The organism is Paenibacillus lutrae, assembly GCF_009757775.1.
Taxonomy (GTDB): Bacteria; Bacillota; Bacilli; order Paenibacillales; family NBRC-103111; genus Paenibacillus_F; species Paenibacillus_F lutrae.
Window position 1 is genome coordinate 242,211 of record NZ_RHLK01000007.1, and the last position, 57,671, is coordinate 299,881.

Annotated in this window: 53 protein-coding genes, 1 pseudogene and 1 other annotated feature (2 of these 55 cut by a window edge); of the genes and pseudogenes, 18 read left to right on the plus strand and 36 right to left on the minus strand. The window is 45.6% G+C overall.

Annotated elements, in window-relative coordinates; translation table 11 throughout:
- The 11 genes from EDM21_RS14285 to EDM21_RS14335 form a co-directional block, all read right to left on the minus strand.
- Positions 1-101: the 5' portion of a MerR family transcriptional regulator gene (locus EDM21_RS14285; RefSeq protein WP_157336384.1), read on the minus strand. 781 nt of this gene lie to the left of the window's left edge; 101 of the gene's 882 nt are visible here — the first part of the coding sequence; the start codon lies at positions 99-101; the stop codon falls past the left edge of the window.
- A gap of 287 nt (positions 102-388) precedes the next feature.
- Positions 389-1,504 (minus strand): glycosyltransferase family 2 protein, encoded by a 1,116-nt coding sequence (locus EDM21_RS14290; RefSeq protein WP_157336385.1) that lies wholly within the window; start codon positions 1,502-1,504, stop codon positions 389-391.
- Positions 1,505-1,517: 13 nt separating this feature from the next.
- Positions 1,518-3,044 (minus strand): phytoene desaturase family protein, encoded by a 1,527-nt coding sequence (locus EDM21_RS14295; protein ID WP_157336387.1) that lies wholly within the window; start codon positions 3,042-3,044, stop codon positions 1,518-1,520.
- Positions 3,037-3,546 (minus strand): glycosyl-4,4'-diaponeurosporenoate acyltransferase CrtO family protein, encoded by a 510-nt coding sequence (locus tag EDM21_RS14300; RefSeq protein WP_166542012.1) that lies wholly within the window; start codon positions 3,544-3,546, stop codon positions 3,037-3,039. Before EDM21_RS14300 ends, EDM21_RS14295 begins: the two co-directional genes overlap by 8 nt.
- A gap of 32 nt (positions 3,547-3,578) precedes the next feature.
- On the minus strand, positions 3,579-4,976 hold the full coding sequence (locus tag EDM21_RS14305) for an aldehyde dehydrogenase family protein (RefSeq protein ID WP_157336388.1): 1,398 nt from the start codon (positions 4,974-4,976) through the stop codon (positions 3,579-3,581).
- On the minus strand, positions 4,969-6,465 hold the full coding sequence (locus tag EDM21_RS14310; RefSeq protein WP_157336389.1) for a phytoene desaturase family protein: 1,497 nt from the start codon (positions 6,463-6,465) through the stop codon (positions 4,969-4,971). The genes EDM21_RS14305 and EDM21_RS14310 overlap by 8 nt, the downstream gene beginning before the upstream one ends.
- A 23-nt stretch (positions 6,466-6,488) precedes the next feature.
- On the minus strand, positions 6,489-7,349 hold the full coding sequence (locus EDM21_RS14315) for a phytoene/squalene synthase family protein (RefSeq protein WP_157336390.1): 861 nt from the start codon (positions 7,347-7,349) through the stop codon (positions 6,489-6,491).
- A gap of 870 nt (positions 7,350-8,219) precedes the next feature.
- Positions 8,220-8,501, minus strand: a complete 282-nt coding sequence (locus tag EDM21_RS14320) for a hypothetical protein (RefSeq protein ID WP_157336392.1) — start codon at positions 8,499-8,501, stop codon at positions 8,220-8,222.
- 16 nt (positions 8,502-8,517) lie between these two features.
- Positions 8,518-9,957 (minus strand): M56 family metallopeptidase, encoded by a 1,440-nt coding sequence (locus tag EDM21_RS14325; protein WP_157336393.1) that lies wholly within the window; start codon positions 9,955-9,957, stop codon positions 8,518-8,520.
- Positions 9,954-10,313, minus strand: a complete 360-nt coding sequence (locus tag EDM21_RS14330; protein WP_157336394.1) for a BlaI/MecI/CopY family transcriptional regulator — start codon at positions 10,311-10,313, stop codon at positions 9,954-9,956. Before EDM21_RS14330 ends, EDM21_RS14325 begins: the two co-directional genes overlap by 4 nt.
- Before the next feature lie 315 nt (positions 10,314-10,628).
- Positions 10,629-11,237, minus strand: a complete 609-nt coding sequence (locus EDM21_RS14335; RefSeq protein WP_235918189.1) for a TetR/AcrR family transcriptional regulator — start codon at positions 11,235-11,237, stop codon at positions 10,629-10,631.
- Positions 11,238-11,380: 143 nt separating this feature from the next.
- Here EDM21_RS14335 and EDM21_RS14340 point away from each other — a divergent pair, with 143 nt between their 5' ends.
- Positions 11,381-12,658, plus strand: coding sequence for an MFS transporter (locus EDM21_RS14340; RefSeq protein WP_157336397.1), 1,278 nt, complete (start codon positions 11,381-11,383; stop codon positions 12,656-12,658).
- Positions 12,659-12,978: 320 nt separating this feature from the next.
- Here EDM21_RS14340 and EDM21_RS14345 read toward each other — a convergent pair whose 3' ends face one another.
- The 5 genes from EDM21_RS14345 to EDM21_RS14365 are packed head-to-tail and all read right to left on the minus strand — an operon-like array spanning position 12,979 to position 16,810.
- Complete coding sequence (locus tag EDM21_RS14345; RefSeq protein ID WP_157336398.1) at positions 12,979-13,437, minus strand: DinB family protein; 459 nt, start codon at positions 13,435-13,437, stop codon at positions 12,979-12,981.
- Entirely contained in the window at positions 13,434-13,946 is a 513-nt protein-coding gene (locus EDM21_RS14350; protein WP_157336399.1) for a HugZ family pyridoxamine 5'-phosphate oxidase, read from the minus strand. The genes EDM21_RS14345 and EDM21_RS14350 overlap by 4 nt, the downstream gene beginning before the upstream one ends.
- 12 nt (positions 13,947-13,958) lie before the next feature.
- Positions 13,959-14,780 (minus strand): ABC transporter ATP-binding protein, encoded by an 822-nt coding sequence (locus tag EDM21_RS14355; protein ID WP_157336400.1) that lies wholly within the window; start codon positions 14,778-14,780, stop codon positions 13,959-13,961.
- A gap of 1 nt (position 14,781) precedes the next feature.
- Complete coding sequence (locus EDM21_RS14360; protein ID WP_157336401.1) at positions 14,782-15,777, minus strand: FecCD family ABC transporter permease; 996 nt, start codon at positions 15,775-15,777, stop codon at positions 14,782-14,784.
- A 22-nt stretch (positions 15,778-15,799) separates the two neighbouring features.
- Positions 15,800-16,810, minus strand: a complete 1,011-nt coding sequence (locus tag EDM21_RS14365; RefSeq protein WP_157336402.1) for an ABC transporter substrate-binding protein — start codon at positions 16,808-16,810, stop codon at positions 15,800-15,802.
- Positions 16,811-17,269: 459 nt separating this feature from the next.
- Between EDM21_RS14365 and EDM21_RS14370 the strand changes: the two genes are divergently transcribed.
- From EDM21_RS14370 to EDM21_RS14405, 8 genes are all read left to right on the plus strand, one after another.
- Positions 17,270-18,715, plus strand: a complete 1,446-nt coding sequence (locus tag EDM21_RS14370; protein WP_157336403.1) for a helix-turn-helix domain-containing protein — start codon at positions 17,270-17,272, stop codon at positions 18,713-18,715.
- Positions 18,716-18,855: 140 nt separating this feature from the next.
- Entirely contained in the window at positions 18,856-19,566 is a 711-nt protein-coding gene (deoD, locus tag EDM21_RS14375) for a purine-nucleoside phosphorylase (protein ID WP_157336404.1), read from the plus strand.
- Positions 19,567-19,615: 49 nt separating this feature from the next.
- Positions 19,616-20,215, plus strand: coding sequence for an ECF transporter S component (locus EDM21_RS14380; protein WP_338043991.1), 600 nt, complete (start codon positions 19,616-19,618; stop codon positions 20,213-20,215).
- Between the two features lie 44 nt (positions 20,216-20,259).
- The gene (locus EDM21_RS14385) at positions 20,260-21,009 is read left to right on the plus strand and encodes an energy-coupling factor transporter transmembrane component T (protein ID WP_338043992.1); all 750 of its coding nucleotides are present in this window, start codon (positions 20,260-20,262) and stop codon (positions 21,007-21,009) included.
- Positions 21,006-21,866, plus strand: a complete 861-nt coding sequence (locus EDM21_RS14390) for an energy-coupling factor ABC transporter ATP-binding protein (RefSeq protein WP_157336406.1) — start codon at positions 21,006-21,008, stop codon at positions 21,864-21,866. Before EDM21_RS14385 ends, EDM21_RS14390 begins: the two co-directional genes overlap by 4 nt.
- Positions 21,863-22,669 (plus strand): energy-coupling factor ABC transporter ATP-binding protein, encoded by an 807-nt coding sequence (locus tag EDM21_RS14395; RefSeq protein WP_157336407.1) that lies wholly within the window; start codon positions 21,863-21,865, stop codon positions 22,667-22,669. Before EDM21_RS14390 ends, EDM21_RS14395 begins: the two co-directional genes overlap by 4 nt.
- A gap of 20 nt (positions 22,670-22,689) precedes the next feature.
- On the plus strand, positions 22,690-23,637 hold the full coding sequence (locus tag EDM21_RS14400; protein ID WP_157336409.1) for a nucleoside hydrolase: 948 nt from the start codon (positions 22,690-22,692) through the stop codon (positions 23,635-23,637).
- Positions 23,638-23,664: 27 nt separating this feature from the next.
- Entirely contained in the window at positions 23,665-24,600 is a 936-nt protein-coding gene (locus tag EDM21_RS14405; RefSeq protein ID WP_157336411.1) for a nucleoside hydrolase, read from the plus strand.
- Positions 24,601-24,918: 318 nt separating this feature from the next.
- Here the strand turns inward: EDM21_RS14405 and EDM21_RS14410 are convergent, their stop codons facing one another.
- Complete coding sequence (locus EDM21_RS14410; protein WP_157336413.1) at positions 24,919-27,705, minus strand: S-layer homology domain-containing protein; 2,787 nt, start codon at positions 27,703-27,705, stop codon at positions 24,919-24,921.
- Positions 27,706-28,241: 536 nt separating this feature from the next.
- Positions 28,242-29,204, minus strand: a complete 963-nt coding sequence (locus EDM21_RS14415) for a helix-turn-helix transcriptional regulator (RefSeq protein ID WP_157336415.1) — start codon at positions 29,202-29,204, stop codon at positions 28,242-28,244.
- A gap of 110 nt (positions 29,205-29,314) precedes the next feature.
- On the opposite strand from EDM21_RS14415, the gene EDM21_RS14420 reads away from it, so the two are divergent.
- The 4 genes from EDM21_RS14420 to EDM21_RS14435 all read left to right on the plus strand — a co-directional run bounded on the left by EDM21_RS14420 (position 29,315) and on the right by EDM21_RS14435 (position 32,207).
- Entirely contained in the window at positions 29,315-29,797 is a 483-nt protein-coding gene (locus EDM21_RS14420; protein ID WP_157336575.1) for a GyrI-like domain-containing protein, read from the plus strand.
- Between the two features lie 2 nt (positions 29,798-29,799).
- Positions 29,800-30,264, plus strand: coding sequence for a phage tail protein (locus EDM21_RS14425; RefSeq protein WP_157336417.1), 465 nt, complete (start codon positions 29,800-29,802; stop codon positions 30,262-30,264).
- Between the two features lie 229 nt (positions 30,265-30,493).
- Positions 30,494-31,528, plus strand: coding sequence for an ABC transporter permease (locus tag EDM21_RS14430; protein ID WP_157336419.1), 1,035 nt, complete (start codon positions 30,494-30,496; stop codon positions 31,526-31,528).
- Between the two features lies 1 nt (position 31,529).
- Positions 31,530-32,207 carry an ABC transporter ATP-binding protein gene (locus tag EDM21_RS14435; RefSeq protein ID WP_157336421.1) on the plus strand — a complete coding sequence of 226 codons (678 nt, stop codon included), beginning with the start codon at positions 31,530-31,532 and terminating at the stop codon, positions 32,205-32,207.
- 70 nt (positions 32,208-32,277) lie between these two features.
- Here EDM21_RS14435 and leuA read toward each other — a convergent pair whose 3' ends face one another.
- The gene (gene leuA / locus EDM21_RS14440; protein WP_157336423.1) at positions 32,278-33,954 is read right to left on the minus strand and encodes a 2-isopropylmalate synthase; all 1,677 of its coding nucleotides are present in this window, start codon (positions 33,952-33,954) and stop codon (positions 32,278-32,280) included.
- Between the two features lie 79 nt (positions 33,955-34,033).
- Positions 34,034-34,300: a binding site (T-box leader), on the minus strand.
- A gap of 362 nt (positions 34,301-34,662) precedes the next feature.
- On the opposite strand from leuA, the gene EDM21_RS14445 reads away from it, so the two are divergent.
- Positions 34,663-35,508, plus strand: coding sequence for a YndJ family transporter (locus EDM21_RS14445; RefSeq protein ID WP_235918205.1), 846 nt, complete (start codon positions 34,663-34,665; stop codon positions 35,506-35,508).
- 93 nt (positions 35,509-35,601) lie between these two features.
- Here EDM21_RS14445 and EDM21_RS14450 read toward each other — a convergent pair whose 3' ends face one another.
- Complete coding sequence (locus EDM21_RS14450) at positions 35,602-35,904, minus strand: aldo/keto reductase (RefSeq protein WP_235918190.1); 303 nt, start codon at positions 35,902-35,904, stop codon at positions 35,602-35,604.
- A 188-nt stretch (positions 35,905-36,092) separates the two neighbouring features.
- Here EDM21_RS14450 and EDM21_RS14455 point away from each other — a divergent pair, with 188 nt between their 5' ends.
- Both EDM21_RS14455 and EDM21_RS14460 read left to right on the plus strand, forming a co-directional pair.
- Complete coding sequence (locus EDM21_RS14455; RefSeq protein WP_235918191.1) at positions 36,093-37,466, plus strand: hypothetical protein; 1,374 nt, start codon at positions 36,093-36,095, stop codon at positions 37,464-37,466.
- 445 nt (positions 37,467-37,911) lie between these two features.
- Complete coding sequence (locus EDM21_RS14460) at positions 37,912-38,793, plus strand: AraC family transcriptional regulator (protein WP_157336431.1); 882 nt, start codon at positions 37,912-37,914, stop codon at positions 38,791-38,793.
- Positions 38,794-38,854: 61 nt separating this feature from the next.
- Here the strand turns inward: EDM21_RS14460 and EDM21_RS14465 are convergent, their stop codons facing one another.
- From EDM21_RS14465 to EDM21_RS14505, 10 genes and pseudogenes are all read right to left on the minus strand, one after another.
- Positions 38,855-40,063, minus strand: a complete 1,209-nt coding sequence (locus tag EDM21_RS14465) for a hypothetical protein (RefSeq protein WP_157336433.1) — start codon at positions 40,061-40,063, stop codon at positions 38,855-38,857.
- Between the two features lie 255 nt (positions 40,064-40,318).
- Positions 40,319-40,879 carry a DUF4303 domain-containing protein gene (locus EDM21_RS14470; protein ID WP_157336435.1) on the minus strand — a complete coding sequence of 187 codons (561 nt, stop codon included), beginning with the start codon at positions 40,877-40,879 and terminating at the stop codon, positions 40,319-40,321.
- A gap of 124 nt (positions 40,880-41,003) precedes the next feature.
- A complete protein-coding gene (locus EDM21_RS14475) occupies positions 41,004-42,020 on the minus strand; it encodes a hypothetical protein (protein ID WP_157336437.1) in 1,017 nt (338 codons plus the stop codon).
- A 12-nt stretch (positions 42,021-42,032) separates the two neighbouring features.
- Positions 42,033-42,650: a hypothetical protein gene (locus EDM21_RS14480; protein ID WP_157336438.1), complete on the minus strand. Its 618-nt coding sequence runs from the start codon at positions 42,648-42,650 to the stop codon at positions 42,033-42,035.
- A gap of 71 nt (positions 42,651-42,721) precedes the next feature.
- Positions 42,722-43,294 carry a hypothetical protein gene (locus EDM21_RS14485; RefSeq protein WP_166542013.1) on the minus strand — a complete coding sequence of 191 codons (573 nt, stop codon included), beginning with the start codon at positions 43,292-43,294 and terminating at the stop codon, positions 42,722-42,724.
- Positions 43,295-43,586: 292 nt separating this feature from the next.
- Entirely contained in the window at positions 43,587-45,326 is a 1,740-nt protein-coding gene (locus EDM21_RS14490; protein ID WP_157336440.1) for an ABC-F family ATP-binding cassette domain-containing protein, read from the minus strand.
- A 382-nt stretch (positions 45,327-45,708) separates the two neighbouring features.
- Positions 45,709-46,788, minus strand: coding sequence for an IS3 family transposase (locus EDM21_RS14495; protein WP_157336442.1), 1,080 nt, complete (start codon positions 46,786-46,788; stop codon positions 45,709-45,711).
- 114 nt (positions 46,789-46,902) lie between these two features.
- Positions 46,903-47,451, minus strand: a complete 549-nt coding sequence (locus EDM21_RS14500) for a hypothetical protein (RefSeq protein ID WP_157336445.1) — start codon at positions 47,449-47,451, stop codon at positions 46,903-46,905.
- 259 nt (positions 47,452-47,710) lie between these two features.
- Positions 47,711-48,196 (minus strand): annotated as a pseudogene (locus tag EDM21_RS25385) (EamA family transporter); the annotation flags it as partial.
- A gap of 58 nt (positions 48,197-48,254) precedes the next feature.
- Positions 48,255-49,223 carry an RNA-binding domain-containing protein gene (locus EDM21_RS14505; RefSeq protein ID WP_157336447.1) on the minus strand — a complete coding sequence of 323 codons (969 nt, stop codon included), beginning with the start codon at positions 49,221-49,223 and terminating at the stop codon, positions 48,255-48,257.
- Positions 49,224-49,464: 241 nt separating this feature from the next.
- Here EDM21_RS14505 and EDM21_RS14510 point away from each other — a divergent pair, with 241 nt between their 5' ends.
- The gene (locus EDM21_RS14510) at positions 49,465-49,605 is read left to right on the plus strand and encodes a hypothetical protein (RefSeq protein ID WP_157336449.1); all 141 of its coding nucleotides are present in this window, start codon (positions 49,465-49,467) and stop codon (positions 49,603-49,605) included.
- 570 nt (positions 49,606-50,175) lie between these two features.
- Here the strand turns inward: EDM21_RS14510 and EDM21_RS14515 are convergent.
- The 6 genes from EDM21_RS14515 to rlmH form a co-directional block, all read right to left on the minus strand.
- Positions 50,176-50,994, minus strand: a complete 819-nt coding sequence (locus EDM21_RS14515; protein WP_157336451.1) for a restriction endonuclease — start codon at positions 50,992-50,994, stop codon at positions 50,176-50,178.
- Entirely contained in the window at positions 50,991-51,845 is an 855-nt protein-coding gene (locus tag EDM21_RS14520; protein WP_157336453.1) for a class I SAM-dependent methyltransferase, read from the minus strand. Before EDM21_RS14520 ends, EDM21_RS14515 begins: the two co-directional genes overlap by 4 nt.
- Positions 51,846-52,075: 230 nt before the next feature.
- The gene (locus EDM21_RS14525; protein ID WP_157336455.1) at positions 52,076-53,983 is read right to left on the minus strand and encodes an AAA family ATPase; all 1,908 of its coding nucleotides are present in this window, start codon (positions 53,981-53,983) and stop codon (positions 52,076-52,078) included.
- Positions 53,971-54,525: a hypothetical protein gene (locus EDM21_RS14530; protein ID WP_157336457.1), complete on the minus strand. Its 555-nt coding sequence runs from the start codon at positions 54,523-54,525 to the stop codon at positions 53,971-53,973. The genes EDM21_RS14525 and EDM21_RS14530 overlap by 13 nt, the downstream gene beginning before the upstream one ends.
- A gap of 7 nt (positions 54,526-54,532) precedes the next feature.
- The gene (locus tag EDM21_RS14535; protein ID WP_157336459.1) at positions 54,533-55,765 is read right to left on the minus strand and encodes a hypothetical protein; all 1,233 of its coding nucleotides are present in this window, start codon (positions 55,763-55,765) and stop codon (positions 54,533-54,535) included.
- Positions 55,766-56,218: 453 nt separating this feature from the next.
- Positions 56,219-56,698 (minus strand): 23S rRNA (pseudouridine(1915)-N(3))-methyltransferase RlmH, encoded by a 480-nt coding sequence (gene rlmH / locus EDM21_RS14540; RefSeq protein ID WP_068776518.1) that lies wholly within the window; start codon positions 56,696-56,698, stop codon positions 56,219-56,221.
- A 384-nt stretch (positions 56,699-57,082) separates the two neighbouring features.
- Here rlmH and EDM21_RS14545 point away from each other — a divergent pair, with 384 nt between their 5' ends.
- A protein-coding gene (locus EDM21_RS14545; RefSeq protein ID WP_166542024.1) for a gluconokinase crosses the window boundary here: on the plus strand, positions 57,083-57,671 show its 5' portion. Its footprint extends 935 nt past the window's final position; 589 of the gene's 1,524 nt are visible here — the first part of the coding sequence; it begins with the start codon at positions 57,083-57,085; its stop codon lies off the right edge, out of view.

The following is a 57,671-nucleotide window of genomic DNA, read 5'->3' on the forward strand; positions in this document are numbered from 1 at the left end:
CTGCTTCGTTTGGGGGAGATGATCCCGTAACGATTCTCCCAGGCACGGATCTTGACTACCGAGATGCCTAGAAGCTCGGATGCCCTCTTCATACTATACATACTTCGTTCCCTCCTCCTTGTAATTATACATAAACGATACAAAATGAGGGAAGACTTCAATTGGCTTAAACGGCGGGAGTCTCGTCTGTTCCAAGGCACAATGAAAGTATTGCGAGGGATTACCGAACAATCAACCTAATCGTACCCAATTATGAACAATCGGCGAAAAAGTCCCGGCGCACCAATGGCGACCTGGTTCGGTCGCCATTCTTTATTCCCGATGTCTAAAGCTAACATAACATCGTTCAATTTTCCAACCCTCTATTGTCGAAAGATGTTGGCTGTCGTTACACTTTTATTTTACGGTCTTTCCATTTTACCGAATGCAGTACACGTGCCCGGAATAGGGAATATAGGTGTATGGCTATGAAAAATAAAAACAAAATCGGATAGATAATGAATATACCCCGACTGAAATTGCCGCACCTGCGAGCGAATAGCAGCGTTTGTAAGGCATACGCCCCATACAATAGGCCGCTAAACATCAAGGCAACGGGATTCATCGCCGCAAGGGATGAGATGAGCGCTCCCGTACTGATAAGACCGCCGGAAATCCAAATGATGACCATCAGCATGACGATCGGATGGGTGGATTTCGAACCAACCGCGAAGCTCTTGCACCAGCCTTCTACCAGGCTTTTCAAACCTTCCGGGTACATGCGGAAAGTGATTACACCGCTGCCGCCCAAACCATATACAGGAAAGTTTTTGTCCAGGAAAGCCTGTCCCAGTGCCAGATCATCGAGTACAGCTTCTTGGATTTTGTGATGGCCCCCTGTCAATAAGTAATCGTCTTTATTACATAAAATGCATGGGCCAAAAGAGCCCGCGGTTTTGAACCGAGACCCCCAAACGGTAAATACATTCATTCCGACAATCACAATAACGTTAAAAATAGCGGATAGGTTTTCATACAAACGATGGACGGTATGATAGGGCTGCAGGGATAAAATCCCTTTTGCGCCCATTCGTTGGTAGAAACCGAGTAACTTAAACAGGCTGTCTGCATCCGTGAGAGAAGTATCCGCATCCAGGAACAGAAGCCAATGACCTTTCGCGTGCTGCGCTCCGTGCCAACAGGCCGCAGATTTTCCTGATCCTGTTTCTACTGCTTGGTTGCGCAGAACCTTGGCACCGAAGCTTCTGGCAATCGTCGCCGTCCGATCGGTCGAATGATCGTCCACGACCAGAACCTCGAATGATTGGTAATGCTGCTCCTGTAAGGAACGCAGCAACGGTGAAATCCGGCCTGCTTCGTTTCTGGCAGGAATAATGATGGATAGCAGCGGAAAACGAGCAGGGTTGCTTGTCGCCGTAATAACCGGCAAAAACCAAAACATGATGACTCCAGCCAGAAGAGCCAGCAAACCAATCATAAGATTGATCCCTTCCGAAACGGACATTGTATCCCCCACCTCATTTCCCGGAATAGTCGAATATAGTTCCTTTATCGTCCTGCATCAATTCCTGTGCCGTGATTCTAGCCGATAACAGCACGATCGGAACACCCGCGCCCGGATGTGTGCTGCTGCCGGTAAAGTACAGACTGTCACAATGTTTGGCCTTGCTTTGCGGGCGCATATGGTTGCTTTGAGAAAGAATTGGCATCAGACCGAAAGTCGAGCCATTATAAGCATTGAACTTCGTCTTGAAGTCGATTGGCGTGATACAAGTTTCAGTGACGATTTCCTGTTCTATATTTTCAAACCCGCGTATCTTCTTTAATGTGTTTAGAATATAGGTTCGGTAATCCCGGATCGTTTCCTCATTCCATTCATAATTAGCCGCGGCTGCATGAGAAACCGGCATCAGGATGTACAAACCGTCTTTTCCTTCGGGAGCAAGCGATGCGTCCATTTTGGATGCCATATAGACATAAAACGACCCATTGGTCAGTTTGTTCCCGGCAAAAATGTCATGCAGGTTTTTTTTCAGATCCTCACTGAACATAAAATGATGAACATGCTCGATTTCCTCGTATTTTCTGTTCATGCCCAAATAAAGAAGAAAACAAGAGCAAGAGTACTTCATCTTATCGATTTTTTTATCCGTGAATTTCCCTTTCGTTGCTCGGTCATTCACTAAACTTTTCATGGCGTACGGAAAGTCCGCATTGCATACCACGAAATCCGCCGGGACTTTCTTCCCGTCTATGATGATGCCCGTCGCTTTACGGTTGTGAATGTCTATTTCCTGCACATTTTGGTTATAGTGAATGGTTCCGCCCAGTTCTTTGAAGAGCTTTTCCAACCCCTGAGCCATCGTATACATGCCGCCTTTAATAAACCATACGCCATACAAAAACTGTAGCATTGGAATCATGGTGTAAAACGATGGACTTTTAAAAGGCGATATACCGATATATAAGGTCTGAAAGCTGATCATCTGCTTTAGCCGTTCACTTTTTATATACTTGCTCATAAAATGATCGGCCGTATCGAACGTTTTCAGTTTCAAAGCTTTCCTCAGCATAGAGAAGTTATAGAAATCGCGAGATTTACGAAAGGGTCTTTGGATAATGTTGTGCTTGGCGACCATAAAGCGTTTATAAATTTCGTGCAGATAGAGAAAGAAGCCTTCCATATCCTCTTCGCTGATTTTTTCTATCGTCTTTGTCAATTCCACAAGATCGGAAGATATATCGTAAGGTTCGTTGGGGTTATCGCTGTAGTATACCCGGTACATCGGGTCCAATCTCTCCATAGGAATGTAATCATCCGGATTGCGGCCGCAAAGTTCGAATATTTCCCTGTATATTTCCGGCATCATGACGATCGTGGGCCCCAGATCGAATTTGTAGCCGCCCGTTTCGATTCGGTTCATTTTCCCGCCCGGCAAGCCCTCTTTCTCATAAATTTCGACCTGGTATCCGGCATGCTGCAATCTGATCGCGCTGGCAAGACCGGCAACGCCTGCGCCAATAACAATGACCTTCTTATTCATGGAATGCCCCCGTTCTTCTTTTATTCGTCCCTGATGTAATGGCATTGATGCGCCCGCGATTGTATCGCTGTACAATGATAAGCGGCAAGTTGAACATCCCTGCATAGAAGATCATGACCCAACCCACCCAGACCGGATTCCATATGAAAAATAAAGGAGCAGGCACCATAGACAGCCAGTGGGTCAGCTCCGCGCGTTTGGTTTCTGCGGCGAATACTTTCAATTCGCTTACCCGGGTCCCATGCAATCTCTTCTTGCCATAGCCTTTTTTGAGAATCGCTGTCCCGTCTATTAGTCGTCCTTTCCATTTCTTCACGAGAAAGAACTGCTGCCATAGCTTGCCGGATTTTTCCCATGCGAAAAGCCGAAACCAGACCGTGTCTTTCAGAAAAAATGACAAAGGAATTCTTAAGCAAATGATAGAGATAACGAGATGAAAAAATGCCCAAGCGAATATATCGATACTTACAATCCAAAGGTTAGGCAATGATATTGGCGGCACGGCAACCTCCTGAACGACTCACTCTTATTCCCTTACAACAACCATCTTCTAAACCTTCGCACGATCTGCATATCCCTATGGGAATATGGCGGAAATTTATCGGATACATGCAAGTAGCGCTCCGCTCTGTAATCCGTCTTCTCATAACTGAAAGCCAGAAAACCCGCTTTGCCATGATAGCTGCCATGTCCGCTGCGCCCAACACCGCCAAAAGCAACGTGGGGATTGGCGCCATGATGGATGACTTGATTGACGCTGACGGTTGTCGACCGCATGTAGTTTTCGACCATCTGAATGTGCTGCTTGTTTTTACTGAATAGATACGCGACCAGCGCATCACACTGAATCGTCTTGTGATCCAATAGGGATTCCAGTTCACGATAAGGGATGACAGGGAGAATAGGACCAAAAATCTCCTTCTCCCCGATAGAGCTTCCTGGTTGTATATCTGTTAATACGGTCGGGGCGATGAATAAATCGTCCGCATCATAGGCGCCCCCAAACCGAATTTTGCCCTGCGCGATAAATTGCAGCAGTTTTTGAAAGTGCCGGACATGGCAAATGCGAGCGTAGGCTTCACTTTCCCTGGGATTATCCCCATAAAACTTCATTAGCGTCGCGAAAATTTCCGATAGTGTTCTTTCATAGACCGATTCATGCACGAACAGCGTGTCCGGTGCAATACAGGTCTGGCCTGCGTTGAGAAATTTACCCCAGACGATTTCCCGAATGGCCTCGGGCGAAAAACCGGTTTCATCCATAATGCAGGCATTTTTACCGCCGAGTTCCAAGATGACGGGGGTAAGCTGATTTGCAGCCTGCTGCGATACGGCCTTTCCTGTCTCTTGGCTCCCTGTAAAAAAAATGAGATCAAATGGAAGGGCCGTTAATAGCTTGGCAACTTGCCTATCTCCTGTCGCGACCGTTAATACTTCGGGAGCAAACGTTTGGCCGACAACCTGGCGCAGCAGTTCGCTTGTGGCCGGTGCGTATTCCGATGGTTTGATCACGCAGCGGTTGCCCGCTGCGATCGCGCTAATGGCCGGCATCAATGCGAGCTGCAGCGGATAGTTCCATGGGCTGATGATGAGAACGCTGCCGTACGGACTTCTCTTTGTGCGAATCGCTTCTATGTAACCGAATTTGAACTGGATGGAACGCCCCGGTCTCGACCATTTTCTCATCGACTTGCACACATGCTCAATCTCGTTCAACAGTAGTGCAATTTCAAAAGAAAAGGCTTCAAAAGCGGGCCTTTTCATATCGGAAACAAGCGCTTTTATGAATGCCTCTTCATGCTCGATTAGCATCTGTTTCATCCGCAAAAGCGTTTTCTTGCGCTCTTTCACTGTAGGGACAGCACTGTGGAGTATAGCTTCCTGTTGCTTCTCCACTAATGCACGTAACGCAGCACTCTCTTGGTCACCCAAGGTCCTCATCCCTTTGCACGATTTTATCCCGCACCTGCTGCCCGCTTAACGCAACCATCGGCATACCGCCACCCGGGTTTACCGTTCCGCCGACAAAGTACAGATTGTCATAGCGCATACTCTGCTTTGGATGCTTAAACCCTTTATTTTTTTTGCGATCGGATAAGGTGCCGTATATGGCTCCGCGGTCGGATCCATAGACCCTTTTAATATCTTCGGGAGTCCATACATCTTGGGTCACGATATGGCTGCGTAAATCGTCCAGCCCCATTCTTTCCAGTTTGCTCAGAACCAACTCGGTAAAATGATCGTAGTCTTGCTGCGTAAACGGATTATCTTGAATATAGGGGATATGGGGCAACACTTTTAAATTTTCGTGTCCTTCGCGCGTCTGAGAGGGGTCTGTTTTGTTCACATTCACCAGATAAATGATCGGGTCATCCGGCAGTTCATGACGATGAAATATTTTATTCATTTGCCGCTTCATGTCTTCCGCAAAGAAAAAATTATGATGAGCCAGCTGCGGATAACTTTTCTTCACGCCCAAGTGCAGGACAAGTCCCGAACTTGCCGGTTCAAATTTCTTTTTTAATTTATGGATAAAAGGCTTCTCTTCCTGCAGCAGCTTCTCATAGAACGGGATGACTTCCATATTGGATACGTAGTAGTCTGCCGACAGCTCTGTCCCGTCTTCTAATAAGGCGCCGGTAATTTGGCCATTCTTCTTGTGGAGCTGGACAATTCGTTTGCCGGTGTGAATCGACACCCCTGCCTCCTCCGCCAGCCTTACCAATCCGCTGGCGAGCAGATGCATCCCGCCGGGGACATACCATAAGCCTTGCTTATGCTGCATGTAGATCATCATATTCAATACGGCCGGCGCATCATAAGGAGAAGACCCGACGTATTTAATGAAATAGGAGAGCATGTCCCTCAGGTCCCGATTGCTTATTCGTTTCGCAATAGACTTATGTACGGTGGAGAACAGGTCGAAGTTCATCAAAGCGTTGAACACGCCGTTATATCGTGCAATATCTTTCGTATTGTCGGCACCATGCTTAAAGTATCCTTGCTCCGTCATCTCGTACAGCTTTTGGGAGTATTGGAGCAAGTTCTTATATTCGGCCATATCCTGCTCATTCAGCGAGGGATTCTTCGCTGCCATATCTTCGATATCTTCATAGAGGTCGATTCTATTGCCATTCGGGAAAAAAGATCGCCACTGGTGGTTCAGTTTTATGGCAGGGACGTACTCAGCCATTTTTTTACCGCTTGCGGCAAACATTTTTTCAAAAATTTGCGGCATCGTCAGGATGGAGGGGCCAAGATCAAAGCCAAAGCCGTCTTGCTCCAGCCGATTCAGTTTACCGCCTATATGATGGTTCTGTTCGTATAAGGAAACGCGATAGCCGCTTTGTCTCAAGGATATGGCAGCGGATAGGCCGCCAAGCCCGCCGCCGATAATCAAGACGCTTTTCTTATTCGCCAATTCAAACAACACCTTTCAGCAATTTAGGAACAGGTTCCAATAGCAGCTCTGATCTTGGTCATTTTTTCCTTGGATATATAGTTGCGCATGGAGATACAGTCATAATCGTTGCCTCGGACAGCATCCAATATGCCTCTGTACACGCCCGCAGACAGAGAGAGCGGCAGCCTGCTGTCCATGTCAAAGAGGTGGATGCTCCTGTAAAATTGGTCGTATAAGGATTCTGCGTGTTTAGCCAGCCTCTCCCATAAGTTGACAAAATTCTCGTTAATGTGGCCATGATACAAATCGGCCTGCGTGTACTGAAAGCGCTTCATTTCTTCTTCGGGCAAATAAATGCGTTGCTTCTTATGAAAATCTTCGCCGACGTCACGCAGAATATTTGTTATTTGCATGGCGATGCCCAGCTCAATCACTGATGGACGCAAACCGGCGGAAGGCTTAGAAGCCAGGATCGGCAACAGCATCAAACCTACTGAGCCAGCAACATAATAACTGTAGCTTTCAAGCTCATCCATGGTTTTCGGAATGGAAAAATTCAAATCCATCAACTGTCCCGTCAGTTGGTCGTAGAATGGTTGAATGTCCATCTCATAGTCGGTAAAGACTCTTCTGAGCGCGCGCCATAGGGGGTGATCCGCCTCCGCCCGATCTCTGAATAAATCGAGCTCTTGTTTTAGCCGCTGCAGTGACTCGAGCTTTTCCGTATGCGGTTGGCTTGAATCCGCACAATCGTCCGCAGTTCTGCAAAAAGCATAGATGGCATACACGGCATTGGCTTTTTCCAGAGGAAGTTGCGAAAAAGCGTAATAAAAGCTTTTGGAATGCTGCTTGATTATCGTTTTGCAATAAGCAAAATCCGCTTGCATTTGCTCTGTATCCATGACAACCCTCCTAACCCTGTGGGTACATGTATTCTTTCAATCTGCAGCGGTCGGCGAATTCGGTACAACTCAACGGCTTCATTCGAACGGAACAAGGCCGCTGGTTTCCCTAAGGGCTAATGCTTTGGATGCCTGAAGCCCGTTGTATAGACCTTCGCTGCCGATTTAAAAATGCCGGGCAATATGGAACATACCTCCTTAATACGATGTTTTGTATAGGTTTTGTCTAGATTATAATTAATAATAGCTAATTTTGTATAAGTTGTCCAACGCTAAAGAATCACCCTCAAGGCTATTGTGATGAAGCATAAGATCACGAATGGCAGTGCTGGCCGTTATACGCAATATGGGCTGGAGGAAGTCAGAATCGTGAATCCGCAAGGGAGAACAGGGTATTGTTTACTTGGAACAGAGTTTGTGAGTTCGGTGATAAAGCGAAAGGAATAGGATAAATGAGGAGAACTAGCCGGAGTCGATTCTAGCAGGCATTCTACTGTTAGGCTCCGTGGAGCAGCATGACGCTGTGACCGAGCTTATGGAAATGGTGACGGGGTGTATTACTAATCCATCGGCCTTGCCGAAGCCTAAGCGCAGTAATTGGCAAGGGGATATGGAAGATTATGCGTAACGAAAAGGAGAACGCCTGTGATGTGGTTTTTCTCATCGGAACTATTCCTTTAATTCACAAGCTATTTGGTGATAAAAAAGGGCTCGATGCATGACATCATAGCCCAGTTCGTCTAGTCAATATAACAAAAAAGATTGAGGTGCTCGAAAATTGCTATCCTGCATGGTCTCCTTATTAAGTATGGAGTCCGGGAACAGTCGGGTTTGGAACTCCGGAATAGAGGGAACATGCTTTAAGGATTTCTACAGCACGAGCTCTGTGCCGGATGTAGATTCCTTGGCAGATCGGTGAATGAAACCATATTTCAGGAAAAGGTTGACCCATGCCTCATGTTTTTCAAATTCAGTAACCCAAATTCCTTCTACGCCACTGCTAATTGCAACATCTAAGGCTCTTTTAATAAAACGTTCTCCTAACTTAGTTCCATGCGGATTTACTTTCATACCTATCTTTAATACGGTCACCGCCCTTGCTGCAATGGCAAGTTTTATGAAAAATACCGCTCTTTCGAATATTATTCTCAACCATCATTGATCGCTGTCACTGGGTCACTAAGGACAGGCTGTCTAAACGATCCATCAGTTGACGCAGGCTCGCTTTATCCGCGGCATGAAGCCGGACATCCTCTCCAAGCAACTTGTCGACCTGTTCTCTTGTAAACGTAAAGCTATAAGCTGTGCCATCATATTGACCCGTGTTGTCAACAATCGAATGGGTGATATGATCGACGTTATCAATCAGGCTGAAGAGCAGAATCGAATTGCGATAGAAAGCTTCATCGCTGATTGCTCCCTCTTTCATCACACCAGCAGAGTCATTCATTATATAATTAATGGTCAATCCATAAGGCGGAGCTTTCGTTTGAAGTTCAATGTCTTTGACTTCCAAGCCTATTGGCTTGGGCGTTCCACCGATAAGGCCGCCAACCTTGATATGATTACCCACGTACAGTGTTTTGTTCTTCATAAGTTTATCCACAGCATCTTCCGATTGCACAGGCTGCGACGATTGCTGTAAAGGCTTAGGATTGGCTGTACATCCTATTACCAAGGCTGCAATAACGAGCAAAGAGAATGCGACCATCCAGGAAGAGGGCTGACGATACGCGAGAATATTTTTAATTCTTGCCTTAACATTACTCTCTCCAAAGGCAAGCGGGCTACCCTTTAGTAAACCGCTTCTGCTTACTGAAAGAGAAAGCAGGGAGGCGGAGTAGCTTCCTTTAATCTGGTGGCCCATCTTCTTCACGACACTTTCATCGCAGGACATTTCCATGTCTTTACTCATGAGCGCATAAGATAGCCACATCAGCGGATTAAACCAATGGATGATAAGCATCATGAATGCAAAAGGCTTGATCAGATAATCTCGTCTCCTAATATGAATTCGCTCATGCAGTAAAATGTAAGCCAGCTCATGCTCGCTCATTCCGGTCGGAATGTATATTTTCGGCTTCACAAAACCGCAAACAAAGGGTGTAGCAATCTGGTCAGTCTCAAAAATATTATCCTTGACGAGGGTTGCAGTCCGGACTCTGTCCAGTATTCTCAAGTACGATAGGACGCTGTAAAGAAGGAGAATTGCTGCACCTGTCAGCCAAATCATACTTCCGGTCCACAATATGATTTGGATCGGATTTGCACTTGCCATCGGTGCAGCAGCTGGAAGGGATGTATTTACAAAGTTTCTTATCCCGCTAATACCAGCATCCATAACAGGCTTCAGCTGCATCCCGATATCCTGCGGTACATACTCCATGACGCCTGTACCAGCTTTGACCTGAGGCTGTACCAGTCGTAATATACTGAAGCTTGAAGTGAAACTAACGGGGATGACCAGCCTGACGATTACGGCCGACCATAGGATATAGGAGAATATTTTAGGAGCACGCCTCAGAAGAAATCTCGCCATGATAACTGCAATTGCCACGTAACTTGCCGTAATACTCATATTAAGGACAGTAACAAATAGATTCGTCATCTGGTTGCCTCCTCAATAATCCTCTTCAACTCTTCAGCCTCCTTCTCAGACAATTTTTTCTCGCCCAGAAAGGCGGTTAAAAACTGCGGCAAAGACCCATTGAAAGCTTTATCTACAACTGTCTGGCTCTCGTATTTCTGAGCCTCTGTTTTCTTTATGATAGCGGTGACCGTTGCTTCCTCGTTCCTAAGAATTCCCCGTTCACACAGCTTTCTTAGCACGGTATAGGTCGTGGACTTCTTCCAGCCAAGCTTTTGCAGGCTTAACTTTACAAGATCAGTAGAATTAATGGGTTCATTATCCCATATCAGACATGCGAATTTATATTCGGCGTCGAACAATTTGTAGGGTTCCATTCTGTTTCTCCTTTATGAGTTTATTGCAGTAAACCTTATGCTTATGAGTCTATTGCAGTAAACCTCTCTTGTCAAGAGTCGGACTTTGTGAAGCGACCTTACCCGTATGCAAATAGAAAAGGGTACCTCAGTGAGGCAATCCTAAAATATTTGCAAAAAAACCTTCAAAACCACTATAAAAGTGGATCTAAAGGTTCTTTTTTAACCCAATATCACATAAAAAGTGGGGACTGAATTTTCTTAAAACGACTTTTGAGACAGCCCCTTTTATAAATAGGAGAAATCAAGATCCGGTGCGGCGGCCGTTAAAACAATCTACTCCTTGTTGCGTAAGCACATTCCTTTCAAGTACGCCGTCAAGCTTTCAATGTTCATTTGGACATGCCGGTTATTTCCCTCCAGCTTGCTGATCATGATCCCGCCTTGCATAACCGATAGCGTGAAGGTTGCTAATGCATCGATATCAAGATTCTCTTTAAACTCACCGGATTGAACGCCTTCCGAGATGATCCTTTTCATGATGCCGAGCGTGCTTTCCAGCCCCCGCCGGGCTACTTCACGCAGAACCGGATGACTGTCATCGCTCTCGGTTGCCAAGTTGAGCAAGGGACAGCCGCCTATAAAAGGGGGAGCTTCGACGACGTTCTCATACACCTGCAGATAAACGAGCAGCTTGCCCATCGCAGTTGATTCTTTATCGAGCGCCGCTTTGATTTTATGACCCACGATACTCCCTGCATATCGATAAGCCTCAACGGCGATTTCATCCTTACTGTTAAAATAGCGGTAAATGCCGCCTTTCTTGATACCCGTTAACGCGGTAATATCCGACAAGGAGGAGCCTGCATAGCCCTTCTGGTTAAACAACTCGGCAGACTTCGCGATAATATGTTTGCGGGTGTTTTCTCCCTTTACTATTGCCAATCCCCCCTTAATGACATGCGGAATGATTCTTTTCATTATATCATATGAAAATTTGCTTTCGATAAACGATCACATATGTTATATTTAAAAAAATACCGATCGGTATCTTTTTAAATATAATCTGCCTTACTGGGGGACGAACAATGGGGACGACTTGGTTTAAGGAACCTAAATACGCATGGATCGGATTAGGCTCTCTGTGGATCATTGCATTTATCGGTTCGTTAATGAGGTTTAGTGTGGCTTTTTTTCAAGTACAAATATCCGAGGATTTAGGAGTCAGTAGAGGATTTATTTCGACAGCTTGGTCTACGAACTTGCTGATCACGGCCTTATGTGCACCACTGGGGGGATGGCTCGCAGATCGATACGGACCGAAGAAAGTCATGTTAATCAGCGCAGTCATAGGAATCGCCGGAATGGGGATTGCCGTATTCGGACACCATGACATTGGATTTTTTATAGGGTACGGGGTCATAGCAGGGTTCGCCGGCATCGGAACAACAACAACCTACATGTTAATGTTTGATTGGTTTCAGCATCACCGGGCCAAGGCGACCGGACTGCTGGCGAGCGCCTCCTCCCTAGGAATAGCGATAATCACGCCGGTCTTCGTTGCGGCCAGTACATGGACATGGAGGGATGCTTTCTTCGCTTCCTTCGTACTCAACATCGTCGTTACGCTGCCCGTTATATTCTTCGGGATTAAGGGAATCAAGCCGCGAGGCAATACAATCGCAGAAACAGTGATCACTGAACCCACTGCTGGGAATGGCCAAAAAGAGCAGATAACGGTACGTTTTCCTCTCCACAGAAGTTCCGCACATCTTCCAATCTTCATCATTGTGGCCATTGCTTTATTCACCTGCGGCTTCAATATGTCGACCACCGAGATGAACTTGGTTGCGATTAACCAGTTGGCGAATGTATCGCCCGCCATGATCGCGTTATCCATGAGCGTACTTGGCATTATGGAAATTACCGGGTCGTTCATCATGAGTTATTGGATGGATAGAAGCAATAAACTCGTGATAATGGCTCTCTTGTATGGGATACGGATTATAGGGTTCTCCCTGCTCTTCATGCATCTTGAATGGTCACCGGTATTATTCGCCGTAGCGTTCGGCCTGACCTATTTAAGTGCACTGCCGGGAGGATTATTAATCGTCAATGAACATTCGAGAGGCAAAGGTAAACAGACAGGCTGGCTGCTTCTTTTCCATCATGGAGGAGGTGTTCTTGGATCGTTAACCGGAGGCATTTCCTTCGACTACTTCCGAGATTATCAAGTCTTGATCGGTGTCAATATCTTCATGTGCACGCTCGTAGCACTTGGATATTTCTTCTTATATACGACCCGCAAACGGGATCGTACTCCTGCTAACAGAATAAGGCAATCAGTCGCCTCAGAAGGTATTTAGATTTGTACATAACCACGAACCTCCTTAGCAGTTTATAGGGAGGTTCTTCTCATTCGATATTCCATAACGCGGCATTTATTGAACCAGTACCAATACCTTTTTTTCATGGAGTCATGATAAACAGATGCATCTTCTTACATGTCCTTCGCGTATTGCCTTGCCTATGCACAAAGCATGCCATGCGCACACTATGAAGCGCTCTCGTATATAAAGAAAAACGACTGTCCTCCGGTAGAAGCCGGGTAAACAGTCGCAGCAAAATGTATAATGTGATTAGTCCTATTTATCAGAGCAAGATTAACAGTCCAAGCAATAATCAGCTATTCTCTCTGCGCGTGCTTGCGGATTAACGAGATTTGGCCTGCATGCAGGCCGGTGTGGTAGAGCGTCCGCCCTAACGCTTCCCGGGGTGTCGAAGAACCTATCGGGGAATCCACGGCGATGTCCCACGCATCCTCCGGTAGTTCCCGCATCGCATTCGTGAGATGGGCATCGGAAGCGGCGGAGAACGCGATCAGCTTCTCAAGCATAAGCACCGCTTCGTTATCGGCCCCGCCTTTGCCGCTGGCAACATATTCGACGCCTTCAGGAACCGGGCTGCCGAAAAACCAGCTTGCGAACATGTACTCCACTTCCGCATTATGCCGAATCATATGCCCGATCGACGATGCATCCGGGGACAGGCGCAAGCCTAGATCTCCTTCCGGCAAGCCTTGTATCATTTTCTGATACCGGTCGCGAACGGTACGCCATACGGGATGAATCACTTCATAATTCATACCTTAGTCCCTGCTTCCGTCTTTTTATCGACGACGACATGCTCAAAGCGGTCACCGCTTAAATCAACGTCAAACGCTTGTCCGAACCCTATGACGTAACGCCCTTCCAGAGGCGTCAACTCGAACAAGGAGAAGTCGAGACCGCGAAGCATGCCCATCATTTTATTCCCGAACGCGGTATCAAAGGCGGCAAAAATTTCCTCATGCCCTTCATTGCCTAAGTTTTCGGTCGTACAAACCCAGCGTGCACGCTCTCTGGCAAACATGTTCTGAGCCTCGGATTCGTCATTGATGAGCATAACATGGACTTTAGGACCGGTCTCTACGTAACGATAGTGATCCGAAATGCGGCTAATGTAGATGTAAAGCTTATTGTTCAGATGAACGTACGGGGCATAGCTGATGAAAGGCACGCCATGCTCATCCTGGGAGCTGATCACGAGTGATTTGCGGCTGGTAACGAAGTTCACGAACCGTTGTCTGATTTCGTCCATATTCGGTTGTTTCATAGTTGGTGCCTCCTAGTATAGTGGTGGGGAAGTCAGCTGCGCACGAGCACTCGTAACTTCGGTTCTTCTATGGATATGGATACGCAGACTTCCGTCCGCAGCGTCAAGCGTAACTTCCGCTTCAACGCCATATACGTCCCGGATCAGCTCGGGCGTCAACACTTGCTTCGGACTGCCGGTCATCGTCAGATTGCCGTCCCGGAGCACACAGATCCGATCGCTGTACGCACTCGCCTGGTTCAGATCGTGTAAGACCATCACGACGGTAATACCTAACTCCCGATTAATCGAACGAATCAGTTCAAGCACTTCGAGCTGGTGTGCAATATCGAGATAGGTGGTCGGTTCATCAAGCATCAGGATTTTCGGCCGTTGCGCCAGCGCCATGGCGATCCATGCCCGCTGGGCTTCGCCTCCCGAAAGCGAACCGACTAATCGCTCGCGGTAAGTAACAAGCCCCGTGCGTTCCAACGCCCAATCAACGACCTCGTGGTCGCTTGCATCAAGCCGCTCGTACCATTTTTTATGAGGCATCCTGCCATAAGATACGAGTTCCTCAACGGTCATATCCGCAGGTGTCTGATTGGCCTGACAGAGCATACAGAGCAGTTGGGCGACTCGCTTGCTGCTAAGCGTGCCTATCTCCTGTCCGCCGATACGGACGCAGCCTCGTTCACACGGAATCAAGCGGGACATGCTCTTGAGTAACGTTGACTTGCCTGACCCGTTAGGACCGATAATGGATACGATCTCGCCTTCTTGCACTTGCAGCGTGATGTTGTCTATAATCGTTCGCCCACCATACTTGATGGCGACGGACTGTGCCTCGATCATGTCAAACCTCTCCTTTGCGCATCAGATACAAGAAGTACGGACCACCCGCAATCGCCATAATGATTCCCGCTGGTATGTCCAGCGGAGCAAACAACGTTCGCCCCGCCGTATCGGCAACCACCAGAACGATCGCGCCGAGCATAAGACTCATGGGGATTAGCCGGCTGTAGTTAGATCCGACGAAAATACGAGCCATATGCGGTACAACGAGACCGATAAAACCGATTAAGCCGACGACAGATACGGATACGGCCGCAAGATAGACCGCCACGAGAGAGAGTAGAATCCGAACCTTGGTCATACTCTCCCCCAGATTGACAGCCACTTGCTCCCCGAGCCGCAGCGTATTCGCTTTGCGGATGCAGAAGAATGCGGCTATCCAGCCAACGGCCGAGTAAGGAACGATCGTCAGGGCGTCCCCCATGCCTTTGCCGGACAGACTGCCGTTCAGCCATTGCAGTGCGCCCGGGAGCTTGTCGCTGTACAGAATCGACATGAGACCGATAAAGCCGCCGAAAATAGCGTTCACGGCAACACCGGACAGAATAACACGAATCGGCGTGATGCCTCGCTTGTTCCATGAGAGCAGGTAAACCATGGCCGAAGCAATAGCGCCACCGCCAATTGCCGCAATCGGCAGCATAGAGCTCAGCCCGGGCATAACGAGCAGAATGAACAATGCGGCTACGGCAGCGCCGCTCGACACGCCGGTTAGACCGGGATCTGCAAGCGGATTGTTCATAACCGCTTGAAGCATCGCTCCGGAGATAGCCAGATTAGCTCCAATGAAGAGCGCCAGCAGCACTCGAGGAATACGGATATCCCACATAATCGTGTCGTATTGGCCCGTTGAATTTCCCAATAACGTACTGAGCAGCTCTCCGAATGGGATTTTGACACTACCGAGACCAATCGAGACGATAACAACGATCACTAGCAGTACAAAGGTGATGATCTCGATAACTTTACTAGACGATCGCAATGTCGCGGATTTCATCTTCTTGTTCCTCCGGTTGCTGTTAGTTAGTCGGGAATAGCTTGTTTGCTATCTCTTTATAGGCAGCAGGAGCTTTCACGATGGAAGCTACACCGAACAAGTTGTAATCGAGCGCTTCAACACGGTTGTTCCGGAAAGCATTCAGCTTCTCCCATGCACCGTTTTTCTTCACGTCTTCCTCGAACGCTTTCTTAGCCGCTTCCGGGTCTCCGTGCGCGACAAGCAGAATGACGTCCGGATTGGCCGCTACGACGCTTTCCATATCAAGAGGCACGTAAGTTTCCTTGCTTTTCAGCGTCGCTGATACAATGTTCGTTGCTCCCAGTTTTTTGGCCAGACTGCCAGGGAACGTGCTCTCATTCATCAGCATGAACGATTCCGCCGATCCGAACAGGAACATAGCCTTCGGCGCAGCTTTTCCTTCCGCCTGCTTGACTGCTGCCGTTTCTTCTTGTGTCAGACGCTCGATAAGCGCGCTTGCTTTCTCTTCTTGGCCGAACACACGGCTGAGTACAACCAGGGACAGCTTCAAATCTTCAAGCGAATCAGTCGGCAGATAGCGCAAATTGAGGTTTGCGGAGCCCAACTGTTTGTTCAGGCTGTCCTCGATCGATTTCGGACCTAACACGACATCCGGTTTCAGGCTGGCAATGATCTCCGCATCAGGCTTAAGCGCCGAACCAATCGGAGTGACACCCTCGAATGCCGCAGGAAGAGCCGTCTTCGAAGTAGGTATGCCGGCCGGCATGACTCCGAGCACATCGAGCATCTCGGCAAGCGCGACAGAAGTGACGACAACTTTCTCCGGCTTCTTGTCGCCGAACTTAGCTTGAAGCTCCTTCGCTTTCGTTTCATCAACGGTTAAGGCGGCAGATTGTCCGCTTGCCGGAGCCGTAGGGGAAGGACTGGCAGATTGACCCGCAGCAGGGCTGGATGCCGGTGATGCATGATTGTTGCTGCCGCAGGCTGCCAAGATATTAAGAGCAAGGATGGATACAAGGAGAATCGATGCTTTTTTGTACGCTGAATTCATACTGTTATTCTACCCCTTTAATAATGATAATCATTCTCAACTTAAGCTAGACTATCATATATAAAGTTTCCATGCAAAGGAATTTTATTTGGGTGTTATTTTATCCGTTAAAAGGAGCCGCTGATCTCACCGACAATCTGTATCCGCGGAACAGCGGAATACGTCTGGTTTAATGATGCAGCAGGCCAGATTTTTTGCCCGGAGGACTTCCCCGTTCTTGATCTGCCGATTGATTAAAACTCCAAAGCCCATTACGATTACAGATAAGGACACCTGTCCTTGGGAATAACTATTAAAATAAGAAAAGTACACGACTGTAAGCCTTGCGAACGAGAAGACTTCTAAAATGATTTACCCGGCGGTTTATAAATATGTTCACTCCACCCCCTTTTTAGGTTTATCAACTTGTGAGACAACTAACATCTAACCGATTCTTTCGGAAAGGGAGAGAACAATTGCATGGAAAAGGAATTTCTATTGACACTAAAGCTGCTGACGCTGCTCGATTCTGAATATCGATGGTTTACCTTGGCCGAGATTGAAAAACAGATTGGCGTCTCAGACAAAACGATCCGTAAAATTATCGACGAAACCAAGCAGGAGTTACCTCCTTCGATTCATATTGAGATTTCCCGGGGCAAAGGCGTCATTCTCCATTACGAAAAACGGAATGTGGCGATCGGCGAAGTCATTTCCTCCCTATACAGGCAGAGAACCTTTTATCGGCTGCTCGATTTGCTTTTCGCCGAGGGAGGGCGCTATTCACTCGAAGAGCTGGCCGACAAGCTGTATATGAGCGCTTCCTCGCTGAAGAAACTCATTATCCGGTTAAACAACCATGAGTTGAAGCCATACCATTTGCGTATCGCGTATTCCATGCCTGAGGTCAAGGGCAGTGAAATTAATATCCGTTATTTTTACTTGAAATTGTATTACGATGCTTACGAATTCTCCGGCTGGCCGTTCCCCGGCATGGACCAGGCTCAAATCCACGAATATATCACGACAGTCGAGTCGGAGAATGATATCGTGTATTTCCTCAATGCCAAACGAAGCTTATCCTTCCTGGCCGCCATCGTTATTACGAGAGTGCTGCAGGACAAACATGCGGACGTTCCCAGAGGTCAATACGACTGGGAGAGCAGCATGCTCCACTCTTCCGTTACCGCCCTGGCACGAACGCTTGAGCACCGTTATTCCATTCATTTGCCGCTGGACGAAATCCGTTTTCTTCAGGCTATGTTTAGTTTGAGCCAGTATAACTATTATGATGACGCGAAGATCAGAACGATGGTATCGATGGAGAAAACGAATCTCGTACAGATCCAGGAGGAAAAATATCAAATCGTCAATCATTTCCTCATGCTGGCCCTTGCCGCTTACCCTGCTATTGATAGGACCGATCGGTTCATCTGGGAAATCGGAGAATTCTTCGAGAAGCTGCGGCTGGAGAATGCGCTTCCCGATATGACAGCGATCTCGACAAGCAGCCTCACCGAATATGTACAAAGAGAATGCCGTCCCCTGTACCAAGGCGTGCAGGCCTGCATGCAGAAATGGGCACAGCGGTATCCCGCTATTCTGTATAACGACTATCATCTGACCAAGCTGACGCTATTGATCAGCTCCAGCTTGCGGTACAAAAGCAAAAAGGCTTTTTTGCTGATCGGCGAGGAATTCTCTATCCGCCATTACGTAGCGACGCTCATCAAGAACGAAATTGGTGACGAGCTGATCATCAACACTTCCATTATGGAAGGTCTTACGGATGAAATAATTCAGAAGCATGGTATTGATTTTGTGATCAGTACGTTTCCCGTTAAGCTGACTACGGTACCCGTGGTCATCATTTCCACGATACCGACCAAACGGGATCTGGATAATATCCGCCAGGAATTAATATAGCCCGCAGCGCATGGTTGCATTTTTCCGTTAAGCTCCGTAACATTCTGGTCTTGGTTCTCCCTCCGATTCTTACTATGATGAAGACAGAAGAAAATAAAGCGCTTTCCTAAAAAGGGAAGCCAGTAAGCAGGAGGAGCCCGATGAGTATACATTTAGGAGCCAAACAAGGAGAAATCGCAGAACATGTGTTGCTGCCCGGCGACCCTTTACGGGCCAAGTTTGTAGCCGAACACTTTTTAGAGGAAGCGTATTGTTATAACGAAGTGAGAGGCATGTACGGGTACACCGGCCTTTATAAAGGGACTCGGGTTTCTGTCCAAGGTACGGGAATGGGCAACCCGACTATGAGTATTTATGCTACAGAGCTGATTAAAGATTACGGGGTCAAAAAGCTGATCCGCATCGGTACATGCGGCGCCATGCAAAAAGAGCTTCAGGTCCGCGACATCGTACTGGCCCAAGCCGTATCTTCCGACAGCAATCTGATGGAAAAAATATTTTATGGCTGCAATTACGCGCCGACAGCTGATTATGGCATGTTAAGCAAAGCCTATCAACTGGCTCAGGATAAGCAAGCGAATACCTTTGTCGGAAATATATACAATTCCGATGAATTTTACAGGGAAACTTATGACCGCCTTCATAAATTCATGGATTTTGGAGTACTTGCGGTTGAGATGGAAAGTGCCGCCCTGTACACGCTGGCTGCCAAATACGGCGTAAAAGCCTTGTCCATATTAACGGTAGGCAGTCATCTGCTGACTAATGAACGCTCGTCCCATCATGACAGCGAGAAATCCTTCCATGACATGGTTGAGATCGCGCTCCATACTATCCTGGCTGACGAATAATCTTTAACGGATCGCTTTATGACAAACTATGCTCTAGGGGGAATAAGCAGTGGGAATTAAACGCGGACTTAAATATGATTTTTCTTTGCTGGCCATTTTATTAATTCCTATCGGGATCGCGATCAACTTTGTCGGTGCTCAAATTGTGCTGCTGCTCAAGCTGCCGATCTACTTGAACACCATCGGAACGATACTGACAGCCATGATCGGCGGTCCTTGGGTCGGAATGGTTACAGGGGCCAGCACCAATCTCGTTGTCGGAATAACGAACCCCGTCTCGTTCGCATTTACGCCTGTACAAATGGCCGTTGGTCTGGTGGTCGGCCTGCTGGCCATGAAAGGCATGTATACGAAGCTGTGGAAAGTGATCTTGTCTTCATTTGCCGTTGTACTGGCCGTACTGATCGTTGCATCTCCGATCCAGGTACTGATGTTCGGCGGAGCGACCGGCAACTCCTCCGATGCCGTGGTCGCTACATTCCTGGCTTCCGGACAGAAGATCTGGACGGCGGTATTCTCGACCAAAATTCTGGTGGAAAGCTTCGACAAAGTCATCAGCAACGTTATTGCCTTTCTCATCGTTATGAAGATGTCCCCGAGATACTTGTCCAAGCTGAACTACGGCGCGATTTTCATAAAAAAGAAATGAGATGGAATCCATAGTGAATGCGCTTTCAGAAGGAGGAGGTTCTAGTGAATAATGACCGGTTCATGTTGACCCGTCTTTATCCAACCAGCAAGTTTATGATTACCATGACTTTATGTCTGGCTGCTTTTATTGTACCCGGCTACGGGTTCAGCTACGCGATTCTGCCGATTTGTATGATGCTGGCCTACTTTGCCGGCTGCTTCAAGGAATTTTCCAATCTGACGATTAAAGCTCTGCTGATGATTGTAGTGTTCATTTTTATTCTGCAAAGTTTTTTCTATCCCGGCAATGACATCCTGTGGAGTTGGAGCATCTTCTCCATCAAGCGGGAAGGAATTGAGTTCGCCCTGTTTCTGACATCCAAAATCGTGGCGATAGCATCGGCATTCATTTTGTTCTTCCGAATTACCAAGGTTAAAGATTTGGTTTATTCGCTGGAACAGATCGGCTTGCCGCCCAAGGTAACCTACGTCATCTTATCCACACTCCAGCTTATTCCGGAGATGAAAAAACTGACCCATGTCATCATGGACGCACAAAAAACAAGAGGCGTTGAAACCGAAGGCAAGCTGTTTGTCCGCGTGAAGGCCTTCCTGCCCACACTTAGTCCACTTATTCTCGGATCGGTGGCAAGTACGGAGGAACGGGTACTGACGCTGGAATCGAGAGCTTTCTCGGCCAATGTCAAAAAAAGCAGCATCTATAAACTGGAGAAAACAAAGTATGACCGGCTGGTTCAAATTTTGCTGTTTGTACTGCTTGCTATCCTAATTATCTGGAGAGTTGCGCTATGAGTATAATTACCATCAAGAATTTATCCTACCAATATCCGATCAGCGAGTCAGATGCACTCAAGGGCGTGAACCTAACCATTGAAGAAGGCAAGCTGTACGCACTGGTAGGTGCCAACGGAGGCGGGAAAACGACCCTGTGCAATGTCATCCGCGGGTTTATTCCCCACTTCTATAAAGGGGATCTGCGCGGAGAGGTGCTGATTGATGGTAAGGATATCCGCGAATGGGAACTGGGCGAGCTTGCCCAGAAAATCGGCTATGTCTTCCAGAACCCTTTTACACAAATTAGCGGCGTGAAGGACAACGTGTTCGAAGAGATTGCATTCGGCCTTGAAAATCTCGGTATGGAACCCGGACTCATCGTGGAGAAGGTGGATCAAGTTATCACCATGCTGGGGATCGATTATTTGCGGGATAAAAACCCGTTCGAGCTCTCCGGCGGTCAGAAGCAGCGGGTCGCCCTCGCTTCCATCATCGTCATGGAGCCCGACGTACTGGTGATTGACGAGCCTACCTCGCAGCTTGATCCGAAGGGAACCGAAGATGTGTTCAAGATTATCGAACTGATGAAGAACAAGGGAAAAACCATCATTCTCGTCGAGCACAAAATTGAGCTGATAGCCGAATATGCGGATTATATTATCCTGCTGAACGAAGGTGAAGTGGCCATGCAAGGAAACACGAATGAAATTCTTACCGATGAGCGTGCACTTGCGTTCGGGGCCGCTCTTCCCCAATATTCGCTGTTCGGCATGGAAATGCGCAAGCGGCAGATGGATCTGGGCAGCATACCGTTAACGGAACAAGAAGCCATCAAAGCCGTGAAGACATGGATGAATAAGGGGGTTAAAGTATGAGCTTCCTGACTTTGACGAATGTTTCCTTTGCCTACCCAAACGGCTACAAAGCGGTGGACCGAGTCAACATGTCCTTCAGTAAGGGCGAATCGGTTGCGATTGTCGGCCAGAACGGGGCGGGTAAAACAACCACCGTCAAGATGATGAACGGGCTGCTCAAGCCTTCCGAGGGTGATGTTGTCATCGATGGCTGGAATACGCGTGATTATACGACCGCTCAAATATCGAGAAAGGTCGGCTATGTGTTCCAGAACCCGGACGATCAGATCTTCCATAACGATGTGTACAGCGAGATTGAATTCGGCCCCCGCAAGCTGGGTCTTCCGGAGGAACAGGTCAAAGCGAACGTCATGAAAGCGGCGGAGCTCGCTGGCGTCGTCCCGTTTCTTAAAGAAAATCCGTACAATCTGCCTTACTCCATGCGTAAATTCGTAACCATTGCTTCCGTGATTGCGATGGATTCCAGTGTCATTATTCTCGATGAGCCGACAGCAGGGCAGGATATTCCGGCCATGAAGACACTCGCCCGTCTGATTGAGACATTAAGCGGGGAAGGAAAAACCATCATCACGATCACGCATGATATGGAATTCGTCGTGAACAACTTCCAGCGGGTCATCGTCATGGCGAACCGGCAAGTTATTGCGGATGACGATAAACGGGCCATCTTCTGGAATCTGGATGTGCTGGAACAGGCGATGCTGAAGCAGCCGCATATCAGCAGGCTCGGCTACTCCCTGGGTATCGGCCATAATATCCTGACAATACCGGAGCTTGCGGACGAGCTTGCCAAACATAAGTGAGGGAACAAGGGAGTGACGATATGGAGCAGGTGAAGCACATCCTGATGGATGTGGATACCGGCGTGGATGATGCCCTGGCGCTGATCTTCGCCGTTAAATCGAATAAGCTGCACATAGAAGGCATTACAACGGTATTCGGCAACGTGGATGTGAAGCAGGCGACGGAGAATACGCTGCGGGTGCTGGAATTGGTGCAGCCTCCTTACGGGATTCCGGTTGCCATGGGAGCGGACGCTCCTTTGTTTCGCCCACGCCGCGAGAACGTAACCGCCATTCATGGGGCAAACGGCCTGGCGGGCTATGAACTGCCTGAGTCGCGCCAGCTGCCGGTGGCCGAGAAGGCGTCCGATTTTATCGTGCGGAAGGTGCGGGAACAAGCACATGACATTACCCTGGTATTCACCGGCAGGCTGACCAATTTGGCATTGGCGCTCGCCAAGGACCCCTCCATCGCCCAGAAGGCGAAGCTGGTATTGATGGGAGGCGCCATCCAGGTGCCCGGCAATACGACGCCCGTGTCCGAAGCCAACATTCATGGAGATCCGGAAGCGGCGCACCGGGTGTTTGAATCCGGGATTCCGATTGTGATGGTAGGTTTAGACGTGACCTCAAAAGCCAAATTCAGCCAAGCTCATTATCATGAGCTCATGAACGGCTTTACCGATGAACAGGCAGAATTACAAGCCTTCCTGCATCATATGTTCACATTCAGCTTCGAGGCAAGCGAGCGCTTGAACGAGGGGAAATACCGGCTGATGCACGATCCGCTGGCACTGGCTGTCGTGGAGAATCCTTCCCTTGTGGAGATGAAGGACTATTATGTCTATATCGAGACTAAGGGGCCGGTATCCTCGGGAGCGACGCTGGTCGACTTCAGACATCCGCAGTCACGGACCAATGCCTCCGTCTGCATGCAGGTCCGTGAAGAAGAATTCCTTCAGCATTACATTCGCACGGTACTTTCATAACAGCTAAAGGAAGGAGGTACATGATTCATGCACCGAGTATTATTGGATGTGGACACAGGAGTTGACGATGCGCTGGCGATTGCCTACGCTGTCCGGTCCCCGGCTCTGGATGTCATCGGGATTACAACCTGCTTCGGAAACGTACCGGTGGACTGCGCAACACGCAATACGCTTCATGTACTGGAACGGTTAGGAGCAACCGGGATTCCTGTCGCGGCGGGTGAAGCCGCCCCATTATTCCATCCCCCTATGAGAGCTTATCCCGCTCAATTTCATGGCGAGAAAGGACTCGGCGACTTGACGTTCCCCGATCCGGAGGGCAAGCCCGTGTCCACGCCCGCGGCGGCTTTCATGGTGGATCAAATCAGGCGATACCCCAAGCAAGTGACGCTAATCTGTGTCGGCCCTTTGACCAATCTGGCCGCGGCCATTCTGCATGCTCCCGAGATTATATCGCTGGTGCGGCAGATTATCGTGATGGGCGGAGCCGTGGGCGCAGCGGGCAACTGCCGGATGCATGCGGAAGCGAATGTATATTCCGATCCCGAAGCAGCCCAGCTCGTCTTCCAATCCGGAGCTCCGATTACGCTGGTCGGGCTGGATGTGACCATGAAGACCGAGCTCGGCCTGGAGGATGTTCAGCGATGGAGGGAGCGGGATTCGGACCTGACCCGCTTCTTGGCTGACATTACCTCCTACTATATCGGAGGTTACCGGCAAGCCTACAGCGGCCGGGAAGGCTGCGCCCTGCATGATCCGTTGGCGGTAGCCGTTGCAATCGATCCGAGTCTGGTCGAGGTTCAGCCGATGGCCCTCCAGGTTGATCTGGAGGGTATCCACTCCTATGGCCGAACCGTTGCCGATCTGCGTCCGCGCTGTACCGACCGGCCGAACGTCGATGTCTGCACCGGTGTCGACGCCAAGCGGTTCCAGGAGCATTTTATCCAGACATTGATGATATAAACGGCAGCATAAGAGTGAACGTACCCCTACCCGGCGTTCACTCTTTTTTGTCCGCCAGCAACAGCGGTTCGGTCCCGGTATGCATCCGCAAGGCAGGGAATTGTAGAGACTTCTGCTGCTCCATATTGGGCCGCATCACTACCTCATTATGATTAGTGCAAGGGAATCAGGTCTATATTCGTCCGCCTCCCTAAGTTCCCTTAACCTGGCGGGCATAACATTCCGACGAAATAAAGAGAAAAAGCGCCCTGATCTATTCCATTTCGAATAGAATCGGGACGCTTTTTTTGTACCTGTAAATAATGGTTTAGCGGCCTGTTAGTCCGCCATGATTTCAAGCATCGTCTTAATACTTGAGTTGAGTTTCAACGTATTCAGGATCAGTTGCAGCGCATCTGCACGGACAGCTGTGCCGCCCGGGTTCAACTTCCCGTCCCCGTTGCCCTCAATGATACCTGCCTGAGCAGCCGCATCAATCGGATCGGCGTTCGAATCACCCGTATGGCCCGCCCCTTGCAGATTAACGATCCGGGACAGGATCACGACCATCTCTTCGCGGGTAATGAATCTATTAGGCTGGAATGTTCCGTCGCCGAATCCGCCGATGATTCCCGCTTGCGCAAACTTCTCGATAGCCTCTTGTGCCCAGTGACCTTTTACGTCGTTCAAACCGATCGGATTGGTGCCCCCGACGTCGAAGATACGGGAAAGAATCGCCACGAATTCCCCGCGGGATATCTCCCGGTTCGGTTTAATGGTGTTGTCCTCATAGCCATAAATAATATTCAGCTTCAAGAAAATATCGATGGTCTTCTCGGCCCAGTGATTCTTCGTGTCTGCGGGAGTAAACGCCGGTGCCGGGTTTTTAACCGCTTCGTTGATCATGGCCTGTATGTCCTCTACGACATTCTTGCCGGACTTGAAGACGTCCTTCTTGAAAAGTTCGTCTTCCGGTGCCGGAGCCGGTGTCGGCTTCTCTTCCGGTGCTGGTGTTGGCGCTGGTGGAACAGGTGTCGGACTCACTTCCGGTGATACCGGTGGAGCAGGCTCCGGCTTCTCTTCAGCCGGTGGAGAGGATGGTTCCTGATCATCGTCATCCGGATCACCGTTACCGCCATTGCCGCCTGGGCCGCTCGTCGTTCCCTGGACGACCTGAATGAATGCAGCGGATGTACTTCCGGCGAAATTCCTGTCTCCATGGTAAACTGCTGTAATCGTGTGTTCTCCTACACTTAAATCATTTGCCGTGTAGCTTGCCCTCGCATATCCATTCGATATGCCTACAGGTTCCAACGTGAGTGTATCTAACAAAGAAGCGCCATCCATAAGATCTACCGTTCCGGTTAAAGTACCGGACGTCTGCGGATGTGAAGCTGCTTTCACCGTAAATGTCACCGCTTGTCCCTGCTGGGAAGGATTGAGCGTACTCGTTATTGTCGTTAATGTCGGCGCTTTGACGTCTGGTGTCGTCGGAGGTGCCGTTGGCGTTGGACTAGGTGCCGGTGCACCTGCCAGTGTCTCGAAGTATTTCTCAGCGCCATAGCTCGTTCCGTTTTTGTTGATCGCATAGGCGCGCATGTAATAGGTCTTATTAGGCGTCAAATTGGTTATAGGCACGCTGAATTCGCCTGTCGTGCCTGCAGCCGTCACTTTCGTACCCTTATTGACGGTGAGGCTCGAGTCTGTGCTGTATATTACGCCACGCTCCGTAACAGGGGCACCGCCGTCGTCGGTCACGTTACCGCCAATGGTAGCGGTTGTCGCCGTGATTAGCGAAGCTTCCGTTGTCGTTACCGCCGGGGCCAGGCTTACCGTCGTAAAAGAAACTTCATTGCCGTAGCCTGTCAAACCTTCATCGTTCGTTGCAAAAGAGCGCGCATAATACGTCTTTCCTTTGGCAAGCTCCTGCGCCTTCATATACGTTACGAATTCTTTATGCGGTTCTCCGTAGCCCGCCCGAATCTTCATACCCGTTTCAAGCGTCGGATTAGGGTTTGTATCCAGAACAAATCCACGGCTGTTATGGCTATCCCGGATCATCGTCACATTGCTGCCGATAGACTTGATTTTGCTGCCCAACACGACATTCATATAATCTACGGTATGAAGCTCAGTCGTAAGCTCTGGCTCCTTCGGTGTTGTATCGAATGCCAATTCATCTCCGTAGTCGTAACCATGAGATGACTTTGTATAGGCCCTCACGTTATATCTCACTCCCTGCTGCAAGTCAGTCAGGGATACGCTGAACTCACCGGCTGTACCTGCCACAGGAAACTTCGTTGATTTCATCGTCGGATATTGTGTCTTCACCTCGATACCGCGCTCAACCAGGGGCCATATGCCGGTGCTCAGCACATTGCCGTATACGGTCGCAGATACGGAGGTCACCGTGGCGGTATATACCGATGTGGTCACCGTCGGTTCCGTCCGTTTTGTATAAAAGGAAAATTCCTCACTGTAACCCGTTCCTACGCTGTTGGTTGCATAAGCACGGAAATAGTAGTAGTTCCCATCCGGGAGTAGCCCGGACAATGTGGACATGAAAACTTCATTCAGTCCGGCCGTGCCGCTTGCGATTACCTTTGTACCGTTCTCCGCCGTAAAATTACGTTCCGTACTGTACACGACACCGCGCTCGGTCACAGCCGCCCCGCCGTCGTTCGTCACCTTCCCGCCGACACTGGCGGAAGTCGTAGTAATTTGGCCTACTGGAGCCAGCTTGACGCTCGGCGGCGACATCGGAGCCAATACCCTTTTCAGAGTCTGAGGGCCTCCGCTTATCGTAACCGTTCCCGTCTGTCCCTGATAGCCATCCTTGGAGATCGAGAAAGAATAAGTACCGTTGGACAAAGCCGCTACAGCGACGCCTGCTTCATCCGTTGTGTATTCCTGTCCGTTAACGGACACCTTACCACCCTGTAATGGAGCTTCTTCAACAATGGTGCTAGTGTTGTCGCCGTTCTTGTCGATCTCACTGAGCGCCAATGTAAAATTGTATAAGCCCCCTTCATTTGTATCAGCCAAACCATAAGCGAATTGTGTTGGCAGCAGCAATACGATCGACAACAACAAAGCGAAAATCGATCTTAACCTTCCTTCTTTCAAGTAACATCCCCCTCGGCTTAATCTAAGTAGATATATATGACACTCATAGGTGTATATATCAGGAGTCGATACGACTTTGTTCTAGCTTTTTTTCTTTTTTTCGACAAAAAATTCGACAAAAAATTAACACGATCCTTCTTAAAAAGCTCCATTTTTTAACTCTTTTTTCTAGCGCGCGAAAAAAAGACCGCTGACCATGGAGTAGTCAGCGATCCCTATTAACCTGGAGGTTTTCGTTAGTTTAGAGCGGTGGATCTCGTTTTATTTGGAGAAAAGGGAGTCATATCCGCTGGGTCGCTGGAAGTTTGGCCTTCTACATAATCTGCGTATTCCCCTGCATAACTTTCAAGCAGTTCCTCACTCACCTCGCGGATATTACCCACCGCAAAGGGCTGCCGATATATCATTCCCGCGTAGTTAGCTGTCTGTTGGAATGGCCGCAGCAACTCGCTGGATGTGTAATTGCGACGGCCACCGGCTTGAAACATGCTGCCATCGCCCAAGCCCAAGTTTATTTGGGTTTTAACCAGCCCTGCTCATGGGCAGAATAAACCTAATCTCTCTTGCAAGACTGCCAGGATCTCTTCAGGCACTTCCCTGACCTTGATATCCCCGCCCAGGAAAAGCAGCCAATTTATGATTTCGGTCAATTCTTCGGGCTGATGGACATTGATATAGGTCTTTAGAATGGCTGTAGTTTGGTAAGGATTCGTATAGGCAATCGAAACTTTCAAAGGATGATATTTTTTGAACTGGGCGATTGCCTTCGGACCGAGCTCAAGGACCACGTTAATGGCTTCCTCCTGCTGACTTAGTTTCTCTAAAATCTTTTTCTTACTTAATCTTTTAGTCGCAGGGTATGGTTTGACATCGGTGAGATTGTCGACAGCGAAAATCCTTCTTTTCTCATCCTTTAAGTCCAAACCTTCAATTTGCCACTGGCTTTTTTCACGATAAAGATGCAAGAGATAAATGGGATAAGACTTTATTTCCTTCTCCTCTTGGATAGAAACCAATAAATAGCGGTCCAAAAGAAGGGTTTGAATGAGTTTTTCTAACATAGGATGGGGTAAATCTGACAGATCAAGCAGGTCGGGATTATGGGGGTTATTTCCTTCAAAAAGCAAGATTCCATTTAAAAGAACAAGGTCATCCTGCTGATTTTCCGAAATGAGGCCCAGTAATTTCTCGGCTAAAGACTGACGGCTCTTTAAATAAGGGAGTTGTTGATTTCTTGTGGCCATAAAAGCAATAAAAAGAGCTTTAATCTCATTATCGGTAAAGCGGACCGTGGGCAGGACAGAGTTATTCATGACAAAATAACCCCCATCCCTTCCAACTTCAGCGACAAGCGGCATCCCCATGGCTTCAATTTCCCGGATATCTCGAATAGCTGTCGAACGAGAAATATTAAATTCCCGCATGATTTCAGCAATGGTAAAGTTGGCACGGTTGTTGATATACCGCATGATGATGTTAATCCGTTCCACTTTTTTCATCGGGGCCCCCTAAACAGTATCACTTTTTGACATGATTTAAGGCTATTATAAACTCATCAAGTGAAAAGACAAATCATTAAATAATTTCAAGAAAAAGGACGGGATTGAATATGACAAATTATACACTGGAAGAAAAGAACAGCTTTATCGTTTTGGGTATCGGAACGGAGCTTCAGAGCCATTACACAGACTATGCCGGTATAAACAAAGAGAAGGCAGACTTTTGGGAGTCGGTGGAACAAGATGGAAGACTTGACGCTTTAAAGGCCGTTGCTGCCAATGATTATATCTTTGCCGTGAGCGAAGCGGTGAATAACAAGATGATGTACTATGCCGGCGTCATGACAGAAGCATCGTTACCAGAAGCAACCCGGGTTATCCAATTTCCTGAGGGAGAATACCTCGTTGTTAAAGGGGAAGGAAAGACGGCTGAGGAGTTGAGTCATACGCTCACTGGCATTGCCTTTGGACAAGTCTTGCCGGAAGCAAAAGATTTTGCCTATGTCGGCGGGCCCAATGCAACGGTTGAGATGGGACAGCGGAACGGCTTATTTGTTGGCGAAATGTGGATTCCTGTTGTCAGGCAGGGGTGAACATGCCCTATATCGTTGATTTTAAAAATGTGTCTGCGGTCGGTTTAGAGTCTTCACCTGTAGCAGAAGCGCTTGCGGGTTTACGAGCCAATGAAGCCCGGTATTTTATGAACAAATACAAGCATGAATTTACGGTTGTACCGGCTGGCGAAAGCCAGGAGACCCTCCATTACGTGAACCGGATTTTGAAAGAAGAACGTGATATCGAGTTTGCGGCCAAACCTTTGGAAACGTCGCGTTTTCAAGTGGACAACATTCAATTTGCCTACGTCATTTATGAGGATGGACTTGAGGTTAACGTCATGTATACGGTCGATGACCCCAAGAAGCGTGCTGTTGGCTTTAAACTGTCGGAGGGAATGGAGGTACCACAGGAATTAGAAGGGAAGTTTAAGTTTGCCCGGCAAAAGTCTAAACTGGCCGGAACCATTCGGGGCTCGTTTTTTGTAATAAAAGGGGACTATTAAAGTAAGCAACAACCGGGTCTATACACACAACTTGCCGGTACCCCTAAGTTCCTAAGTCATCACCCATCCTACCATTGTGAAAAAGAAAGAGCAGCTGCTTCGTTGCAGCTGCTCTTTTGCTTTTGTTCAATAGGTAATTCTCCGTTCATAATCCGTACATACTCCGTTCATCCTCAGTTCATATTGCAATTGTATGCTCATAGTGCAACAAAGAAAGGGAGGCAGAGTAATGAATATGGCATGGAAAGAAATCAAGAAGAGTAAAGCGAAGTTTGTTATTTTAGGCTCCATCATTTTTTTAGTTAGTTTTTTAACCTTTATCATATCGGGACTCGCCAATGGTTTATCACAAGATAATGCAGCGTTAATCAAGGATCTGCCCGCCGGTCAATTCTATATGAATGAGCAAGCCAATGAAACGTACAATCTCTCCAAAATAGATCCAGATGTACAAAAGAACATCCTACAGGAACATAAGGATGCAGCTGCACTTTCCATTCAGATGGGATTTGTGAATGACGCGGAGGACAAGCAGCACTCCGTTGCTTTTGTAACATCAACCGAATCGAAATTGTTCGAGAACGTGAATCCGGGAGAAATTGTCTTAGATCGTTCTTTAGAGAAAGACGGCATACAAGTAGGAGATGTACTGACAAACAATCAGTTCAGCGGGGAATTTAAAGTCATCGGATTTGCCGACCAGAAGAAATACAGCCACGCACCCGTTGCTTTTATCCATATGGATAACTATAAAGAAATTTACCGCGTGAACACGATGCAGCTGCTTTTCATACCAGGGCAGGATCAATCACCGTCTATTGAAGGATTACAATCTTTTTCAAATAAACAGTTTCTGAATACCATTGCGAGTTATAGTGCAGAACAAATGTCTCTTAATATGATTATTTGGTTCTTAGTCGCCATTAGCGGCATGTTGTTTGCCATTTTCTTCTATATGATGAATGTGCAGAAGATCGGACTATACGGGATCTTGAAAGCAATCGGTGTAAAAACAAGCACATTATTCCGTATGATGTGGACGCAAATGTTTTTCATCACCGTAATCGCACTTGTATTATCCATCGCACTCAGTCAGGGCTTTAATATGATCGCTCCAGAAGGCATGCCTTTTAGTCTGACGATTGGGACAACCCTCACATTGTCGATCTTATTCTTAATTATTGGATTTATCGGTGCAACACTATCCGGACTTCAAATTCGCAAAGTTGAGCCGCTGCAAGCCATACAGCAAGGAGATATCTAATATGACTACCTTCCTAATAAAAGACGTCCGTAAAACATTTACGAATGGCGAAGTCAACGAACAAGTATTGAACGGAATCAACCTTACTCAGCAACAGGGAGAAATAACGGCTCTCGTAGGTGCGTCAGGTTCTGGGAAAAGCACACTTCTTACGATCGCTGCAGGTCTTCAGCGCGCATCCGGGGGACAAATCATTTTCGAGGGAAAGAACATGGCCGACATGACGCAGGAAGAGATTCGTAAAATACGCGCCAGTCAGTTCGGATTTATTTTCCAATCCTCTCATCTCGTGCCCTTCCTTACCGTAGAAGATCAACTCATGCTGATGCTTAATGTGTCAGAGACCACCATGAGTAAACGCGAGCAAAAGGAAGAAGTCATGAAGATACTCAAGCTGGTCGGAATGGACCATCGCAAAGACGCCTATCCAGCCTCATTGTCAGGTGGGGAGAAACAGCGGGTTGCGATTGGCCGTGCCATCATCCACAAGCCAAAAATGCTATTTGCCGATGAGCCCACCGCCAGTCTAGACTCCACAAGATCCAAGGATGTCATGGCAATCATTCGTAATCTGACGAAAGAATTAAACATTACAACCTTACTCGTGACACATGATGAAGAAATGCTCTCTTATGCAGACCATGTCATCACGATGAAAGACGGATTGATTGTTCAATAACGAAGAAGCACCTTCATAATATGAGGGTGCTTCTTTTGGTTATGTGGTACGATGACTGGCGCGGCTGGAATTAATTGTTCTTGTTCATATTCCGGCTCATTTGATTCACAGCACTAAACAAAGCCTTGATAGAAGAGGTCAGAATATCAACGTCAATGCCACAGCCCCAATATACTTTGCTGTCTGAGGCCTTAATCCCGATATAAGAGACCGCTTGCGATTTAGAGCCTATTTCCAAAGCGTGCTCCTTGTAGACCAGATCGCTGTATTCCAATCCAAGATAAGCCTGCAGGGCATTGCTGACCGAATCAAGCCTACCGTTCCCCGTACCTGTAATTTCCTTAACTCCGTCATCCGTGCTCACAACCACGGTAGTTTGGAAATCTTCTTCTTCGTTAATCCGATATTTAACCAGCTCGGTAGGTGTATTAATATTTACATATTCCTTATTGAAAATGTCGTATATTTCGTCCGGGAGCAGCTCTTTTTGCTGCTGATCGGATACGTTTTTGATGCAATACCCGAAGTGCTCGCGCATGCTCTGGGGAAGATCGAGGCCATACTTTTGCTGCAGCACGTAACCGATTCCGCCCTTGCCTGACTGGCTGTTGATGCGGATAATATCGCCTTCGTATTGTCTGCCGATATCCAGCGGATCGATCAACAGATAGGGAACCGACCAATGCTGCGGCTCTTTCTCTTCGCGCCATTTCATGCCCTTGGCAATCGCATCCTGATGCGAACCGGAGAAAGCTGTAAACACAAGCTCGCCGCCGTAAGGATGTCTTTCGCTCACTCTCATTTTGGTCACCCGTTCATAAACGGAGAGGATTGCCGGAATGTTCTCAAAATTCAGCTTAGGATCTACCCCGTGCGAGTACATGTTCAGGGCCAGCGTAACAATGTCTACGTTCCCCGTCCGTTCCCCGTTGCCGAATAACGTGCCTTCTACACGCTGGGCTCCCGCCAGCATCCCCAGCTCGGCATCGGCCACGCCCGTGCCTCTGTCGTTATGCGGGTGAAGGGATAGAATGACATGCTCCCGGTAATTCAAGTGTTCACTCATATATTCGATCTGACTAGCGTAAACATGAGGCATCGACATGGATACCGTTGCAGGCAGGTTGATGATGACCGGATTCTCCGCCGTCGGCTCCAATACTTCAAGCACTTGGTTGCAAATATCCAGCGCAAAATCAATCTCCGTACCTGTAAAGCTTTCCGGCGAGTACTGGAACTGAAAGTTCCCCTCCGTTTCAAACGCGCACTCCTTGAGCAGCTTGGCACCTTTCACGGCGATGTCGATAATTTCCTCTCTCGATTTGCGGAATACTTGTTCCCGCTGCGCTACAGAAGTCGAGTTGTACAAATGTACGACTGCTTTTTTTGTACCTTTCAGTGATTCAAAGGTCTTGCGGATAATATGCTCCCTCGATTGGGTAAGCACTTGGATCGTTACATCATCCGGAATCAAATCCTGCTCGATCAATGTGCGCAAGAAGGTGAATTCCGTTTCCGATGCTGCAGGAAATCCGACTTCGATTTCCTTGAACCCGATCTCCACCAGCATTTTGAAGTATTCCAGCTTCTCCTCCAAATTCATCGGAACGATCAACGCCTGATTTCCATCACGCAGATCGACACTGCACCAAATCGGGGCTTCTGTAATATATTCCTTGCGGGTCCATTTCAGGCTTGCCTCCTGCGGCATAAAGTATCCTCTGGCGTATTTTTCAACGTTTTTCATGGGTATCCATCCTTCCATCATTTTTTGACACGGGTCATTAGAGGGCAGGCATAACGCAAAAAAGCCTTCCGTCTCCATTAACAGAGACGAAAGACTGTGACATCTTACGCGGTACCACTCCGAATTCACGCCATAGACGGCATGCACTCTGCGGATATGGGTTTCCGGACTTACCGGTAACCTCATATCCTCCTGATGATAACGGTCAGGATTCCGGCTCCGCTTACTTCACTGGTTCAGCGGGCAACTCCAAGGTGAGTTCCATTCTTCCTCGCGGCTGTTTCGCACCAACCAACAGCTCTCTGAGCGCTTAGAAAAGCGTACTATTCCTTTTCAACGTATTGGATATTAAAGCCATGCTATAACACCTGCGCCTCGTTGTCAATTGCCTTTTTTGTAAATGGATGCCTCCTAGGTGGTTGACCGCTATCCCTAGAAGCTCGTTCTCGATTACTCCATCCGCTTTTTTCCAAGTAAAGCGCCGTTTTCCTCGTATAGAGGGAGTTCGATTCTCACAAAATGTGTTACTATAAAAAGGATCTACCCACTATAAATAGACAAGCTTCACATACGAATGAACATTCATAAATAGCATACTGGGGGCAAGTAATGAAAGCATCCTTATTACCAACGATTCTTGGCGGGATCCTAACAATCCTTATATTTCTTCTAGACTATTTAGCATTTAATCTTATTGAAAAATTCCTCATGTTTGCGGCTTTCGTCCTTGTACCTCTTGTAATTTTACTTTTGAACCATGACGAAAAGAATAAACATCAAAGGATTCTTTATAAGGCTATTAAGCTGCTTTATTTTCCCGCAGCACTCCTTGCCTTAGCCTCTGTAATGAGCAGCAAGACATGGACCCCAGGAAGCACGGCCATATCAGGTGTTCTCTCCCTCGGGTGGCTGCTGTTTACCTTGCTGCTCTGCATCTATGGTCTGACCGTTATTGTCAATCACAAGGGGAAAATAGAGGAAATAGCGATTGGCGCGGGGCTCGTTTACTTTTTTATCGGGGGTATTTGGTTCACCCTGTATCAGTATCAATTTCACATGTTCCAAATTAATCCTGACAAACACGGCCTGAGTTCGGTCCATTTTCATTTCTCATCTGCAATCGTTCCGATTTTTATCGGTATGCTGGGTCGGATCATGACTAAGAAAAGCTGGTATCCCTGGATCGTCGCCATCGATATCATTGGACCCATTCTGATCGCTGTCGGTATGATTTTCTCGAAGCCGATTGAGTACATTGGCGTCACCTTGTTCGCCTGTAATATTGCGATTTACACCACTTATCTGCTAGCTTATTTGAGGAAAAACTCTTTACACAATAAGGCTAACTTCTTTTTAGTCATTTCTTGCATCGCCTTTTACACGATTGTCGTTATTTCCTTAAGCTATCCGTTACTGAAAAACCTGTTCTCCCTAACCATACTCGACTTTATTCCGATTTACGGATCACTTTATGCGTTTGGTTTCGTTTTATGCGGGCTGATCGGATGGGTGTTCTTGAAATCTAACGTTCAGAACAGCGGGCAGCACGGGTGATGATCACTGCGTGACTCTGCCTAAGCTTACGAAGGCAAGACAGATCGTCGACAGCCATTGGGCCGCCGACGATCTATTTTTGCCTCTAGTTAGTTATTTCGCCTGCTTCCTCACGATAGAATCATCGCCTTCCAAGAATGGCCATGCCGGGTACTCGACCGGTATGCGGCTGACCTCATCCAGTCTGAGCAATTCATCGCTTGTTAGAACAATCCCGCTTGCCGCAAGGTTATCCTGTAATTGATCGGGTCGTTTGGCACCAATAACGACACTCGTTACGGCTTTCTGATTCAGCACCCAAGCAAGAGCGATCCCGGCTACCGTCGTCTTGCGTGCTGCCGCAATATCCTGAAGCGTATCAATAACCGGAAATACTAGAAGACCTATAAAATTCAATCGAATTTTTTTGTTGACAAAACCTGTAGGAATAATATAAATTAAACCAAAGGAATCTGTTATATTAAATTTAAATGAATACACTGACTGGTTAACCAGAGGCATGCTGATCCTACTAATGTGGGTGAACAAAGTATGCCTCTTTTAGCGTTGTAAAAAATTTATTTAGAGGGAGCATGTTAACTAATATGAATATTCATTTACAGAAAAAGCGGAACGTTTTTCGAAAGCTTCATAAACGGTTGCTTAAAATGGGGCTATGCGCGCTGGTTTTCGTGTCCTTTATCTCCGTAACGGTGCAGGACGCTCAAGCGTCTACGTCGGTGCTGGCGACCACAGATCAACAGGAACTGGATGCACTAAGCATTCAGATCAATCAGAGCAACAGTTATCCTTTGCTGAAAGCCCAAGCCAAGGCGGCGTACAAGCTCGCCTACGGCGGCTCATTGAGCCTAGAAGCGGAGAGCCGTCTCAATAACGCAATCAACGAGCTCGCGTTCAGCGCAATTCAGAAAGCGGTCAACAACGATCCGTATTTCCCCAAAGTATATTGGTTAAACACCCCGCCACGCAGTTGGCTTGGTCTGAACGTGCCGGGAGGACGGTATTCTTATGATAACCCGGACAATATTTACCGTACCATCCCGATTGACGGCTCGTCCAAGTACATCATTCGTGGAAAACGTACTTTTCCGGGTCCTACCGATGTAACGTTCTCGCTGATCAGCAACCCCAATTCGCAGCAGACCATCACCTATTTGTCCGGTAAAGATCTAGTAGTGAATGCGGACGGCAGCTACATCATCACTGTAGATAGCAATCCGGCCAATGGACGTACCAACCATATACAGTCCACGAGCGCAGCTGTGCAGTTGTTCGTCCGCAATAACCTTGGCAATTGGAATACCGAAACGCCTGATGCGCTTACGGTAGAGCGGCTGCCCGACGGCATCCAGCGTACGCCCAAGAGTAAGCTGACCATTGCTGCCGAAGCCTGGGCGAATCTACAGGAATCGATTATCGATTATGGTTATGGTGCTTTGGGCATAAAGACTCACACCAATCCGGTGAATACACTGTCCAGTCCGACCTCATCATCCACATTAGGCACGCTGGTCACGCAGGCCAGCTCGTTCGGCCACTTCAAACTGGCGGATGATGAAGCGCTGGTCGCAAGGGTAGTAACCGGAGGAGCAGGTTATGTAGTGTTTCCGGTTACAGACCCGTGGATGGTAACCGTAGATCCTATCCATCATCAATCAAGTCTTAATAACGTTCAGGCAGCGCCAAATGCCGACGGCAGCTATACGTTTGTAGTATCGGTTCAAGACCCGGGCGTAGCCAACTGGATTGACCCTGTAGGGCTGCATGAGGGAACGATTATGGTTCGCTGGCAGAACCTGCCGGATACAACGCCTGCAACAGGTGGACCGTCCGTACAGACACAGGTCGTGAAGCTTGCTGACCTGAGTAGTGTTTTGCCGTCCGATACACGCTACGTGACTCCGGAGCAGCGCAGCCAGCAGTTGGCCGACCGGGTAGCCGGTTACGCACTTCGCTGACAGAGTCTCGCTCTCCACTGGAGAACTTATCAACATAATTACTAACGTTGCTATGAATAAAATTTAAAGCCCAAGGAGGTTCTCCTTGGGCCTATTTATGATAGGCACTGCGCTTTCCCAGAGCGCCGTCAACTCCGGAAACACAAAGGCCTCATGATGCTAGAACCAACCCGGAGTGTTACCTGCCCAGCTCCGATCCTATGGTCCGCATGCTGCAAATACAGCCTCCTGCAAGCTTTTCCTCAAAAACCTTGCCCTACTTATGATACCGCTCACCGCGAAGTCTGTAACGGCAAGTTGTAGCAAGGTAGATTACAGTAAATACATCCATACGTATTTAGAGGATTTTATTAAAGCAATATCGAACATGATATTTCTGTGCAAGGATTGCAAGGTACCATTTCCCGCCATCCCCTATAATTCAATCTTGAAAGGAGGAATCTGAATGGATTGGCTGGACCGCATGAATAACGCAATGGAATATGTGGAAACACACTTGTCTGAAGAAATTCATTACGATCAAGTAGCTAGAATCGCCTGCTGTTCCACTTACCATTTCCAGCGGATGTTTCCGTTTATCACCGGTGTACCGCTTTCAGAGTACATTCGGCGCAGGCGGCTGACCCTTGCCGCTTTCGAACTACAGCAAAGCGGTACAAAGGTCATCGACACCGCTTTGAAGTACGGGTACGAATCACCCGAGGCATTTTCCAGAGCGTTCAAAAAAATGCATGGTGTGATGCCCATGTCAGCGCGCGACAAAGGCGTTTCACTCAAAGCCTATCCTCGGTTATCCTTTCATATTTCAATTCGGGGAGATGTGGAAATGAACTATAGAATCGAGGAAAAACAAGCTTTTGAAATGTTCGGCGTTGCGACTGTAATCAATGACGCTGGAGATCCATTTGAACAACCGTTTGTTGAAATACCTGCATTTTGGACCAAGTGTGTTGCCGATGGAACCGTCGATCGAATTCGTGCCGCCGCGGGATTGGGGGAAAATGGCCAGCTTCATTCGGTATTGTACAATAACCATGGCGGGAAATTTTCCTATATGATCGGTTACTTTTTACCCCAAAGCGGCTTGCCGGGAGAGTTTGAAAAGCTTCATATCCCCCCTCAGACTTACGCGATTTTCGCGACTGGCCTCTACCCTGACGGACAGAGCGGTATTCATGAATTGTGGAGGCGTATTTGGGGGGAGTGGTTTCCGAGCTCTAATTACGAATTCGCAAACGGTCCCGAGTTTGAAATGACTTACGATCGCGGTAACGACATGTATGAAATGGAAGTCTGGATTCCTGTCGTTAACAAGTCTGCATCTTAGAACAAAGAGCAACACGGGTGACTGCCACTTCGTGTTGCTCTTTTCATGCGTATGCTTTCATTCAGTAATCGCGCGCTGCATCGAACCAGCGTTGAGCCATCTCCTCAGTTATAGGCCGGCCAATCAGGTGGTCAGACTGGCTGAGCTGCCATACCGCTTCACCAAGGTCTTCCCGTTCGGTGGTTTCGATGCCTTTGAGGGTATTGAAGCGCACGGTGAAAGCGGTAATGGCTGCCTCGGCATCGGCCAAGCTGCGGGCCCCTGCTAAGGCTGCCTTTGCAACATTGTAAGCTTCGTTAGCCGGCTTGGCCAGATGTTTAGGCCAGGCCGAGAACGGACTGCCGAACTCGGTCGTCCACCACTCAGGCTTTCGTAATTGGCTCACTGAAGCATAGCCGGTCCACGGGCGGGTTTTAGCTCGTGTTTTCATTTGCTGCCTTAGATGCTTGCCAGCGATCTCTTCCACATTGTAAGCGATAAATCTGTCAAGCAGCGGCCACGCGCTCAATGCCGGCAAGTCTCCCAGAGCAGGCATGAAGCGCAGCTCCAGATTCGTTAACCGGACATGACGAGCCAATAAGTCCAAGTCGCAGAAGTTCCCCCACAAACTCAGTGAGTTAAGGTTTGGGAACCGGTCTAGACACTCCAACGAGATGGGCTGTCCCAGCGGTGCGTTGTGGAGCGTCAGGCTCGTTACCTGTTGCAACTCACCCAGGTCGGGCAGCAAGAAAGGGGTATCATTCTTGCGCCGGCTGGTGCGCGGCGATAGAGTCAGAGAAGACGGCATATCGCCAGCGGCCGAGAAGCGTGACAGATCGCCGGACACACTCAGGCGGAAATCCCCCTTCGGAAGCTTCAGGCCTAGAAGCCCACATGACGGGTCCAACTCGATATGCAAGCCATGCAAATGGGACTGACTGGCATCCACCAGCGTATCTGCAGACAGGATTGGAGTCCATGTCATCTCTTCAATGGGACGTTTCTGCGCCCAGTCAAAGAAGCCTGCGTCACTGCCTTTATAATGCAGAAATCGCGGCCAGGGAGAGCCCGCCGGCGTGGCAAAGACATCGAATACAGTCCAATCGATTTGCGCATCAGGGGCGACATGAAGGTCTGCCTTCTTCCCCAATTGCGGCGGTCCAATGGATAGACTGCCCACGCCGGGCTTAATAACAAGGGTGTGACTACGAGTACCTGTCAGGTCGATAGGATACCGGCCAGCTTCTCTAACAGAACCAGCGGAAGGACGAGCTTGGTTATCATCTGGCATTTCTATCATCCTTTCTTCTATTACATATCAAGTCATTTCGGCAAGTGCAGAAATTGGTTCATGCCATGCGTGGTTTCCTTGACGACTGAGCTTACATCACCGGTTCTCCGTAACAACTATAGGGCGCATTCAATTAGGAACGGTAACGAAAAGCATGCTCCCCTAGAGGCCGCAAGGCTTACATCCTCCTTAATCTCGGCCATCTCATTAAATCGGAACCTAGCAGACGGTCAGAGTTCCCGCAAGCGGATGCTTCTACTCCGCCGCTTCCGCCAACCATACTTGCATAGCCGGAGATTCCGCCCGATTCAAACGCAGGGCGATTTCGGTATTGATCTCATCCGGCGGCATGACTTCGACAAGGACGCATACGGACTCTCGCGGTTGATTCAAGGCAAACACGCCTTCATCATCGAGCATTTTCATCGCCAGCTCCATGGCCTTCAACCTCACATCAAACTCGCGATTCCTTTCGTCATTCTCAAGATCCGCAATGAAAGGACGCTCGATAAATCGTTGTTTAACGTGATCGAAGTTCTCATCCCCGAAACAACAATAGGGCGAATCGGCATAGGACCATTTGATGAGTTCCGCAATCGTCGATCCCGGTGTGCCGCTTTCGTCTCCTTGGCTGGCCGATTCCGTCTCCAAAGCTTCCCACGACCAGGCGGAGATACTTGGCGCATGTCCCTCGCCAGTCGTATACAGCGTACAGTAATAGTAGCTTTCGCCATTTTCAAAAAGAGCGCGAAAAGACGTTCTGGCCGCATCGGCGATCTCTATCGCCAGCGTCTCTATTTCTTGCATCGGCTTCATGACAATGGCCCTCCTTTCCGTTAGTCGATCAGCTCAGGGCTAACCCCTGGCTACAATCAAGTCTGCGCAATATGCCTGAAGGCCGTCGAATTAATCGGCGGCCTGGTTGTGTGATTAACTATTATCAATGGGATTGAAAACCCAATTTCATTAAAGATTGTTGTATTTCCTGGTCTGCTTTACTTTTGAAAGTCGCAAACTCCACGGAAGATAAAGAACTTGGAAGTTTCTGATTGATGAAGGAATCATAATCGATTGCCGTTCTGAGAATGCTAAGCTTGTGCAGCAAAGGCAGTCGCTCCATTCCCATCAAACGAGTCAAGCCTTTACAATTCCTGATAGCTAGCTCCTCCAGTGCCTTCATTTCCCGGTCAAAGCTGATTTCTTGCAGCTTGATCTGATCCTCAATAACCAGTCTCTTCAGCGCTTGAAAGGCCGTAATATTGGTCAGGTCATGAAAGCCGCGCACTCTACTGATCTCCAGGTTCTCGATTGCATTCTCTTCAATTTCCTGAATATGCTCGCGGCCTCCAAGCAAAATGCGAAGGTGCTTCAGCTTCCTCAGCCGGTTAATAAAATGTAACGGCAGTTTGCTGATCGAATGCAGCGCGAGATAGTTCAAGTCCTCCAGATAACCGATAGCATCAAGGTTTTTAACCTTGCCCCCTACATGCAACTCTTCCAAATAAGGGAACTCTTTAAAATATTGCAGGTTGAGGATCTTCTTATCCGAGATAATGTTTAAAATTTTTAGAGAGCGCAGCGTATCAATCCCTAGAATTTCCGAATTCTCCAGCTCGTATATGCCCAAGCTCAAACTGCACAGGTTATCCAGCCCGGCCAATGCTTCGGTGTTATGTGCTTGGAGGAGACAATTGAGCTGCAGCATTTTGACATGGGGAATCCGCAAGAGAGTATGACAATCAAAAGACAGGGAATAGTGGGCGTAGAAACGGACTCCGAAGTCCTCATCCCAGCGCGCGCAAAGCTCATCCACTTCTTCCAATATGGAGCCATAAAACTCCGGGTGAGAGAACTGGACAATGACTTGGTTGCCGGCGCGCAAGTCCTGCTCAATCTGAAAATGGTCCAGCGTAACAGGATTATTGATCAGAATCCTTCTTTTCCATATCTTACGCATTCGTAAACCCTCCTACTTGCCATCGATCACAAGTCCATATTTACTGAAAATCCACGATTTTCTCAAGTCGTCAATCGCATCATGACTTATACGCACAGAAGGCTTTTGCTCCTTCATAGCATCTGCGTCATGCGCCGAGAAGCGAAGCGGCTTTGTCATTTTTTTAATAGAGCCCGTCATTTCACTGAAAAACGTATAGGTTAACGGCTTATGGTCCCGGATATCCTCATAGATATAATACTTCCCTTGTTCATCTTCCAAATCAATTTGAAAGCCTTTAGGAAATGAAAGCAAGATACACGGCAGTTCATCCTCTGCCCACTGTCCGCAATATGGAAAATGGACACCTTCATTTCTCGCAAAAAATCCGGAGCTTTCATGATCAGACGCAACAGAAATGGAATAAACAAAGAAGGGGTGATAATCGTTCCTTTTTTCCACTGCCGTAAAATACTCATAAAATTCCTGATACGCCTCATACACCTGATTCTGATCATGTTCTGTCCGGGCATAATTGGTAAGATGAAATTGCGCTTGCTTATGTTCAAAAAGCTTCAAAATGCTTTTAAACTCTTCCGGACTTATGAAAAATTTAAGCTTATAAAATCCGCTGTTCTTTAATTTATCCATTGCTGGTTCACCCCCCCTCTTCATCACCTCTATCTAAAGCGAGGAAGCGTGCGTATACCGCTCATGTATTGTCAAAATTCATATTTCTCGAATCGTTCTCTGAGAGTTTCTTCGTGCGGTATCCACTCCCAATCACTCCACAAAGACATTCCCACGAGTTCCGACAGCTTATCTACAGCTTGTGCCGGACTCGTAATGCTAATGAAGCCGTCAAAATCCTCATTACGGATATCCAACGCCTTCTGCAGGTAGTCATCATTAAGACGTTCTTCTTGGAGTTGTTCATATTCATCCCTTGTCCACTGTTCACAAAAGATTCTTTCGGCCTGGATGTCTCCATTCTCGAAAAACGACAACTCGAATAACTCCTCATTCATATATGCGGCGGTCATCACTGGCTCCTCGATAAGCCGGGACAACGTCCGGCCGATCTTCTTCACCGTACCCCATACAAAATAATCGTGGAGCACGCTGATCCACTTCTCGTTGCTTTTGCTTATGTACATGACGACTTTGATCTCTGAAACCTCATTATTTGGCTTGCCTAATACTTCGCTATGCGCTGCGCTTAGCTCTCTTAATGCTTCGACAGTCTTCTCAAGGTTGCTTGACTTGATATGCAAATTTGCGAATGATCTTCCCACGAGATGGCCTCCTCTAATCGCTTTCTTACTCAGCCTGATTTTTGATTATATCCTTATATTAGTTTTATGTATGTATCTTATTTCCATTATAGTGTTCATTTTTCCTGAGTCTACCTACTTTTCATCTGAATTTTGGAAATGACCTTGCGAGGGTAGAGATATAGCCTTGTACGTTTAGCACAATCTCCAGCTCCTTCCCTGCGCGCTTCGATCCCTTGTTAAAATAAAAGGGGTGCCCCTCCGTCATTTTATGACTTTTGGGACACCCTTTGTTGAAATATTCCCTTTTCTTTTAAAGCAACTTAATCAGCTCTTCTAGCTCATCAACCAATACTTTTGCAAGTTCAAAATTAGTATCTTTTAAAGCCAACTCTATTTTCATTTCAACTGATTTTTTATTTTGTTCCGCTTCCAAATAGTCTCTATCAAAATGACTAGCATAAATCATCTTTCTAAATTTTCGCATACTCATTTTTCTAATCGTCTTATCGTCAATGATTAAAACATAATCCATCCCATTTACCACAGAATAGAAATCATGAGAAATCATAAGAATCGCACCTTTATATTCTTCAATGGCTTTCTCCAGTGCTAGTTGTGTATAGGTGTCTAAGTGGCTTGTCGGTTCATCGAGGAGCAATACGTTTGCTTTGCTGGCAGCAACTTTAGCCAATTGAAGCATATTTTTTTCTCCACCAGATAACGATGCTATCTTTTGATTAACGATTTCACCTTCAAAGCCATAGTTTGAAAGATACGATCTAACATCGTCATACGTTTTAAATCCAGCATCGATGAATTCTTCTAGTATTGTATTAGCATCATTTAGAACTTCGCCTTGATTCTGAGATAAATAAGCCACTTTAACATCAGCATTTATTTCAATTGAATCATGATTATTTCTAAAGATATCTCGGAGTAAAGTCGTTTTCCCCGTACCGTTCGCACCGATAATAGCTACTTTATCCGTAGATTTTATCTCAAAGTTAACATGGTCTAAAAGCAGCTCATCAAAAGCAACACTATAATTAGTAACAGTTACAACAACGGTGTCTTCCATTTCATTATCAATATCCAAACGGATATTCGGTTGCTTAATATCTACGAAAGGTGCTTTAATTCTACGCGCTTCCAGTCGTTCTTGAAATTTAACTCTAGCTTTGAGCGCTCTCCCTCTGGATGCTTCTGAATTATACGTGGCGATATGTCTAAGATTATCGATGATACTCTCGTTTCTCTCAATTTCTTCTCCCTCAGCGATGGTGAGTTCTTGTAACTCAATTTTAGTCTGAAGTAATGAGAAATTATAATCGATATATCGCCCATCGAACTCTTGGATCTCCATGTTCTCAAGGTGTAAGATTTTGTTGAAACAATGATTCAATAGATATCGGTTGTGCGTAACAACTAGCAGTATTCCTTTGTGAGAATTAATAAGATTTTTAAGCGCATTTAGGTTTTCAAAGTCTAAAAACACATCTGGTTCGTCCATAATCATTAAATCTGGTCTACTAAGCATTTCCTTCATCACTTGAATAAGTTTGAATTCCCCACCACTCAGAGCGGATACCTTGAGATCTTTTAGCTTCATGAGGTTTGCTAGATTTAATTTCTTATTAATGTTGCTTTCAAAATCATCCCCACCGATTGAATCAAATGCGTCTAAAGCTAATTGATACTTTTCTAATAACGAATCAATATCCGAAGATGTTTCCATTTCCGTACAAATAGATGTTATTTCATTTTGTAGCTTAATAAATTCTTCCCCTATATATTCAAAAACTGTTGTATCTTTAGTTTTGTCTAGCTGTGAGAATTGACTTACATACCCAATTGTGCAAGTCGGGTCTATTTCTAACCTGCCCTCGAACATATATCTTTCCGGATCCATCAGTATATCTATCAATGTACTTTTCCCGCTACCGCTTGTTCCTATAAAAGCGCAATGTTGTGCCTCTTCAAGCGTAAATGAAATGTTGTTATATAGTTCTTTTTGCGGAAATGAGAAGGATAAGTTATCAACTTTTATCATAGTATTACCTTTCTTTATAGCTAAAATAGTGACTATTATTAGATGTACTGCAAAACATAGGTTTTGAGTTTACCGTTGTTAGAGTAACACTGTTTACAGCCAACTTCAATTTATTTGTATCCTATCCCTCGGGGTCAAAGTTCTATGTTATCTCCTGACGGATAACCAACGGAATAGATGGGGAAGCTTTTGGGCAGCCTACAGGGGTGAACTGAAAAGCCTTGTTGACTGCTCGTGTAAACGCCTCTTGTGATGATATGGTTAACCGTAATGTATCTAAACACAAAGTTCATTTTGACCACAAAATATATATCAGCATATAAAGACAAAGCCACTCCTGCCATGGTCAAGACCCCAAATAGCGGACAAATGAAATAAACCCCTACTGGATAAGCTGATGACGGTACTGAACCGGAGTCTGCTTATTCAGCTTTTGTTGTGGCCGATGATGATTGTAAAAATAGATGTAATTTGCAATTCTGCTTTGTGCCTCTTCAACAAATCGTATATCATAAGGATAGAGAGCCTCCGTTTTGAGATGGGAGAAAAAGCTCTCCATAGAGGCATTGTCGTAACAATTGCCTCGGCGAGACATGCTGATCTGGGCGCCAACCTGTGGCAGCATGTCGTGGTAATCGCGGGACGTGTACTGGAATCCCTGATCGCTGTGAACGATCAGGCCGGTCACGTCCTTCCGTGTTTCAAAGGCCTTAGTGAATGTATTGAGAACCAATTGGTTGTCGTTACGCAGACTCATCTCGTAAGCCACAATCTCGTTTTGACACAAGTCCTTTATTGCAGACAGATAGAATTTGGTATCGCTAATACGGTACTGAGTCACGTCCGTTACCCACTTCTGATTGGGCCTGTCAGCGTTAAAATCCCGTCCTACTAGATTTTCAGCAACTCGAAGACCAATGGTGGAATGATGAATATGGCGGTACTTACGACGAATTCTGGCCCGTAAACCCAATTGCTTCATCAAGCTGTAAACTCGCTTGTGGTTCATCCATACGCCGTAATCCTGTAAAAGGAACAATTGAATTTGGCGGTAGCCGTAGATCCCTTTGTAGCAATAATAGGTATCGTAGATCAGTTGCTTGGAAAACGCATCTTGATCCATCCTTTTTCGGACGAGGTAGGCATAGAATACGATATTTCTCTGGTACACCTCCTGCTTCGTAATCTCCAACCACTTTTTTAGGACAGCATTCTCCAACTCCAATCGCTTCACATAACGGTCTTGGTCCACGTATTCTTTTCGCTTTCCTCGCGTATCCATGAGGCCGTACTCTCCTAATTGATTGTATCTTCTCATCCAAATTTTCAATCGGTCGATGTCGGTAATGCCTAGTACTTCCGCTATTTTTTTCTTGGTTATCCCTTGTAGTCGCATTTCAATGGCCTTCTTTTTTAATTCAAAGCTGTAGGTTTGAAGCTTTTGTCCTTTTCTTACTGGCATAAAAAATGCACCCCTTAGAATTCATCGGAATAACCAAGGGTTTTTCCAATGTCTATTCTAAGGGGTGCACTTCACTCCACCAATGGAGTGGTTTCTTTGGATAGAACTTCTCTTTTACACTATGTATTTAAGAACCTCATCATCCCAAACCTGAGCCTCTATGTATCTTTCTGGAGCTAGACTGCCATCACAATTCCAAACTTGGGGTAAACCGTAGAGTTCAAGTAGTCTTGGTAGCTCCTCAAATGTAAAAACTTGCCCCCTATATGGTTTTCCATCTTGTACTCGCATTGCTGGAAATGAGTCACCATATGTAAAACTGATTGAGTTTAAATTCAGATTCTCAATCGCTATTTGCAAGCTTCCACCATCTTTGTACCATCCCTTTAGCCAATCGCATGAACCTAAAGTCATGTAATGAGGAAATGATTTCTTAGGTATACCGCCTTTATCTATAAACAATTGTCTAATCCTACGCTCTAACTCAATCCTCAACTCGATATAGTTTGCTTGTCTTTTACTTGCAAACGATTGATTTAGTTGTCGAATATTTGATAATATGCCCTCAGCTTGGTTGACTGGTAAGCTAGAAAGATTCTTAAAAGCTCCAACTGATTGTTCGTAATAATGAAACAGATAATTTGGAACATTGTTATCTACCAAGACATACACAACCTTTTCATAAAATCGTGCTTTCGTTTATTAGCTTTGCAAGGCTATAACCTTTTTAGTACCAATATCTAATATCCTAATGAGTTTGTGCTTACTTATGATACGGTTCAGCGTATCTCAAATAGGGCGAAATTTTGTGCGGATAATTCCGCAATACAACTTACATTTCAGAAGCTGTCCGAAGGATTCGGTAGGGTCCTATCATATCCGTTAGGCTTATACTGAAGTTCAAACACTACAAACTCTGGTCTCACTTGGAAGCAAACCGTTTGGCAAACGTTACGCGCACGACAACGCCTAGGTTAACCATAAAGATTGGCCAACCGATGGATTGGTGCAATACGAGAGCCGAGAGAAGCAGGCCGAAGGAGTTGCAATTGTCCAACCGCTGCTATACCTCCCTGAGCAAGACCGCGATACCAAAACACGAAACCAATAAATATGCTGAATATCGAAACATAAGCTAGGCTTAAGCAGGATGCTACCTGGATGTTTCCCATGACTCAGGCATGCTGTACAAGGTAAGTACAAGCATCAGGGGGAACGAAATGAGAAGCGCCCAAGAGATGACTTGCCATCCTCCGAGTCTTCTAGAGAGACGAGCACCTTCCGCATATCCATATCCACATATAATTGTAGAAGATAGCATGAGTCCATCACCAAGCGGCGAAGAGGCAGCGCCATTAGCTAGAGCAAATCCTGCTACAAGGAAACTCCCTAACGCGGATAATACCCAAGGGTTTCGAACGAAAAGAGCTTATGATAATAAATATACTTTTTTCTATACAAATTAATTAGTTTTCTTCTTGATATGATTTCAATACGCTAATATAAATTTCGTCAATTCTTCCCGAATTCAACTCAGGAAAAATCCTCTTAATAACATTTTTCTGGCTTTTAGATGCCCGCTCATTCGGAAGTTTATCACCTTGATAATGTTTGAAAAACCTTCCTAAAATTTCTTTCGCGAAATTATATTCATATCCCGATAAGTTGTTTAACCTTCTTGTGTTTATATCAATTCTAGGAAGGAGATATGCAATGGAAACCAACAACTTCCACATTTCATTTACTGTATCTTCAATATCCCCTACTGTGGATTCGACGCTACTTGTATTGCTATCCGCATTGTCAGCGCTATATTCAATATCGCTAAGACTCTTGTTAATGTTTTGTTCAAAGTCTTTAAATGTCGAAAGTAATCTATTGGTTTCGTCCACTAAAACATGTCTCGTCTGAATAATCTGTTCTTCAAGCCCATTGGATACTTCTTTAAAGCTTGATATGAATTTCTCCTTTTCAGTCTCCATAAACAATGATAAAAGCTCATTCGGATATAACGATTTCTTTTGACCGTCTCCCCTAATCCGATATGTTCCTTTGTTTGTGCAATAAGGCTTGAACTCCCCAGAAAGTATATTAATCACATATATGTCTTTTCCATCAATTTCTTCGCTACTAATATCTACGTTAATAGGTGGACGACAACTGTTTGCTTTATCAAGTATTGTTAATCTACCTTTATCGTCCACCTTGCATCCTGCCAACTCGCCTACTTGTTTTCCCGATGCATCTTTAGAATCTTTTACACCAATTAATATAATGCCGCCTAATTTAGAATTTGCAAAAGCAACTAAATCTTCGGGTTCAAGTCCAACGAGTGATTCTTTGAATTCGACCTCATAGCCTTCTTCTTTATTAATCATTCCAAGAATTTCGTCTAGTCTAGACAAGTTAATCATTCCTTTTAGTTTGTAATTCACTCTCGACTTCTCTTAAAGACCTTCATAGGAAACTTAGCATTAAATACTCTCAGTAAGTCCCCGAATTTGCGGAATGTGATCTCACGCCACCTAGCACCCAAATCCACAAATAGAATGTCTTTACGACTGGAAAAGCGCATCGGCTTAGATCGTCTATCCAAGCAGTTGAAATCTGCCTTCGGCACGAAAAAAATGAACCCGAGAGACAAGAAAGCTGGTTTGTCCTCGGGAGGTGACAGAGATGAGTGAAGTATTGAAAATGTATGAGCAATTCGTAACGGAAGAAAACCTCCTATGCAGACGTGTTGAAACGCTCGACATTATACAATCCTACATTCTTCATACTGTGTTCACAAGCATGGCCCTGAACTGGACACATTAATTGTTGAAGATGTGCTGATGTCGATTCATCGGATACAACAAGATCTGCAAACGGAGCTAATTCATGTTGGATTGGTAAAAAGTGTAATAGTAAGCAGGCAATTTACAAAAAGCCGCTGGAGCAAGAGCTGCAACGACTGGAAAAGGAACTGGCTGATATTGACCGTAAAAGGGACAAGTATTACAAACTCTATGAAAAATATGTATTAGAGCCTACAGCGCTTAAGTCTAGAATAACTGAACTATCCGAGTATAGGTACCGAATAGAGCAACAGTATACTATATTGCAGCAACGTGAGCAATACGGCCCCAGTATCTGCTGGGATGGTTAAAGAGCTACTGACATCCTTTAGTACCGTTTTCGAGAACATCGGCCACGAGAAGCGTAAACAGCTTGTACATTCGATTGATAAAGAAAATCACAGTGACTGAGGATAGAAGGATAGACCAAGTCACCCTGTGCCTAAACCACTCCCTGTCTATTCAATATTGAATAGGACACGGTGTTCTAGATGAGAATGAAATTGAGGGAGACATTTTAGTTGCCCCTTCATATTAATTGAAGTACAACTTATGAGTAAATTTCTATTAAATTACCTAGTACTAAATCACCAATACTCAATAGCTCAATTCTTGGAGAACATTTATATGCAAAATCTCGAGCTGAACTTGTATACCCCGAACTAGTTATAATTAATCCTCCGTCCGCATGGTACGCATGAACTGCTCCTAATAACTGCTGAACTTTCATAACAGTTATATTGTTATTGGGGGCAAACTTTTTTACATCAACAAGAACCTCTCCCCTAGAAGGGGTTTGTATAATAAAGTCATAGCCATAATCCTTACTTCCTATCCTTTCTACTCGAAACCCTTTCTTAATAAACCACTTAAATATAACTTCCTCGAATTGTTTCCCGTCAATATTTTGCAGACTTTCGGGAACCCAATATAATTTATCAATTACTTGATTTACATCGCTTTCTAAAAAATCATCACCTTGCTTATCTGTTAGAGTCCCCTTATTAAGGCGTTCCATGTACCTCATTATCTCTACAACAATGTTATCGTTATCCCATCTAATGTAAAGATAGTTTTTCAAGTGGGCTGGAAATTCTATTTCATCGTAACTGATCAATATTATTGGCTTACCTAAGCCAATTGCATAACCAAGTTCTAAGAAGACTTCCGGAATACTACTGTCTATTATCGAGATAAAAACATCACACTTGCGAATATAGCTCAATAACTCACCCGTAATGTCTTCATTACCAATATAACTATAACGATTGTTAACAATCTCAATTTTGAAATTCTCTAGTTGTTTATACAAATTTTCCAATAAATACGAGTTCGAATTTCGATATGAATGAGAAATAAAAGCTTTCATGGCTTAATTACCTCCAATGCTCTACTAAGTGCCCAAAAGTCATACAAGGTGCTTTGTAGCTCATTCTCTTCCTGCCTACTATCTGAGCCATACTTAGTTAAGCTATCAAGCATTGCCTTACTTGTGTCAAACTTCTCTCTTAACATTTTATTGATTTGAACCTGTGTATTTTCTACCGCCGATTGACTTTTCTCTACTAAATTCTCATTAGAAACTCCAAAATAAGCTCGCTTTAACTGGATACTCCAACAGATTGTTGTTTTATGTCTCACTCTACTAACTGTTGGTTTATATGTAGGAATCCCTAAATTATCAAATAGAACATTAAAAATCTCCTGCATCTCTGTACCAGTCCATGTAATAGCGCCTAACTCCAGTTTAGGTAAACTTTCCATATCATAAATAAACAAACATCCATTGTCACTTAATCTAAGCAACGACTCGACATATAGGCGCGATAGAATATGTACATTAATTTCATGAACAGTATTTGTTAATGTAATAAAATCGAAAGACTGGTCCCTAGTATAAATTACTGGGTAATTGCCTATATCACCAACCTCTACTCTTAAAGACTTAAACCCCAATGATTCTGCTTTCTTTTGTGTCAATGTGACAAAGTCAGATTGAACATCATATGCACAGTAAGAAATTTTAGAGCGTGAACCACTATTTATCATGTCGTCTAGATGATAAATAAGCTGCCCTCTTCCACAACAGAGGTCTAACCAAGAAAAGTTATCAAGGCGAGGGTCCTCTACAATATTCTGAATTAAGGTCAGAGCGGCTTGATGCTGTGGTAGTATCCGCTCCTTATCAAGTACCGCATCCGAGTCGTTTATAACAGTCATTAGAACCTCCGTATATGAAATATACAGTGTATAATAAGTACCCATTCACCTAATTCTACACAAAATAGCCTCTTCCTTCTTTTCAATAAAACCGTTGCCATCACTTGTGGTACGGTTCTCAGTAACATCTATAGAGCGAAGTCGAAGGACACCTGATTGGGTGCCCTTCGCAGCGCTGATAGAAGTTAGGGGGGTGGAGCGCGGTGGTTCAAATCCACAATGGTTCTAATTTATTTAAGCTTTAACAACTTATCACCTTCAATAACGGTTTGTTTAATGAACGCAGACAAGGTCTTAGGATATTTACCTAATCCAGTTGTCAATATAATTTGGTAATCCATAGATTTAAGCTCAGAAATTCTATCCATACATTTATCTAAATTATCTTTATCAATCCCCAGATTTTCAGGTGTATCAACAAGTAAAAACTGAGGGAATGGAATGCGATTCTTAGAGTCCAAAGACATAGCCAAAAGAGTTAAAAAATATAAAAAACGTTTAGGTACATCTGAGCTGGCTTCTCTATAATATCCATCATTTATGACAGGCATGTAATCCTCATTAATCTCTGCGCTTGTTACTCCATTCACAGTCTTCGTCATAAAGCCGTTGTAAATTTCATTAAACTGCTTAATTTGTGCTTGTATTAATAGTTCTATTGCATCCTGTGAATTTCTCACTTTTGTTTGCAGCATATTATAATCATTTTTCGCTTTGTTAAAAGCTCGTTCAATTCCTTCATACTTTTCTATGATTTTAATCCTATTTTCGCTATATTGAATAGCATTCCTTAATTGATATACACGTTCATTCAATTGGAGTAATTCTTGATTATTAGCATTCGTGTGCTGTTCGGCTTCTTTCAATTGGCTTCGAATGCTCTCCAAGTTCAAATGAATTTGCTTAATTACTTGTTGTAAGGATGTAATTTCTTTCCCACATGAATTGATAGCAACGTCTATAGTTTCAACTGATTTTTGTTTTGAACGTAAAATCTCAATATATTCCTGTGAATTATAAAAGAAACGTTCACTTTGTCCTTCTTGTATTTCTGCACCACATAAGCAAACGCCACGGACACGTTCAACTTTATTAAAACAGCAAGGGCATAGGTCTGGAGAAAAAAGATGTAGTGTATTATGAGAAAAAATAATTTTGTTAATATGTGAAACTTCTCTTATTAGTTCTTCTTTCAGTTCAATCAGATCACGCTGTTCAAATGAGACATTGCTAAGATTTGTTTGAACGTCTGCTAGTTCTTGCTCTTTATGAACTAACGATTGACGAAGTTGTTGAATTTGTAGTTCGAATTTTGAAGAATCTGATTTTCTAGTCTTAACATCATTACGCAATAATTGAACTCGTTGAAGTTCCAGTTTATCTTCTGTCAATTTTCTAAGTAGCTCGCTTGAGGGAAGGCTGCTTACGTCATACCCCATCTCAGTAGCCAAAATACCAAAATTATCAAATAATATTTTTTTTGCGTCTCTTTGTTTCTCATACTCCCGTAATTGTCCAAGCATTGCATAATAATCCGAAAATCGATGACCTACCAACAGCTCGAAAATGACTTTACGTACATTAATTGAATCTGAAATAAAACTACCATCTGTTTTATGCTCTTTATATATTTTTTTTGGTTCGGTCCCTTGGTCATAGTGAATAAGACGAAACAAATCCGTAAAATTCACCTTAAAGTGAGACGTGCCTTGCCAAACGTCGACCACTTCAATTCCAAGTTTTTGAAGAAGCCAGTCTGAGTAAGTAGATTGCCCCTCTGGCATATGTTGTCTGTTTAAATACAATGACTCTTCCTTTCCATTCTTGTCTTGGACAATAATCATGTTGTTTTGTTTTTGACCAAAATAACGCTTAATTAAGTAAGGCTCATGATTGATTTCAATTTCAAGTAGCACGAAATTATTAGAATCGTTCTTGACTTCTTTATGGACTTCTGTTTTAGAAAAATTAAACATGTGGACGTAATCGCCAAGTGCATAACAAATTAAAGCACTAAATGTAGATTTTCCTCCACCATTTCCAGCTTCAATAATATTTACGCCATCTGTTAACTTGGGTGAACTATAGGTGTACTTATCGCCATTGTAATGCACTTTATTAATTTTTAATCTTCCCATATTTGTACACCCCTTTTGCGGAACAATTCATCAAGTAATGAGCTTGTTTTCATTGTTCTTATATATGAGAACATGGATTTAATTTGCTTACTGTGTTCACGTTCCATTCGAAATAACTCTGAGGACGAAAACTCTTCTGGAAGGTTTTCAATAGCTAACCACATATCGAATGATTTTCTAGTTTCATTTTTAGACATGGATATAATACCTTTTTGTTGAAGAGCATAGAATAATGAACCTGCCCAATTTTGTCGCAACCGACTTTTTAGGTAGGTTTCTTTCAAATGATTTCTATCGATGGGCGAAGCTATACTATCCCATTCTTTATTGGAAGAAACAATAGAAAATAGTGCATGATTAGACAAAAAAGGAATTAGATAATTTAATTTTGACCATTCTTGTAATCGTTGTTTCTCACTGGTAAAGCCAAGTGTCTGTAAAAAAATTATTGTATTATAAGCGAAATAATAATAATCATCTTCCGCGCTAAACATCATGCGCTTCTTAACGTTCACATTGTCATTCTTTATTTGGTCACTCATTGCACATTCATTTCCTCCTGTCAAAAGCTAAATAACATGAGTTGATTAATTCATAAATCGTATCACGAACAGCATTTTCACTTTTGAAAGGGTAATGATAATCTTTACCCCAATCTTCTAAATGTGAAGTCGCTGAACGAACCAAAATCTCTATCCAGTTATCAACGACTAGCGGCTCAACTGTGGATTGGCGTGTTTGCTTATATACGACTCGTATCAGTTGCTCTTCACAAGATTCAAACACACGATAAAGATATGCACCACGTTCCTGCGGTTGAACTCTCAATAGTTGTTTTTCAATTGAACCAATTTTTCTTGCAAAAAACTCAAAATTTGATTCATCATATTCAGGTGATACATCTTTAATTTTACTGTCAATATTTCGACCATCAAATGGTTTTTCCATCGACTCCCAATCTTCATAACATGGGTCTAATGGTTTTGTAGATGCCACATTGTTACCTATTTCAAGAAATTTTGCTCTTACTGTATCTGCATTAATCATTCGATGAATAGGGTCTTTGAATACTTGTCTTTTTTCAAGCTCTTTATCAAGCGTATCAATAATATACTGCTCTTTCCCAGATATAGTCACAGTATCATACAAGCGACAACTCTTAACTTTTGATAATAAAGTGATTTCAAGTTCGTTTTCGTCTTCCTGATCAAATTTCCAATCAATCTGATTTAGGAATTGAATCCATAATTCATCCGTATATCTCTCAATTGCATCTAAATACCCGGTCTCATTTTTACCTGCATATTGCTTTTTGTAATCATCTAAAATGATGCATTTCAAATAGGGAAGTACCCCATTATAGTCTCTATCCATTAATAGACGCATAAGTTCTTTTTCAGGTAATTCCATCTTATGTTTTTTCAATAACTCAGTTGTGCGTTCATTTGTAATTCCAGTGTTTGTATAAAAGCCAAAACGAATATGCTGTCCATAATGTAAAAAAACATCAAGAAAGCTTACTAAACTATTCTTAACTTCATCTGAGTTTAATGAAAAACATTTTGACTCATAGCTTTTATCGCTCTCTAAATATTCTTTGCTCGTACCATTTCCATCGTTTGAAGTGATATAGACATCCTCAATATACTCACATGCAACAAGTACAGATATATTAGTGGATTTTTCAAGTTCATCAAATATTAACTGGATAGCTCTTAGTCGTTGCAGCCTTTCACCCTTACTTTGTTCACCTACTACCCGACTGATAATACTTCTCTCCATAGGCTTCCATCCTTAAATTATGAATCTTATGCACTATGGCATTTCGACATCATCCTCCATTTTCCTTTTTAATATCCGAAATTCTGGTTCTTAAGGAAGAACACTTACAAATATTAGAACACATGTTCCTATTTTATCATTTTAAAATTAATATTTCTACAAGGAAATCACTCGTTGTAAGTGCTCATCCTGAATCCAAACCCGAATTTTTGAAATCATGCAATTTGGGATCTGCTCACTAGTTGTATTTTTGAATCACTCTTTTCTTCATTTACATCACTCCTCTTATAGAATAAAACACCGTTAAACAACATGGTCATATCCATGGAGGTTTAACGGTGTTTACATATAAAAATATTAAAAAGAAAGTTGAGGTTTTAGGGCTGAGAAAACTTTATAACATGGGATCTGACTACAATGGACGTCTTAGACAGATCTTCTAGAAATTTCGCCCTATTTATGATATGGTTCCCCCCGGTTTATCTTAAACGCCCGATAAACCTGCTCCACCAGCACCAGCCGCATCAACTGATGCGGCAAGGTCATGCGCCCGAACGACAGCTTCGCGTCGGCGCGGCGCAGCACCTCGCTCGACAGGCCGAGCGAGCCGCCAATGACGAAGGCCACCTGGCTGCGCCCGTAGGTGGCCAGCCGGTCGAGCTGCTGCGCCAACTGCTCGCTCGACCAGGTCTCCCCGTCGATGGCCAGCGCCACGACGAACGCGTCCGGGGCGAGCTTGGCCAAGAGCCGCTCGCCTTCTTTCACCCGCACCTGCTGCTCCTCTGCAGGGCTCATGCTCTCCGGTGCCTTCTCATCCGGCACCTCAATCATCTGCACCTTGGCATACGGGCCAAGGCGCTTCACGTACTCGTCGATCCCGTTGACGAGGTATTTTTCTTTCAACTTGCCGATTGTAGCTATCGTGATGTGCATAAGAGCGCTCCTTTTCGTATCCGGTCATGGATTAATCTGACCTTACTTTACCGCAAACAGCCCCTAAATCCAAGCAATCCCTCCACTCCGTGGAAGCCGCCGCTCCAATTCCCGTAAATACACGCCGCCCCACCTGAAAAAAACACACTTGACGTATATTCCCTAGCAGGTATGATGCCAATAGGGGAATCTTTTCCGGCATTCCCGCCATTTTTGCAAAGAATCCACAAGTGTTTTTCTACCCTATTACGCACCGTCCCGGCACGGTAAATATAACACTACGAACCAGGTCCAATAACGCTTATAATGTAGGAAGCGAAGCTTTTACACAAATAGGAAATCTCCATAATTATTAATCAGGGGTGAAAGAAATTGTCTTATTTCATGGGTTTGGACATCGGAACGACCAGTACGAAGACGATTATTACGGATGGGAAAGGGGTTCTTCTAGGGGCTGGAGAAGCAGGGTATCCGCTTGATGTACCGCAGCCTTCCTGGGCGGAGCAAGACCCGGATCTTATGTTCGAGGCTGTGCTTAAATCGATCCAAGAGGCTATTCAGAAGTCGGGGATCGATGCCAGGCAGCTGGAAGCGATCGGCTTCAGCACCGCTATGCACAGCGTGATACCGGTAGACGCGGACGGCAAACCGCTGATGAGCAGCATCATCTGGGCGGATAACCGCAGCGTGGCTCAGGTTCAGCGGCTCAAGGACGAGAAGCTCAGCAGTTCCCTCTACCACACCACCGGAATCCCGATGCACCCGATGACGCCGCTTCCGAAGTTGATGTGGCTTCGTGAGAACCGTCAAGATATTTTCGCCAAGGCTGTCAAATACATATCGATTAAAGAATATATTCTGCACAAATTCTTCGGCCGCTACATTGTCGACCATTCAATCGCATCCGGGACCTGTCTGTTCAACCTGAACACGTTGGCCTGGGATGCCGATGCGCTGGAAATCGCGGGCATCC

Bases quoted from the DNA above. Each gene is read 5' to 3' on its own strand.
- EDM21_RS14425 (WP_157336417.1), top strand. From the start codon at position 29,800: ATGCCCTATATCGTTGATTTTAAAAATGTGTCTGCGGTCGGTTTAGAG.
- EDM21_RS14490 (WP_157336440.1), bottom strand. From the start codon at position 45,326: ATGATAAAAGTTGATAACTTATCCTTCTCATTTCCGCAAAAAGAACTA.
- EDM21_RS14430 (WP_157336419.1), top strand. From the start codon at position 30,494: ATGAATATGGCATGGAAAGAAATCAAGAAGAGTAAAGCGAAGTTTGTT.
- EDM21_RS14405 (WP_157336411.1), top strand. From the start codon at position 23,665: ATGCACCGAGTATTATTGGATGTGGACACAGGAGTTGACGATGCGCTG.
- EDM21_RS14345 (WP_157336398.1), bottom strand. From the start codon at position 13,437: ATGAATTATGAAGTGATTCATCCCGTATGGCGTACCGTTCGCGACCGG.
- EDM21_RS14360 (WP_157336401.1), bottom strand. From the start codon at position 15,777: ATGAAATCCGCGACATTGCGATCGTCTAGTAAAGTTATCGAGATCATC.
- EDM21_RS14495 (WP_157336442.1), bottom strand. From the start codon at position 46,788: ATGCCAGTAAGAAAAGGACAAAAGCTTCAAACCTACAGCTTTGAATTA.
- EDM21_RS14350 (WP_157336399.1), bottom strand. From the start codon at position 13,946: ATGAAACAACCGAATATGGACGAAATCAGACAACGGTTCGTGAACTTC.
- EDM21_RS14290 (WP_157336385.1), bottom strand. From the start codon at position 1,504: ATGTCCGTTTCGGAAGGGATCAATCTTATGATTGGTTTGCTGGCTCTT.
- deoD (WP_157336404.1), top strand. From the start codon at position 18,856: ATGAGTATACATTTAGGAGCCAAACAAGGAGAAATCGCAGAACATGTG.
- rlmH (WP_068776518.1), bottom strand. From the start codon at position 56,698: ATGCACATCACGATAGCTACAATCGGCAAGTTGAAAGAAAAATACCTC.
- EDM21_RS14340 (WP_157336397.1), top strand. From the start codon at position 11,381: ATGGGGACGACTTGGTTTAAGGAACCTAAATACGCATGGATCGGATTA.
- EDM21_RS14295 (WP_157336387.1), bottom strand. From the start codon at position 3,044: ATGAATAAGAAGGTCATTGTTATTGGCGCAGGCGTTGCCGGTCTTGCC.
- EDM21_RS14355 (WP_157336400.1), bottom strand. From the start codon at position 14,780: ATGATCGAGGCACAGTCCGTCGCCATCAAGTATGGTGGGCGAACGATT.
- EDM21_RS14325 (WP_157336393.1), bottom strand. From the start codon at position 9,957: ATGACGAATCTATTTGTTACTGTCCTTAATATGAGTATTACGGCAAGT.
- EDM21_RS14525 (WP_157336455.1), bottom strand. From the start codon at position 53,983: ATGGGAAGATTAAAAATTAATAAAGTGCATTACAATGGCGATAAGTAC.
- EDM21_RS14435 (WP_157336421.1), top strand. From the start codon at position 31,530: ATGACTACCTTCCTAATAAAAGACGTCCGTAAAACATTTACGAATGGC.
- EDM21_RS14315 (WP_157336390.1), bottom strand. From the start codon at position 7,349: ATGGATACAGAGCAAATGCAAGCGGATTTTGCTTATTGCAAAACGATA.
- EDM21_RS14445 (WP_235918205.1), top strand. From the start codon at position 34,663: ATGTTTGCGGCTTTCGTCCTTGTACCTCTTGTAATTTTACTTTTGAAC.
- EDM21_RS14415 (WP_157336415.1), bottom strand. From the start codon at position 29,204: ATGAAAAAAGTGGAACGGATTAACATCATCATGCGGTATATCAACAAC.
- EDM21_RS14420 (WP_157336575.1), top strand. From the start codon at position 29,315: ATGACAAATTATACACTGGAAGAAAAGAACAGCTTTATCGTTTTGGGT.
- EDM21_RS14510 (WP_157336449.1), top strand. From the start codon at position 49,465: ATGAGTGAAGTATTGAAAATGTATGAGCAATTCGTAACGGAAGAAAAC.
- EDM21_RS14455 (WP_235918191.1), top strand. From the start codon at position 36,093: ATGAATATTCATTTACAGAAAAAGCGGAACGTTTTTCGAAAGCTTCAT.
- EDM21_RS14530 (WP_157336457.1), bottom strand. From the start codon at position 54,525: ATGAGTGACCAAATAAAGAATGACAATGTGAACGTTAAGAAGCGCATG.
- EDM21_RS14395 (WP_157336407.1), top strand. From the start codon at position 21,863: ATGAGCTTCCTGACTTTGACGAATGTTTCCTTTGCCTACCCAAACGGC.
- EDM21_RS14515 (WP_157336451.1), bottom strand. From the start codon at position 50,994: ATGAAAGCTTTTATTTCTCATTCATATCGAAATTCGAACTCGTATTTA.
- EDM21_RS14535 (WP_157336459.1), bottom strand. From the start codon at position 55,765: ATGGAGAGAAGTATTATCAGTCGGGTAGTAGGTGAACAAAGTAAGGGT.
- EDM21_RS14470 (WP_157336435.1), bottom strand. From the start codon at position 40,879: ATGAAGCCGATGCAAGAAATAGAGACGCTGGCGATAGAGATCGCCGAT.
- leuA (WP_157336423.1), bottom strand. From the start codon at position 33,954: ATGAAAAACGTTGAAAAATACGCCAGAGGATACTTTATGCCGCAGGAG.
- EDM21_RS14520 (WP_157336453.1), bottom strand. From the start codon at position 51,845: ATGACTGTTATAAACGACTCGGATGCGGTACTTGATAAGGAGCGGATA.
- EDM21_RS14480 (WP_157336438.1), bottom strand. From the start codon at position 42,650: ATGGATAAATTAAAGAACAGCGGATTTTATAAGCTTAAATTTTTCATA.
- EDM21_RS14400 (WP_157336409.1), top strand. From the start codon at position 22,690: ATGGAGCAGGTGAAGCACATCCTGATGGATGTGGATACCGGCGTGGAT.
- EDM21_RS14370 (WP_157336403.1), top strand. From the start codon at position 17,270: ATGGAAAAGGAATTTCTATTGACACTAAAGCTGCTGACGCTGCTCGAT.
- EDM21_RS14330 (WP_157336394.1), bottom strand. From the start codon at position 10,313: ATGGAACCCTACAAATTGTTCGACGCCGAATATAAATTCGCATGTCTG.
- EDM21_RS14460 (WP_157336431.1), top strand. From the start codon at position 37,912: ATGGATTGGCTGGACCGCATGAATAACGCAATGGAATATGTGGAAACA.
- EDM21_RS14475 (WP_157336437.1), bottom strand. From the start codon at position 42,020: ATGCGTAAGATATGGAAAAGAAGGATTCTGATCAATAATCCTGTTACG.
- EDM21_RS14365 (WP_157336402.1), bottom strand. From the start codon at position 16,810: ATGAATTCAGCGTACAAAAAAGCATCGATTCTCCTTGTATCCATCCTT.
- EDM21_RS14390 (WP_157336406.1), top strand. From the start codon at position 21,006: ATGAGTATAATTACCATCAAGAATTTATCCTACCAATATCCGATCAGC.
- EDM21_RS14465 (WP_157336433.1), bottom strand. From the start codon at position 40,063: ATGCCAGATGATAACCAAGCTCGTCCTTCCGCTGGTTCTGTTAGAGAA.